We start from the raw sequence: 46,572 nt of genomic DNA on the forward strand, positions 1-46,572 counted from the left end.
CCCTTCGACGCGGGGTGTTTCGTCGCCGCAGGGGTGTTTCGGCTGCACCGAACGCGCTACGTGTCGATCCAGAGGGTCACGTTCAAATTCGCGAGCCGCCGCACGAGCCGAGCCGAGATCGTTTCAGCGCCGCGCGGAAGGGTCATGAAGATCCGGACGACGGTTCCTTCAGCGTGGAGCACTGCCTCGGGCAGAGGGTCGAGGAAGTCGAGGAGCGTGTCGAGCGCCGACTCAAGCTGGTCGATGCGGGCGTTCCAGTCGGGCTGGTCGAAGGTAATCGTGCCGAGCGAATAGCGATGCTCGGACTCGCCCGCGGCTCGTTCTGTCCCGAAGCTCGCGAGTTGATCGATGGGGTCCGCGCTGAAGACCGTCAGGCTCACGATGACCTGGCCGGCATCGACATCGGGGTCCGGCACGTCCACGCTCATCATCACGGCAGAATCCTGGCAGAACGGCCGTCGAAACACCCGTCGTGCGACGAAACACCCCTAGACGCGGGGTGTCTCGTCGAGATACGGGTGTTTCGCCGGTGATGGCGCGGCGCGGGCGGCACGCGGCGCGCCGAGCGCGCGCAAACAAGCGCGGCGCATAGCCAGCGCAAGCAGGTTTCAGCGGAAGCGGACCTTGGATGAGCCGACACCGGCCTCATCGAGGGCCTGCTTGGCCGCCGTCATGGCCATCGACCCGCCGAACCCGCGACGCGCGAGCTGGCCGTGCAGCCGACGGACGGCCGCCTCGCGATCGAGCGACCCCATCGAGCGGGCTTTCTGCCGGGCGAAATCAAGAGCACGCTCGGCCTCATCGTCGGGGAGTTCGTCGAGCGCCGCATCCACGACCTCGCGCGGGATCCCCCGACCCGAGAGCGTCTGCGAGATCGCGCGACGCCCTTGGCCCTTGCGGCTCGTGGCGGCATACACGAGCTGCTCGGCCAGTCGAGCATCGTCGAGATAGCCCCTCGCCTCGAAGTCCGCCACGACATCCTCGGCCGCCGCACTGTCGAGACCACGCTCGGCCAACATCCCCCGAGCCTCTTTCGCGGACAGCTGACGCGTGCGCAGCCGCTTCACGAGTGCCTGCGTCGCGCCGTCGACATCGACGCCGGGCTCGTCATCTTCGTCCGGAAGTTCGTCCCGCGTCGAGATCGCCACAGGCTTACGTGGAGCGGCCGTCGGTCCTGCAGTCGGAGCGGCCGTCGGGGCTTCGTCCTCGGCCCAATACTCGGGCGAGAACGTCACCTTGCGACTCGGGGGCGCGACCGCCCTGTCGGGCGCGGTCTGTCCGCGCTGGGGTTCTGCACCGGGGTCCGCACCCGGGAGGTAGGTGACGGGAGCCAGACGCTCGCCCCCGTCACCTTCATCGATAGGCATGATCACGCCGGGCGGCGCTGCGCCAGTTCGTCGTCCGCGGCGACGGGCGGCAGAGCCTTCGGCATGCCGATGCCGAGCTTCTGCTTGATCTTGTGCTCGATCTCGTCGGCGGTGTCGGGGTTCTTGAGCAAGAAGTTGCGGGCGTTCTCTTTACCTTGCCCCAGCTGCTCGCCCTCGTACGTGTACCAAGCACCCGACTTCTTCACGATCATGTGCTCGACACCGAAGTCGATCAGCGAACCTTCGCGAGAGATGCCGGTGCCGTAGAGGATGTCGAACTCGGCCTGCTTGAAGGGCGGAGCCATCTTGTTCTTGACGACCTTGACGCGCGTGCGGTTACCCACGGCATCCGATCCATCCTTCAACGTCTCGATGCGTCGGATGTCGAGGCGAACGGAGGCGTAGAACTTGAGCGCCTTGCCGCCGGCCGTGGTCTCGGGCGAGCCGAAGAACACGCCGATCTTCTCGCGCAGCTGGTTGATGAAGATCATCGTCGTGTTGGTCTGGTTCAGACCACCCGTCAGCTTGCGAAGCGCCTGGGACATCAGTCGCGCCTGGAGCCCCACGTGCGAGTCACCCATCTCGCCCTCGATCTCGGCGCGCGGCACGAGAGCCGCGACAGAGTCGATCACGATGAGGTCGATCGAGCCCGAACGGATCAGCATGTCGGCGATCTCGAGCGCCTGCTCACCCGTGTCCGGCTGCGAGACGAGCAGCTGGTCTATGTCGACGCCGAGCTTCATGGCGTACTCGGGATCGAGCGCGTGCTCCGCGTCGATGAAGGCGGCGATTCCGCCCGCACGCTGGGCATTCGCGATGGCGTGCAGCGTCAGAGTCGTCTTACCCGACGACTCGGGACCGTAGATCTCGATGATGCGACCGCGGGGCAGTCCACCCACGCCGAGTGCGACGTCGAGGGCGATGGAGCCGGTCGGAATGACCTCGACGGGAGCGCGGTCATCGCTGCCCAGGCGCATGACCGAGCCTTTTCCGAACTGGCGGTCGATCTGTGCGAGGGCCGATTCAAGGGCCTTCTCGCGGTCGGCGGGGTTGGGCATGGGATGCTCCTTCTGTCTCGCGGTCCATCGCCTGCAGTCTGTCGCGCAGCCGGATCGGCGATCCGGATACTTCGACAAGGCGTGAGCGGGGCTCGGTGTGGTTTCCACGTTAGGAAGGGCCTCCGACATCCGTCGTCTGGCGGTTCATGTCCGTGGAGAAACAGCACCTCGTCCACCTGTGCAGGAGCTTATCCAGCGACGAACATAGTTTCGACTAATGCGTGGGCGTGTCGTCGAAGACTTCCACGACAATCGCCGACTCGTTCCGCTCCACAACCGCATCTCCGACCACGGGCGCCTCCGCGGCGCGAGCGCCCGAGGCCGGGTCCACCGCCCGCGCGATTCGTGTCATGAACTCCGTGATGTAGCGAAGCTGCGTTTCGTCGTAGTCCCGTGCGATCCCACGCATGACATCCAGATGACCGCCGACATGCTGGTAGAAGGTTTTGCGCGAATGGTCCGTCAGAACCACGACGCGCGCACGGCGATCCGTGGGGTGTGGCCTGCGCTCGACGTGCCCCGCGACGACCAGCCGATCGATCATCTTCGATGTCGAAGCGGTGGAGATACGCAGGTGCCGCGCGAGTTCGTGGGGGCTCACGGCCGTTCCGCGTCGCTCCCACTCCACCATCATGCGGAGGGCGCGCAGGTCGGTGAGATTCATCGCCATGTCGTCGCCGAGCTCACCGTGCATGCGGTCGAGCGCGTCGCCGAGCGTGCGCAGCGCAAGGAGCGCCGAGCGCACCGGATCTGGTTGCTCACTCAATGCGTCGACACCCCCTCGGGCTCATGTGTATCATCGGGAGACAGCAATTAGCTAGCTAAGCTAGCGAATTAACAGGGGAGCACGTATATGCCCGACACCGACTACGTTGTCCTCCTCGATGAGGCGGGAAACGAGATCGGGACCGCCCCGAAGGCCAGCGTCCACGGTACCGATACCGCACTGCATCTCGCATTCTCGTGCCATGTCCTCGATGATGAGGGGCGCATTTTGGTCACCCGTCGCGCTCTCGACAAGCAGACCTGGCCCGGCGTCTGGACGAACTCGTTCTGCGGTCATCCCCGTCCCGCCGAGCCCGTCGTCGCGGCGGTCCGTCGTCGCGCGGAGTACGAGCTCGGCATCACCGTCTCATCCCTCGAGCTCGCGCTTCCGCTTTTCCGCTACCGCGCCGTTGATGCCAGCGGGATCGTGGAGCACGAAATCTGCCCCGTGTACACGGCGCGGACGAGCGATGAGCTCGTCTTGAACCCGCACGAGGCCGTGGACTATATGTGGGTACGCCCCGAGGACCTCGCGCGCTCGCTCGAGGCAACTCCGTGGGCGTTCAGCCCGTGGCTGGTCCTGCAGGCACAGCAGCTCGACCTGTTCGCGGCGCATCGGCCCGTGAACGATCATCGTCTCGCGTCATGAGACTCGCGTCATGAGACTCCCGACATGAGCCTGATCGCCACCGGTCTGGTCGGCTCCGTCGCGCGAGCCGAGATCGACACGCAGATCGACGGCGCCCTCGCGCGGATACAGCGTCGTGCGGAGCCCTTCGGCGGCGTGTTTGCCGAGTTGGGCTCCGCGATCCAGCGCTCGGCGCAGGGCGGCAAACGCTTTCGTCCCGCGCTCGTGGTCGCGACGTTCGAGTCGCTGGGCGGCGACGCTTCGACGAACGGCTGCGTCTATCCCGTCGCCGCGGCTTTCGAACTGCTGCACGCGGCATTCCTCATGCACGACGACATCCTCGACCACGACACGATGCGTCGCGGGGTGCCGAACGTATCCGGCCAGTTCCGGTCGTACGCGACGCGGTGGGGCGCGGATGCTTCGGGAGCCGCGCTCGTCGGTGATGCCGCCGGGCTTCTCGCCGGAGATCTGCTGCTGCACGAGTCTCAGCGTCTGATTGCCCTCTGCCCCGCTACCGAGGACGAGCGCGTGCGTCTGCTGGACCTGCTCGACGAGGCCGTACTGGTGTCTGCCGCGGGTGAGCTCGCGGATGTCGCCCATTCCGTTCTCGACAAAGAACCGGCTGCCGCCGACATCCTGGCGGTCACGCACGACAAGACGGCCGTGTACTCGTTCGCCGCGCCCCTGCGCGCGGGTGCGTTGTTGGCCGGGGCAAGCCCCGAGGTCGAGGCGATGTTGGCGCAGTTCGGCAGCCGGCTGGGCCTCGCCTACCAACTCGTCGACGACCTGATCGGCGCGTTCGGCACGGATGAGCAGGCCGGTCGCCCGGCGGGAGCCGATCTGCGCGAGGCGAAGCAGACCGCGCTGATCGCCCTCGCCCGAGCCACCGCAACGTGGTCCCAAGTGAGCGATGCACTGGCGCTCGCGCACACGGGACCGATCGCGGTGCGCCACGCGCAAGACATGCTCGACGGCAGTGGCGCACGAAACGAACTCGAGCGCCTCGTGAACAACGCCCTGTCAGAAGCACGCGAGCTCATCCTGCCTGGCTATGTGCCGCCGGCGACGGCGCGGATGCTCGGCGACCTCGTCAGCGCTGTAGAGGCGCGTATTCCGTGACCGACCGTTCAGCACCCCGCGACACCACTGGACTCGACCTGTACGACCGCACGGCACGCGCCGCGGCCGAGACGGTCATCTCTCGCTACTCGACATCGTTCGGCTATGCGTCGCGTCTGCTCGGTCCGCGGGTCCGACCGCACGTACGCAGCATCTACGCCCTCGTCCGTGTCGCGGACGAGATCGTCGACGGCCCCGCGCGCGAGGCGGGACTCACCGCCGAAGAGGAGGCGCGCGAGCTCGACGCGCTCGAGGCGCAGACGCTCGAGGCCATCCGCACGGGATTTTCCGCGAACCTCGTCGTTCACGCTTTCGCCCTCACCGCACGTGAGTGTGCGATCGACGAGGCGCTGGTCCGGCCCTTCTTCACCTCGATGCGGACGGACATCACCGTGTCCGAACACGACGCAGCATCGCACGATGCATACGTCTACGGATCGGCCGAGGTCGTCGGCCTCATGTGTCTGCAGGCCTTCGTGAACGCCGGCAGCCCGAACCCCGGACCGGCAGATCCCGAGATCGTCGCGGGCGCCCGACGGCTGGGAGCGGCGTTCCAGAACGTGAACTTCTTGCGGGATGCGGGTCACGACAGCGACGCCCTCGGGCGCGACTACCTCGGGCTGGACGGCTCGCCGACGACCCGGGCCGCCGTACTCGATGACATCGACGCCGATCTCGCCGCCGCGGCATCCGTCATTCCGCGACTGCCGCGGGACTCCCGACGCGCCGTGACGTGCGCGCACGACCTGTTCGCCGAGTTGAGCGCACGACTGCGACGAGCGGATGCCTCGGCCGGCCGGGTCCGCGTGCCGAACCCGGTCAAGGCGGCTTTGTTCGCGCGGGCTGCGGCGGGGGCAGCGCCGCGCGCGCCGCGGCCGACGCACGACAACCCAACCCAGGATCGACCGACGCGAGGAACACGCTCATGAGCTCCACCCAACGAGTCGTCGTGATCGGCGGGGGTATCGCAGGCCTCGCCACGGCCACCCTGCTCGCCGCGGACGGCCACGCCGTCACGCTCTTCGAGGCCCGGGATGCTCTCGGCGGCCGAGCGGGCTCGTGGGAGCACGATGGCTTCCGCTTTGACACGGGCCCGAGCTGGTACCTGATGCCCGAGGTGTTCGACCACTTCTTCCGCCTGCTCGGCACGAGCGCCGAGCGCGAGCTCGATCTCGTCCCCCTCGACCCCGCCTACCGCGTCTACACCGAGGGCGAGCCCGAACCCCTCGAGATCCACTCGGGCGTCGAGCCCGTCGCCGAGCTCTTCGAGGACATCGAGCCGGGCGCGGGTGCCGCGATCCGCGACTACCTCGCGTCGGCTCAGGACGCCTACGAACTCGCGGTCTCGCGATTCCTCTACGACTCGTATGCCTCCACGAAGGGCCTGCGTGACCCTGCTCTGCTGCGCCGGCTGCCGCAACTCCTCCCCCTGCTGACCCGCCCCCTCCACCGACACATCGAGAGTCGCTTCGCTGACCCGCGTCTGCGTCAGGTGCTCGGCTACCCCGCCGTGTTCCTGGGTGGTTCGCCGTTCGACGTGCCGAGCCTCTACCACCTGATGAGCCACCTCGACCTGGGCGACTCGGTGGCCTACCCGATGGGCGGCTTCACGACCGTGATCGAGGCCGTGGCGCGCCTCGCGCGCGAGCGGGGTGTGACGATCGAGACCGGCACACCGGTCGTCTCGATCGAGACCGCCGGGTCGCGCGCGGTCGGCGTGCGGGTTCAGGATGCCTCGGGAACGACGCGTTTCGTGCCCGCCGACCTCGTCGTGGGCGCGGGGGATCTCCACCACCTCGAGACCGAGCTGCTGCCCCCGGAGCGCCAGACGTATCCGGAGTCGTGGTGGAAGAAGCGCACACCCAGCCCGGGTGCCCTGCTGCTGCTGCTCGGCGTCGAGGGCGAACTGCCGCGTCTCGCGCACCACACGCTGGTGTTCACGAAGGACTGGCGCGGCAACTTCGACGCGATCTTCGGGGACGAACCGTACGTGCCCGATCCCGCGTCGCTGTACGTGTGCCGACCGAGCGCCACCGACCCTTCGGTCGCCCCGGCGGGCCACGAGAACCTGTTCGTGCTCGTTCCGATGCCGGCGGATGTGGCCCTCGGCCACGGTGGCGTGGACGGGGCGGGAGACCCCCGCATCGAAGCCGCGGCCGATGCCGTCGTCGAGCAGATCGCTGCATGGACGGGCATCCCCGACCTCGCGGACCGGATCGTCGTCCGCCGCACCATCGCCCCCGCCGACTTCGCGAGCGACCTGCACACGTGGCGCGGCAACTCGCTCGGGCTGTCCCACACCCTGCTGCAGAGCGCTGTATTCCGTCCGCGGAATGCCTCGCGCAAGGTCGACGGATTGCTATACGCGGGCGCAGACGTCCTCCCCGGTATCGGCCTGCCGATGTGCCTGATCTCGGCAGAACTCGTCCTCAAGCGGGTCCGTGGCGACGACGGGGCGGGGAGGGTACGCGAGCCAGTTCTCGATGCCGTGGCAGACTGAACGACGTGCCGGGCCTGTACCTTCTCGCGATCCTCGTATCGGCGGCCGGAATCGCGCTCCTCGACCGGCGCTTCCGACTCGCGTTCTGGGCGGCTCGCGGCAGGACCGTTGCGACAGTCGCGATCGGAGTTATCTTCTTTCTCGCGTGGGATGCCGCGGGCATCCTGACGGGCGTCTTCGTGAAGGGCGACAGCGAGCTCTACACCGGCGTCATGCTCGCTCCCGAGCTGCCGCTCGAGGAACTCTTCTTCCTCGCCTTCCTCTGCTACCTGACACTCGTGTGCTGGACCGCCGCAATCCGTGTTCTCGCCCGCCGTGGCGACACCGCGTCTGCCGCGGCGGGAACCGACGAGAGTAAGCACAGATGACCTATCCGCTCATCGTGGTCCCGTTCCTTCTCCTCGCCGCCCTCATCACGATCCTGACCGCACGGCGCGAAAGAATCGCCCGGCGGATGGCCGCGTCGGGGCTCGCGGCGCTCGTGCTCCTCACGCTGACCGCGGTCTTCGACAACGTCATGATCGCCGCGGGTCTGTTCACCTATCCGGCGGAGCACCTGAGCGGCATCCACATCGGACTCGCGCCGGTCGAGGACTTCGCCTACCCGCTCGCGGCGGCCTTCCTGATCCCTGCCGTGTGGACACTCCTGACCCCGAAAAACCCGACGTGACCGGCGCCGAACAGATCGGCCTCGGCCGAACCATCCGCACTCTTTTCGTGTCTTCACGGCCGATCAGCTGGGTCAACACGGCGTTCCCGTTCGCGGCCGCGTATCTTCTGGCGACGCGCGAGATCGACGTGGTGCTGATCGTCGGCACGATCTTCTTCCTCATCCCCTACAACCTGGCGATGTACGGGATCAACGATGTCTTCGACTACGAATCCGACATGCGCAATCCGCGCAAGGGCGGTGCACACGGGGCCGTTCTTGATCGACGTCTGCATCCGGTCACCCTGTGGGCCGCGGGGCTCGCGTGCCTGCCGTTCGTGGTGTTCCTGGTCTCGGTCGGCGGGCCCCTGTCGTGGCTCGTGCTCGCGTTCAGCCTCTTCTTCGTCGTCTTCTACTCCGCTCCCCCGCTGCGACTCAAAGAGGTGCCGTTCGCCGACTCGATGACCTCCAGCATCCATTTCTTCTCGCCCGCCGTTTACGGCCTCGTGCTCGCGGGCGTCAGCTGGACGCCCGGGCTCGTCGCGATCATCGTGGCGTTCGCACTGTGGGGCATCGCGTCGCACGCGTTCGGCGCGGTGCAGGATGTCTCGGCCGACCGAGAGGCGGGCATCTCCTCTATTGCCACCGCGCGGGGCGCTGCCTGGACCGTCCGTTTCGCGCTCGTCTGCTACGGGCTCTCGGGTCTGACGATGCTCGCGTCGGAGTGGCCGGGGCCCCTCGCCGCGCTGCTCGTCATCCCGTACCTCGCCGCCGTATGGCCGTACCGTAGCGTCAGCGACGCCGCTTCGAACGAGGCGACCCGGGGGTGGCGTGCGTTCCTGTGGATCAACCAGCTCGCGGGCTTCGGCGTGACGTTGCTGCTCGTGTGGTGGTGGCTGCTCACCGCGTAAGTCGCGCGCCGCAGACCCCGCCGCTGGGCCCCGCGCTGCAGCCCCAGCCGGGCCGCTCCCCTGGCACTAAGTGCGGTTCCACGACGCGACAGCTGACATCTGCTGCCAGGTGAGCGGGTCGTTTCGACAGACTCAACGACGAGACGGTGCCACCCCGGCAGGGGTGACACCGTCTCGTGTGCGACGTGGACTACTCGGCGGTCAGCTCGAGCAGCCGGTCGATTGCGTCCGTCAGGCGGGCGTCGGCCTCGCCGAACGCCGCCCAATCGCCGGCCTGCAGGGCCGTCTCGCGTTCGAGCATCGCCTCGCGCGCATCGTTCAGCAGGGCCTGCTCCTGAACATCGATGCTCCCGCCGCCACCATCCGACGGGTCGGTCGGTGTCGCGCTCGGGTCACCCGGCGTCGCATCCGGGTCCGGCTCGACGGTTCCGTCACCGGCATCCGCTCCCGAATCCCCGCCGAAGAGCGTGTCGAGCGCCTCGTTCAGCGTGTCCTCGAATGCGATCTGGTCGCCGAACGCAACAAGAACCTTCTGCAGCGTCGGCAGCTGAGTGCCACCGGATGACTGGACGAAGACGGGCTGCACGTACAGGAACCCGCCACCGACAGGAAGGGTCAGCAGGTTTCCGTTGAGCACCTCGGACTGGCCCTGGCGCAGCAAGTTGATCTGGCCCGAAACCACGGGGTCCGCGTCGAACGTGTTCTGCACCTGTCCGGGCCCGGGAACCGTGGTGTCCGCGCTCACGACGAGCATCCGCAGCGCACCATACCCTTCGGCCTTGACGCCGTTGTCGGATCCGGCGTTGGCATCCACCGCGAGGTAGCCCGTGAGGATGTTTCGCGAGGCCGTACCCGTTCCCGGGGGAATGAACGTCGTGAACATCGAGAAGGACGGTTCGTCCTGACCCGGCATCTGCATCGTCAGGTAGTACGGCGGCTGCAAACGCGTCGAGGTCGTGTCCTGCGGGTCCACCGGCGTGGCCCACGCGTTGTCGCGCTGGTAGAACGACTGCGCGTCATCGACATGGTACTGACCGAGCGTCGCGCGCTGCACCTTGAACAGGTCGGTCGGATACCGCACGTGGCTGATGAGTTCGGCTGACATCTCGCTGATGGGCTTGATCGTGTTCGGGTACACCTTCTGCCACGCCTGGATCAGCGGGTCTTCCGTGTCCCATGCGTACAGCGTCACACTGCCGTCGTAGGCATCGACCGTCGCCTTGACCGAGTTACGGATGTAGTTGATGTCGTCGATCGTGAACCGCGGGGTCGGGTTCGTCGTGTCGGCGATGGCATCCGAGAGACTCACGGTGCGCGAGTACGGGTAGGTCGACGCCGTCGTGTATCCGTCCACGATCCACACGATCCGACCGTCGACGACGCTCGGGTACGGGTCGTTGTCGAGGTCGAGGTACGGAGCGGCCTTCTGCACGCGCGTCTTCGGGTCACGGTCGTAGAGGATCTGCGAGTCCTCGTTGACATAGTCCGAGAGCAGGATGTCGGTGGACTGGAACTTCAGCGCGTAGATCAGCTTGTCGAACAGCGTGCCGATCTTCGGGCCACCGTCGCCCTCGAACGTGGTCTTCGTCTCGCTCTGACCGTCCTCAGATCCGCGCGGATAGTCGAGCTCGACCGGGGTCGTCCCATCGGGCGCACCGACGATCGAGTACACCGGCGACTGCTCGCCGAAGTACACGCGGGGCTGGAAGTTCTCGCTGTCGCTCAGGAATCCGGTCGCCGGGATTCCGCGTTCGAGGAAGACGGGGTTGCCGTCGCTCGTGCGCTGGTTGCCCGCGGCCACGACGAGGCCGTAGCCGTGCGTGTAGACGACGGTGCGGTTCTGCCAGGTGCCGGCGGTACCCAGCGCCTCCATGTCGAGTTCACGGACCGAGACGACGGTGTCCTGGGACTCCCCGTTGATCTCGTAGCGGTCGACGTCGAGCGGGTCGGTGAACTGGTAGTAGGCCCGGAACTGCTCGAGCTGACGGACCGTCGGGCTGATGATCGCGGGGTCCATGATGCGGATGGATGCCGTGGTCTGGGCGTCCTCGCGCAGGGCGCCGGGCTCGGCATCCGTCACGGCGGTCGTCTCGGTCTTTTCCAGACCGTCGATGCCGTAGGCGACCTTCGTCATCTCGAGGTTCCGGTCGATGTACTGCTCCTCGAGCGAGAACTCATTCGGCGCGACCTGGAAACGGTCGACGATCCAGGGATAGCCGACGCCCACCACGACCGCCGAGACGATCAGCAGTGCGGTACCGATGAGTGGGAAGCGCCAACGACCGATGATGGCCGTGACGAAGAAGAGGATGGCGACGAACGCCGCGATGCCCGCCAGGATGGCCTGGCCGGGGATGACCGCGTTGACGCCGGTGTAGCCGGGTCCCGTGATCAGGTCGCCCGTCTCGCTCAGCGTCTTGTAGCGATCGAGCCACAGGCTCGCGGCCTGGACGACGAGGTACAGGCCGGCGAGGATCGCGAGCTGGATACGCGCGGACTTCGAGATCCGCAGCTCCCAACGCCCGCCTTCACGCTGGCCGACGCGGACGGAGCCGTAGAGGTAGGACACGACGCCCGTCAGGCCCAGGCAGATCAGCAGAACGGCCGAGATGAATCCGAGCGCGGCGCTGTAGAACGGCATGGCGAACAGGTAGAACCCGGTGTCGAGGCCGAACTGCGGGTCGGTGGTTTCGGTCGTCACACCGTTCACCCAGAGCCAGACGGTCTCCCACTGGGTGGACGTCGAGAAGCCCGCGAAGAAGCCGAAGAAGACCGGGATCCCCCACATCGCCAGGCGACGGAGCGGTTCGACGACTTCTTGGTAGCGATCGAGCTGACTCGACAGTCGCGCGTATACCGGTCGGAGCCGGTAGGCGAGCTGGATCGTCAGCCAGACGGGAACGGCCATGGCGAGGAATCCGATGACGAACATCGTCGCGCGGGCGAGCCACTGCGTCACCAGGACCGAGTCGAACCCGATCTGCTGGTACCACATGAAGTCTGCGTACAGGGAAGCGAAGATGAAGAACCCGACAAGCAGTACGGCGATGATGACCAAGGAGATGGTCACAACGCGTCGTGTAGTGCGGGGGGCCGCTGGCTTCGAGGAAGTCGTGGTCACCCCACCAGTCTAGGCGCCCGGTTTTGGGCCGCGACCGCTCCGAGACCGGGAGAAGACCGGGTAAGCGGCCACGTTTTGGTTACGGCCGGCTATGGCACTCCTGCCGCAGCTCCCCCGGCGCTCCCCGGCACTCTCACGGAGACGTGCAGGCAGGGACGGCATCAAGGTCGCCACCGCCCCGTACGGCGTCGAGCGCGGTGATCGCGTCGTCCAGGTCGGCCACCGAGAAGACGCGCAGCCCCGAGGGGATGTGCCCGACCACCTCGTCGCAATTCGCCTCGGGTGCGAGGAAGTATTCCGCCCCGGCGCCCTCGGCCCCGTAGAGCTTCTGACGGATGCCGCCGATCGGCCCGACGACGCCGTCGGCGGTGATCGTGCCCGTACCCGCGACCTGCAGGCCGCCGTTCAGATCTTCCGGGGTCATGGTGTCGATGATTCCCAGCGCGAACATCAGGCCCGCGCTGGGACCTCCCACGTTGTCGAGCTGGATCGTGACCTGAACCGGGAAGTCGTAGTCGACGATCGTGGACACCCCCACCTGGTAGGTCGAGTCGTCCTCGTTGAGGACCGGGGTGACATCTACCGTCAACTCGGCACCGTCGCGTTCGATCGTGAGGGAGACCGGCGCGCCATCCGTCTCCTGGATGATGTCGCGCAGCTCCGTGACGTCGGCCACGTCCTGATCCTCCGCCGCGAGGACGATGTCATCCGGCTCGAGCACGCCCTCCGCCGGCGATCCCTCCGGAAGCGAGTGGATCCGGACGCGCGAGTCGACCTGGTAGCCCAGCTCGCGGAGCGCCGCGACCGTGGCCTCGTGCTGCGAATCGACCATCAGCTGCGCGTTCTGCTCCGAGCGCTGTTCGCTCGTCTGGCCCGCCGGAAACACGGAGTTCAGCGGAACGACCGCGCGGGAACGGTCGAACCAGGCGCCCATGAGCTCGAGCCACGTGGGCGTGCGCTCGCGGTTGCCCACCACCTGGACGGTCGTCAGGTCGAGAGCACCCGACGTCTCGAACGTCTCCGCGCCCTCGACCTCGATGAGCGGAACGGCCGCGCCATCCGCTCCCGTCGCCGTTCCCAGGGTGTTGTAGACCGGGCCCGGCTGCTGGATCACGTATCCCGTGGGCAGGAACGTCAGCGTCGCCAGACACACCAGCGCGATCGCGAGCGCGACGATGCCGATCCTCGTCGAACGCCGGAGCGGAGGTCGTTGCGCGGGCACGACCCGGAGGTCTTCGTCGAACAGCGCCACGGGGGGACCTTTCTTCGCTCCGAGATACGGAGCGGGACTTCGGGCGCCGTTCGCGAACGGCGTAAGCAATGCGAGCCCGACCCCGGCGGGGCCATAGTCGGCTGCGACTAGCGTAGAACCACCCACCCCGAACGACGCTGAGAGGCGGCTGAAGTGCCTGGCGACGAGAACCCCGAGGACGACTTCGAAGAGCTTCTGCGGCGCATGCTCGGAGGCGGCGGACAGATCGATCCGGCGCAGTTCGAGCGGCTGACCGGCATGCCGCTGGACCCCGCCATGATGGCCATGGTCCAGCAGCAGCTGCGCGGGGCGATGGCGGCCGGCGACGGCATCCCGTGGGGTGTCGCCGAGCAGCAGGCCCTCCAACTCGCTCGTACCGGCGACTTGAGCGTGACAGATGGCGACCGCGTCGACCTGGACGGTGCGCTCACCCTCGCGAATCTGTGGCTGAGCGAAGCCACCGTCATCTCCGAGCTCGCGCAGACCCCCCGCATCATCACGCGCGCCGAATGGGTGAGCGCGACCCTGCCCGTCTGGCAGGAGTTCGCCGAACCCGTGGCGACGAGCATCACGGATGCCTTGACCCGCACGCTCGCCGAGCAGGCACCGGAAGAGCTCAAGCCCCTCCTCCAGGGCGCGGGCAAGGTCATGCGCTCGCTCGGCGGGTCGCTGTTCGCGACGCAACTCGGTCAGGTCGTCGGGCAGCTTTCGACCGAGGTGATCAGCGGCGGCGACGTGGGAATCCCGGTGATGCCGGCCGGCGAGGCAGCCATTCTTCCGCAGAACTTCGCCGATTTCGGCCGTGACCTCGATATCGCGGACGATCAGCTCGCGCTCGCGGTGGCGGTGCGCGAGCTCGCGCACGCCCGTCTCTTCCGTCACGCGAAGTGGTTGCGCCTGCACGTGCTCTCGCAGGTCACCGAGTTCGCGCGCGGAATCGATGTCGACACCGATGCTCTCGAGGACCTCGCGTCCCGATTCGACCCCTCGCGCCCGGACGAGCTGCGAACGGCGCTCGAAAGCGGCGCGCTGCTGCCCGAGCACACCGAGGCTCAGCGCGCGGCTCTCGCGCGCCTCGAGAGCCTCCTCGCGACGGTTGAGGGGTGGGTCGACGTCGTCACCGAGGATGCGACCGCACGGTTGCCCAAGGCCGCGGCCATTTCCGAGACGGTCCGCCGTCGCCGAGCCGCGGGCGGGCCCGCCGAACAGGCGCTCGCGTCGCTCGTCGGGCTGGAGTTGCGGCCCCGACGTCTGCGCGAAGCCGCCGCGATGTGGCGGGCGATCACCGAGGCCGTGGGTGTCGATGCTCGCGATTCGCTGTGGGACTACGCCGACTTCATGCCGAGTTCCGAAGACATCGACGACCCGTCGCGGATCATCGACAGCCTTCGCCGTCGCGCGCTCGGCGCTGACGCGCCCGAGACAGAACTCGATGAGCTCGACGACGCGATCGCGCGGATCCTCGCCGGAGAGGAATCGTCCGACCCGCGGACGGACCTCGATGCCGATGGGGATTCCGATCGGGACCAGAACGACGACTCCGAGGCCGACGGCGGAGCGCCCGACGGGCCGGTGCGCTGACACCGCCCGTCCTCCACAGGGGCGCTTGAGCGGAGACCTTCGCCCCGGCCTGTGGAATCCCCCGTCCACGACCGGTGGGCACGCCACAATCGCGGAATGACCGTGATGCTCCGCCTGGATCAGACCCACACGCCGCTCTGGCGCGATGCGACGACGATGCAATTGGGCGAACACGCCCAGTCGCGGTTGACGGATGTCTCGCCGTGGCAAGAGCGCCTGTTGTTCGAACTCACGCGCGGGCTACCCGATTCGGGTGTGGAGGTCTGGGCAGAATTGCAGCGCGTGCATCCCCGCGAGGTCCGGGCCTTCCTCGACCGTCTGGGCACGGCACTCCTGCGGATCGACCTCGAGAGCCGGAGCGTTCCCGGCGGGATCGTGCTCGAGGCACCTCGGGGAGGTTCGGGCGACCCACTCGTCGTCGCGATGCGGATGGCGCTCGAGACGTCCTCGTACCGGGTGACAGTGATCGAGGAGGCCGATCCGGGCGAACACGATCGACGCGGGGACGAGACATCCGGTGCAGATGTCGTGGTGATGCTCGCGCGGCACGTGCTCGATCCGCGGCGCGCCGCACCGCACCTGCGCGCGGACCGCGTTCATCTGCCGGTGGTGGTCGGCGGCGCCGGCATCGTCATCGGGCCGCTGATCGTGCCGGGCGCGACGGCCTGCCTGATGTGTCTGCATCTCGCGCGTCGTGATGCCGACGAAGCCTGGCCCATGCTGGCGCTCCAACTGCTGTCGGCTGGTGCGCCCGTGCCGTCACCCGAGCTCGTCCACGAGAGCGCGGCGGCACTCGTCAGGATCCTCGCGGACCCGCGTTCCGCGGAGGGGCGCTCGGTGATGCTGAACGCGGCGGGCGGCCGGCGGCAGCAGGTGCACCGGCCGCACGATGCGTGCGGATGCCGAGCTCCTGAAGGAAACGCGAAGGCTCCCGCTCAGCTCTCCCGTTCCCGGCGGACCACGACAGCGAGACAGAACGCCGTGCCCGCGTGAGGGCGACGTAGAGCAACCTGCGTTCCTCGTCGATCTGCTCGAGTCCACGCGCGTACGAGATCGGCAACAGTCCCTCGGACAAACCGATCACATGGACGTGGTCCCATTCGAGCCCCTTGGCCGCGTGGATCGTCGCCAGGGTGACGGTGCGCAGTCCCGGATCGTGCTGATCGCGCGCACGGGCCTGGAGGTCGTCCGTGAAGGCGCGAAGCGTCGTGCCCGGCGCCGCATCCTCTGCCAGACGCAAGAGCGTCGCGCGCGCTTCCCATGCGTCACGGAGCGCCCCACCCGCCGGCGGCGGCGTCTCGGTGTACCCGCGGGAGCGCAGCAGATCGCGAACGATCGGAACGAGCTCGCCCGAACCGCCCGCGACGGACTCGCCGCGAAGCACCATGACCGCGTCACGCACCTCGGGCAGCTCGAAGAAGCGTTTGCCACCGAGGACGCTCGCGGCGATGTCCTGGGCGGCGAGCGCCCGCTGCAGCGCCGCCGACTGCGAATGAGCCCGATAGAGCACGGCGAAGCCCTCGGCCGTCTCACCCGCGTCGAGCCGTCGCTTGATGTCGCGGGCGACCGCCGCCGCCTCGGCGTCGTCGTCGGGATGCATCGCGGTCGTCGCGGGAGGCGCGGCGCGGCGGCCGGCCGCCGGCTCGTCACCCTGTGGTTCGCCCCCGCTTGCACCCGCGGCCACGAGCTCGAGGGCCCCCGGTCGGCCGCGCATCAGCGCGTTGGCCGTCGCGAGAACGGGCGGCGCCGAACGATAGTTGCGCTCGAGGCGCACCATCAGCGCCCCCGGGTGGTGCCGCTCGAAATCCAGCAGGAAGCGCGGGTCCGCGCCGGCGAAGGAATAGATCGTCTGGCTCGCGTCGCCGACCACGCACAGATCATCCCGGTCGCCGAGCCAGAGGGAGAGGAGGCGCTCCTGGAGCGGCGAGACATCCTGGTACTCGTCCACCGTGAAGTGGCGGTACTGCTCGCGAACGGCCCGCGCGACCCGCGGTTCGGACTCGATCATGCCGGCGCAGGCGAGCAGGATGTCTTCGAAGTCGAGCTGGCGCCGCTCGTCCTTGAGCTTTTCGTAGGCCTCGTGCAGACCGACCACGGCGTCGGGGCTCAGGCGCCCGAGACCCGGTCGGCCGGCACGCGCATAGTCCTCGATCGTGCGGAGGGTCACCTTCCGCCATTCGATTTCGGATGCCACGTCGCGAAGCGTCGCCCCGTCGAGTGTCAGGCGCAGGCGACTCGCCGCATCCGACAGCACGCGCACCTTGTTCGGCAGCACGGGCGGCGCCGACTCCCCGCCCGCTACCGTCGGCCAGAAGTAGTTCAGCTGCGCGAGCGCGGCCGCGTGGAAGGTACGCGCCGACACCCCCTCGATACCCAGCGACCGCAACCGCCCCCGCATCTCCCCCGCGGCGCGAGTCGTGAACGTCACGGCCATCACGCGCGGCGGCGAATACATCCCGCTGTCGACGCCGTAGGCGATGCGATGCGTGATCACGCGCGTCTTGCCGGACCCCGCTCCCGCGAGTACGCAGACGGGTCCGCGAATCGCGAGCACTGCCTCGCGTTGATGCTCGTCGAGATCGTTCAGGGCACGCTCGGCGCCCTCCGGAGCATCCGTCATCGCTCCGTGACCCGCTCGAGCCACCGCTCGATGAGTCCGCGCGAGATGGATGACGGCCCGGGCAGCGTCACGTCGCCCTCACCGGCAAGCGCCCGGGCGATCTCGTCGGGCTCGAACCAGCGCACATCCACGATTTCGGAGCCGTCGGGACGTGCGGCCTCCGCGTTCTCGGTCGAGGCAAGGTATCCGAGCATCAGAGAACGCGGGTACGGCCAGGCTTGCGAACCGACGTATTCGAGCGCCGTGATGCGCACGCCCGACTCTTCCTCGATCTCGCGTACGAGGGTTTCCTCGGCCGACTCCCCGGCTTCGACGAAACCCGCGAAGCACGAGTAGCGCCCCTCCGGCCAGGCGGCATTCGACCCGAGCAGCAGGCGTGTGCCGTCCGTGACCGCGACGATGACGGCGGGGTCGGTGCGGGGGAAGTGCTCGCGTCCGCACGAGGGACAGTGCCGCGACCATCCGACGTTTCGCAGTTCCGTCCGCGTGCCACACGCGGGGCAGAAGGCGGCGTCACGGATCCACCGAGCCAGCGACAGGGCCTCGACGAAGAAAGCGGCTTCCTCGAGACCGAGCGCGCCGCCCACCTCGCGCAGCTCCGCCCATCCGCCGGCGGGATCGATCGGGGCATCGTCATCTTCTTCGAGCAGCGCCAGCAGAACGGGGCCGCTGGCGTCGCGGCCGAGGAACGCCACGATCACCTCGGCGTCCACCACGGACTCGGGTACGAAGACGATTGCACCGGTCTCATCGAGCGGAGCGCGACCCCGCCGCAGCAGCAGGACGCGGGCGCCGGGCTCGGCCGCGAGAACCACGAGACCGTCGGAGAGATCGCGGTCGACAGCCGAGCGGTCGATCGGCGAGACCGGGGGCGTGATCACCCTGGGCAGGCCCGGGACCGTCATGGAAGACCTCTTTCGCGGGCGTGGCGCGGGTAGTGCGTACGAGGACAGACCTACCCTGGGGGCATGACTGGCTCCCCCCTCACTTTAGCCGCGTCGGTGAGCGCAGCCCTGCCCGAGGCCGCGATCGTCTCGACGGCTGCCCTCTCCACAGGCGAGGGCGGACGCTACGACAGCGCCGTCGTCGGACTGGACGATGGATCGCACGTCGTCGTGCGCGCGCCGGTGGATGCATCCGCCGCGAGCGACCTCGCCACCGAGGCGCTCGCTCTGCGCGCCCTGACCCCGGGCGCCCGAGCCCTGCTGCCCTTCGCGGTGCCCCGTCCGCTCGGCGAGGTCGCACTCGCCGAGGGGCGAGCCCTCCTCACCGACCTCGTCCCCGGCTATCGCGTCGAGGCCGGTGACCTGCCGGCGGGCCCCGGCGCCGCGACCTCGATCGGGATCGTCCTCGCGGCCCTGCACGCGCTCCCCGCATCCGTCGTCCGGGCCGAGGGATTACCCGTCAAGACCGCTGAAGAGGTGCGCGAGTCGGTCGTAGCCCTCGTCGAACGGGCCGCTTCCACACGTCGTTTGCCCGTCGCCCTCGCCACGCGCTGGCGACGCGCCGCCGAGGACGAGGCGCTGTGGCGCTTCGAACCGTGTGTTGTTCTCGGCGACGCGGTCGCATCGTCCTTCCGTTACGAAGACCGAGACGGTGTTCCGACCGTCTCGGGCGTGCTGGGCTGGAGCCGGTTCAGCGTCGGCGATCCGGCCATCGATCTGCAGTGGCTGGCCGCGGCGCCGGATGCCGCCGACGACGTGTACGCCACGTATGTGTCTGCAGCACACCGTTCGCCCGACGCCGATCTACGCACCCGTGCTCGGCTGTATGCCGAACTGGAGTTCGCGAAGTGGCTGCTGCACGGCCACGAACAGCGCCGAGACGATGTGGTCGACGACGCGGTGGCGCTGCTGGACGCGCTCGTCGACGGTCTCGGCGATAGCGCGACGCGGCTCGACCCGGTCGCGGTCGTCGGTGTGGACGACGCGATGGCGGTGCTCGCCGACACTCCCGTGACGAAGGCGAGTGCCGAGGACGACGGCAGCATCGCCATGCAGACCGATGCCTACGACCCCGAGATGGTTTCGCTGTTCGTCGCCTCGGCCCGAGAGCACGAACCGAACGATCGCGATACGTCCGCGGTGGTCGGCGAGCGCACAAAACGATCATCTTCGCCGCGCGGACCATCACCCGCCCCGGTCACCGACATGGAAACCGCACCGATCGACGTGAGCAGCTGGGGCGAACTCCGTCAGTCCGCCGGCTCGGGCGACGCGGCCGGCGCTGCCCCCGCACCGGACACGGGGTCGCGTGACTCCGCCGATCCCGTGGTTCCGGACCCCTCCGATCCAGACGAGGAGGTCGAGGCAGCACGGGCCTCGCGCGCCGCCTTCCAGCGCTGGGCGAGATCGGCCTCGGAGTAGAGTCGGTCACCCCGCAGGACGAGGTCGTCGCCCACGTAGTACAGCACGACGTCGATCTGATCCAGAGGGACGCCGCGGGCCTTGTGATAGGCCACGCGATAGAGGGCGAGCTGCAGCATCCGCTCCTCCCGCTCCGCTTCTGAGCGTGGCGGACGTCCCGTCTTCCAGTCCACGATCTCGATACGGCCCCCGCGATCGTCCCGACGATAGACGGCATCGAGCTTGCAGATGACGACGCGACCGGGGCCGTCGGGCTCGGCCAGAGCGAAGTCGATCTCGGCTTCGACCTCGAGGGGCTGCAACGGCCCCCACTCCGATCGCTCGAAGTTCGCGCGAAGTCGCTCGAGGTCGGCGGCGTCTTCGGCGGAGGCCTCGGAGTCGGTCGGATCGTCGTCGCGTTCCCACAGCGCGTCATCGGTCGAAGCCCCCGCTCCGCTCCGACCCGACCGATGCTCGACCCACGAGTGGAACAGGGTGCCGAGGCGCGTCTGCCGGTAGGGCCGCTCGGGCATGGGGCGCGCAATGGCAGCCACGGTTCCCGTGTAATCCGTCACGAAATCCTTGAAGCGGGATGCGGGGATGCGTGTCGGCGCCGCATGTCGGGGGCCCTGTGCACGCAGGTCGCGCTCGGCGAGCAGACGCGCGAGCAACTCATCCGGTTCGGGGTCGGCGCGCGTTGCCGCCATCTCGACGCTCGCCGCCGCGGCACGGACGATGGGACCCCGCGCACCCAGCGGATCGAGGGGCCACGAGAGCACCTGACCGCCGCGTTCGACATACGGGTTCTCACCCGGGTCGGCGGGCTCGATCGGCGGCATCCCGAGCGCCTCGATCATCTCGCCGAGATAGGGACTCGGGTTGCGCGGCTTGCTCTGCCCACCCCACTGCGAGCCGGTGAGCAGCAGGTCCGAGCGCGCTCGCGTGACGGCGACGTATGCGAGGCGCCGCTCCTCGGCCTTCTGGTGATCGCGCACCCCGTCGCGATAGGAGGCGATGGCCTTCCGCAGAGCGGATCGGTCGGGATCCGCGCCCGGGCGCCAGTCCAGCACGGGCAACGCATCCCGGTCGCCGCGGAACGCATAGGGCAGCACGCCGAAGCCGAGCCATCCGGCGACCGAACGCGGGGCCTTGGGCAGCTCGTCCTGCACGAGCCGGACGACGGCCACCGCGTCCCACTCCAGGCCCTTCGAGCCGTGCACGGTCAGCAGCTGCACGACTCCGGGTTGAGGAGGCTCTGGGCGGGGCATGAGCTCATCGGTCTCTTCCGCGTGATCGAGCCAGGCGAGCAGACTGCTGATCGAGCCTCGCTCATCGGCCGTGAGGAAGGCGCGCACCTCATCGAGAAAAGCACGCAGCTGCGCCGAGGCGACGCGCGCGGGTCCCCGGGTCTCGTTCGCCGCCAGCTCGATGTCGAGGCGCAGCTCGAGCTCGATCGTGCGGATCAGATCGGGGATCGGCTGGGCGACTGCCCGCCGCAGACGCCCGAGCATCTCCCCCGCCTCGCGCAGGCGAGCACGCCCGGCGGGCGTGATGTCGGCGAGGAGGCGGTAGTCGTCACGTACGGTGCGGACGAACTCGAGCGCATCCACGAGCGATGGCTGTTCGTCGGCGCCGGCCGAACCCCGCACGCGTGCCGCCAGCTCGGCAGGGAGCGGCACGAGCGAACCGTCGCGCTTCGCGAGCGCATCCGCCAGGGCATGCAGGGCAGCGAGGTCGGCCACACCGATCGCGAAGCGGGGGCCCGACAGCAACCGGATCAGCGACGACCCCTGCGCGGGATCATGGACGACCCGGAGCGCTGCGACGACATCGACCACTTCAGGGGTCGTCAACAGCCCACCGAGTCCGAGGATGCGGTGCGGAACGTCATGCCGCGCCAACGCCTCGGCGAACGCATTCATGTGTCGCTTGGTCCGGAACAGCACGGCACCGGAGTGAGCGCGGGGACTGGCCGATTCCGTCTGCGCCGCCTCATGCCTGGCGCGCACCTCGACGAACCAGCGCGCGACCGCATCCGCTTCGTCGTCGATCGTCTTCTCGAATCGACACTCGACCCGCCCCTCTGCGGCACCGGGCCGTGCCCCCAGGGCGCCGACCGGCACCCCGCGATGCTCCGCTCCCACCACGAGCCGGTTCGCAGCGGTCAGGATGTTGAGGTCGTTCCGCCAACTGACCATCAGGCTGAACCGACCGCAGGCGGTTTCCTTCGCGAAAGCGACCGGGAAGGCCCCGAGGTTGTCCGCGGATGCGCCGCGCCAACCGTAGATCGACTGATTGGGGTCGCCGACGGCCATGACGGCGGAGTCACGGAAGACCTCGGCGAGCAGGCGCGTCTGGATGACCGAGGTGTCCTGATACTCGTCGAGCAGCACAACGCGGTACTGCTCGCGAAGCTGGTCGGCGACCTCGGGCGCGCGCTCGATGATCTCGAGCGCGCCGGCGACCTGATCGGCGAAGTCGAGGGTGTCCTCCGCGCGCTTGCGGGTGGCGTAGTCGTTCACGAGGCCCGCGAGAACGGGCAGTCCGCTCATCGCGGCATGGAACTTCTCGATGTCTCCGGGATTGGCGAGCGCCGGGTTCGTCAGCGGTTCGAGCGCCGCGGCCCATTCTTCGCCGAAGCGGGCCACGCTCTCCGCATCGACACGGTTGTCGAGCAGCTCGCCGGCGAGGCGGTGCACGGCATCGACGACACTCGCGAAAGCCTCACCGCGCTCGGAGAGTCGTTCGTCCTGGGATGCCACCACCACCCGCCGTGCGAGCAGCCACGAGCCGGACTGACTCATGAGCGCGGCGTCCGGGTCGCGCCCGATCCGAGGCCCGTGCTCGCGCACGATCGCGTCGGCGAAAGCGTTGTAGGTCGATACGCGGGGCCGCGACAGCAGGGCCTCGCCCGCCGCATCCTGCTCCGGAGGCACGGCGCCGAGTGCCTCGGCGAGCGCGTCGACGAAGGCGACCAGCTCGGCGTGCCGCGCGCGCGCCGTCAGCCCGCCTGCTGTGGCCCAGAACGCCGCCAGCGTTCCATCCGCGGCGAGCGCCTCGAGGTGGGGTAGCAGCCCCCGCCGACCGAACTCGTCGATGCCCGCCAGCCGCTGCTCGATCCGCTCGGCCAACTCGCCCGCGGCCTTGCGGGTGAAGGTCAGCCCGAGCACCTCGTCGCGTCGCACATGCCCGTTGGCGACGAGCCAGACGACCCGCCCCGACATCGTCTCGGTCTTGCCGCTGCCCGCCCCGGCCACGACGAGCGCGGGGCTGGGTGGCGCCTCGATCACGGCGCGCTGATCGGGCGTCGGGTCGGGCAGACCCAGAGCCGCCGACAGGACCGGGGCCGACAGGCCCAGTCGACCCGGCCACTCGGCGCTTCGCACGGAAGAGGACGCGGTGTCGGCCGACACGATCGCGCTCACGAGGCCGACACCGCCTTGATCGTGTGGATGCGGCACACGGCGAAGCGGTCCGTCGTGCAATGCGTGTCGAGGTTCGCATCGAACCGGTCGGACGACATCCCCTCGGCCACGTCGATGATGGTGCGAAGGAACGACGTCCGACGCGCGGCATCCATGGGGGCTTGACGCGCGAGACGGTAGTGCGTGTTCTTCAGGGTCTTCGACAGGACGAGGAGGCGGGCGCCCGCGTTCGCCGTCGGATCGGCGCCGGGGAGCAACCCCTCGAGAAGCGCGAGTTGATACGCCGCGAGTTGGGCGTCTTCCGCGACCTTCTCGTCGGTGACCTTGTCTTCCGAACGCCCCGTCTTGAGATCGACGACGACGACCCGCTCCGCACCGCCCCCGTGCCCGGTATCCAAGGATTCCCCACGGCCGGGGGGATAGACCTCGATGCGGTCGACCGATCCGCTGAGCAGCGCCAGCCGGCGACCCTCCGGGATGTTCGATCCCGTGTCCGCGCGGGGTTCCCCATCCTCGTTCCGTTCGCCATCACGGAGGGCCCAGACATCCGGCGCCGCCTCCCCGCCCCCTTCGGCGCTCGCCACGGAATCCATGTCGATCGCGAGGCGGAAGCGCGCCTCGGCGCCGACGGCACGACCCTCTTCGCGATGGAAGCGCTCGAGGTATGCGTGCAGTCGGTCCACGAGCAGCCCCGCCCAGGCGTGCTCCTTGCGGGACATCCACGGCGCCTCGAAATCGAGCTCGCCCCAACGCCCGTCGACGACGGCCTGCAGGGCATCGCGGTCGCCGCTCGGCACCTCTTCCATGGCCGCGTGCAGGATCGTTCCGACCCCCGCCGACCACGAACGTGTGTCCCCGCCGAGGGCGCGGATCGCCCAGTCAAGGCCGCACGCATCGAACGCGTCGAGCTTCGATGGCGAGACGTGCACCGGCGCGCGGGTGGGGTCACGCAACGGACCGTTCGAGGATGCCTCGGCCAGGCCGTACCACTGATGCGGGGCCGCTCCGGGCACTCCCGCGCGAGCGAGCACGACGAGTTGACCGGCCGCGTGCGCGCGCACCGGAGCGGGTGCGACGGGCGTCGTGAGCGCACGCCGATGCTGGGCCACGAGTCCGCGAAGAGTCAGCGGATGATCCACCGCACCGGACGCATCGTCCGCGTCGTCGGGTTCGGGGAAGAAGCTCAACAACGGGCTCGGCCCGCGATCGTCGTCGTCGACGGCCGTCACCGCGAGGCGGGTGCGCGCTCGGGATACGGCGCGGACGAGCAGCCGCAGTTCGTCATGGAGCGCGGCACGGCGCCGGTCGAGCGTGTCCGTCGTCCCGGAACCCGGAGAGCCGTCCGCAGCATCCGCTCGCCCGAAATCCGCCGCTGCCGCCACATCGCCGAGCCGCCAGGTGTCGAGCAGGCCGCCGCGCAGTCGCACGTTCGGCCACACACCGTCCTGCACGCCCGCGATGACGATCCCCTCGAACTGCGTGCCGAGTGCCGCCGCGGGTGTGAGCAAGGACACCGTCTCGGCCACATCCGGCGACGTCAGCATGTCTTCGGGCACCTCGCTGTCGACCATGCGGCGGAGGAACGCCTCGGGCGTCTCGTTGGGGGATGTCTCGACGAAACGCTTCGCGGCATCGAACAGCGCCACGAGCGCGTCGAGCGCGTGACCGCTCTCCGCCGACAGCGTGCCGGGGGTCGTGGCGAGCTCGTGCCATACGCGAGCGAGCGGTCGACCCCCGCCATCCCGCGCACGATCCCACGCGACCCACAGCAGATCGTGCACGGTGGCACCCCGCTGGGCGTCATCGTGCAGCACGCGCAGAGTCGTGGCCAGACGCTCGGCCGCTCGGGCCTCGGGCGTGTCGAGCAGAGCGAGTTCGAGAGGGTTTGCCATGGCCTCGTGCAGCAGCTCGCGGGCCGGGCGGGTACGGCCATCGGCGAGTTCGGCATGCCGCAGACGAGCACGAAGACGCCGGAGTCCGACCGCGTCCAATCCGCCGAAGGGTGAGAGCAACGCCGCCGCCAGCGCGTCGGAATCTCGCGTGTCGGGGGCACTCATGCCGAGCCGCACGAGCTGAACGAGGTCGCGTACGACGCCCTCGCTCCCGAGCGGCCGCGGCAGGCTGGACGAACGCGTTGGCACCTCGCGCGCGGCCAGTTCGGCCTCGAGCTCACCGACCTGGCGGGTGTCATGGGCCACGACGGCGAGCGCCGACCAGGGGATCTCGTCGACGATGTGCCACTCGCGCAGCACCCGCGCGATGCGATCGATCTCTTCGTGTGGCGAGGGTGCGATGATCGTCCGCACGCGGGCATCCGGCGGGAGTTCGGGCCCGGGCGCCCGACGATGTTCGACACGTCCGGACGCCCCGATCGCGGACGTCACCTCGCGCGTTATCCGTGTCAGCGCCGCGGTCGACCGGTGCTGATCGTCGAGGACGTGCAGCGTGCCGAGCGCGTCGCAGAGGCGGGCGAAAAGCTCGGGCGACGCCCCACGGAACGAGCCGGACCCGATGTCGGGATCACCGAAGGCCAGCACCGCGACGCCCCGCGCCCGCAGGCCCCGAAGCATAGCCATCCCCCCGCGCGTGAGCTCTTGAGCGTCGTCGACGAGCACGGCACGCAGCCGAGCCGGGGGGCCGAGCAGCGCCTCGCCCGCCGCGCCCGAGGGCGCCGTCGCGAGGATCGCCGCTGCCTCACGCAACAGTTCGGCCGGATCACGGTGATCGGAGCGCATCGCGTCCACCGTGAACCGATAGTCGGTCAAGAACTCCGCCGAGCTCACCCACGCCTCGCGCCCCAGGCGTCGTCCCGCGGCCGCCAGCTCGGCGGGGCCGATGCCCCGCTCGGTGCACTCCGCGAGCAGCGCCCGCAGCTCGGCACGGAATGTGCGCGATCCCCGCACCGCGGGACCGAGCGATGCGGGCCATCGCGGGACGCCGCGCTCGGCGTCCCGCTCATCCCCCGCGAGCAGCTCGGCGATGATGCGGTCCTGATCCGGCGCCGTGAGCAGACGCGGGGGCTCACCACCACGCTGCACGGCGACGGCACGCACGAGCTGGAACGCGAAGGAGGCCATCGAACGGGCCAGGGGCCCCGGGGTCGCCACCCCGCCCACGAGCGCGAGCCGGTCGCGCAGCGCCGTCGCCGTCTGGCGGGTGGGTGTGAGCACGAGCACCTCGTCCACGCCCACGCTCGCGGAGGTGAGCAGACGCGCCACGCGCGCGATCAGGGCCTCGGTCTTGCCGGTGCCGGGCGCGCCGATGACGACGCCCGAGGCATCCGGCGGCAACATCGCGACGGCTGCCTGTGCCGCGTCGAGGTCGCCCACCCCGCCGCCATCCATGCTCATCCCCCCACGCTAACGCGCCCTCCCGACACCGCTCTCCGCCCCGCGAGTTGTGTCCTCCGGTCGTTATGCGCTCCGAATTCCGGCCACATGGCACAACTCGCAGCATCCCGCGCACCGGGGCGTTCGCCCTCAGCGTGACCCAGCCGGGCGGCCCTCTCCCACCCGTGTCGTAGAGTTTCAGAGCAGTCGGGCGTCGCGCCCGAAGAGCAGAGAGGCAGTCACCCGTGGAGATTCGCATCGGCATCGCCAACACCGGCCGTGAGCTGAACTTCGAGACGTCCGAATCCGCCGAGACCGTCCGCGCATCCGTCGCGAAGGCACTCGACGCATCCGCTTCGCACGTCTCCTTCGCCGATTCCAAGGGCAATTCCTACATCGTCCCCACGGCGGCCCTCGCGTACGTCGAGCTCGGCACCGAAGAGGCACGCCGCATCGGTTTCGTCGGCTGACATGCTGATCGTCCTCGCGCTCGTCGCGGCCGTCGCGATCGGGTTGGCACTGCACTTCGCCCTGCCACTGCGCCCGACACGCGGGGTCGCGCTCGCTCCGTTGCTGGAGACGGCGATCGCGGCCGTGATCTACACGAGCCTGACGTGGCTCGGACTCGCCGAGAGCAACCCGTGGTTGTGGGTCGGGTCGATCCTGATTCCCGCCGCCGTGACCGGCGCGGTAATCCTCGTCGTGTCTCGTGCGCGCGCCGCGCACGATGAGCGCGAGCGAGTCCGCCTGAAGCTCGTCTGAGGACCTCGCGGTCGCGGATCAGGCGTTCAGGCCGACCGCATCCATCCGTCGCGAGTGCGCGGCCATGAGCTCGGTGAACACCGGCTCGACCTTCTCTTCGGCGGCACGGTCGAGACCGACGGATGTCGTCAGCGCCGCCCGCGCGACGAGCAGAGTGTCGCCGACCAGACGCCGCCCCCACATCGACAACAGCGAACGCCATTCCTCGTCACTCACGATCGTCGCCCCGATGATCTCCACGATCGCCCCACGGTCATCGTCGGCCTCGAGGATGACGGATACTCGTCGCCCGGTATCCCCATAGGTCGAGGCGAGCGCGTGGTAGAAGTCGTCGAGCAGCCCCGCGGTCAAGTGCACGCTCAGCAGCGTCTCCATCGGCCGCTCGCCGCTCGTGACACGACGGAACGCATCGAGCTGCTCGCGGAAGGGCAGCATCACCGTCGTGGGGTCCTCGTTGCGTTCGCGGATGAGCGAGACGATCTCCTGATGCTTGGTCAGCGCCGCACCCGCCGCGCGCGACAGCGCCTCTTTCTGCGCCAACTCCGGTGTCGAGGTGATCAGTTGCGTAAGTGTCTCGAAATATCCGAGTTGCAGGTAGGCGGCCTGACCCAGGAAGGTCTGCACATCAGGTGCGAGTTCGGAGAAGTCGACGCGGGTCGCGCCGGAGGACTCACCCCGGGACCGGAGGGTAAGCACGCGACGCGGCGTGCGCCGACGGCGCAACCAATTGAACACGGGATCAGCCTAGCCGCGGGGGCGCGCGACCGCCGGGGCAAGCGCGGGGAGTGGCGGAAGAGGCGCGCCGCGGAGCCTCGGGTAGGCTGGGGCTCGTCCCGGCGTCGGATCGGGACCCCGCGCCTGTGGCTGAGTGAAGGGCGTGGATAACCCTTTCTGCCCTACGGGGCAAGCACCCAGGCAGCATCTCACTGCCGGACAGGCTCATATCGTGACGACCTTCGCCGAACTCGGTGTCGATCAAGACATCGTCGACGCTCTGGCAGTGAAGGGCATCGTGGATGCCTTCCCGATCCAGGAGCAGACGATCCCCCTCGGGCTCCCTGGACAGGACATCATCGGCCAGGCCAAGACGGGCACCGGAAAGACGTTCGGCTTCGGCATCCCCGTCGTCCAGCGTCTCGGGCTCGACCCCTCCCCCGGCGTCAAGGCGCTCATCGTCGTCCCGACGCGCGAGCTGGCCGTCCAGGTCTATGAGGACATGGACATGCTGACCTCGAACCGTTCGACGAGTGTCGTCGCGATCTACGGCGGCAAGGCGTACGAGGGTCAGATCGACCAGCTGAAGGCCGGCGCGCAGATCGTCGTCGGCACCCCGGGGCGTCTCATCGACCTCAACAATCAGCGCCTTCTCGACCTCTCGAATGCGACCGAGGTCGTGCTGGACGAGGCCGACAAGATGCTCGACCTCGGGTTCCTGCCCGACATCGAGAAGATCATCACCAAGGTCTCGCAGATCCGCCACACGCAGCTGTTCTCGGCCACGATGCCCGGCCCGATCGTCGCGCTGGCTCGTCGTTTCATGACCAACCCCATCCACATCCGTGCGACCGACCCCGACGAGGGTCTGACGCAGGCGAACATCAAGCACCTCGTCTACCGCGCGCATTCGCTCGACAAGGACGAGGTCATCGCCCGCATCCTGCAGTCCGAGGGTCGCGGCAAGACCGTGATCTTCACGCGCACGAAGCGGGCCGCTCAGCGCCTGTCGGACGAGCTCGGCGATCGCGGCTTCAACACCGCCTCGGTGCACGGTGACATGAGCCAGGAGGCGCGCGAGCGTTCGATGGCGGCGTTCAAGGCGGGCAAGAAGGATGTCCTGATCGCCACCGACGTCGCCGCACGCGGCATCGACGTCGACGACGTCACGCACGTGATCAACCACACGATCCCGGATGACGAGAAGACCTACCTACACCGCGCCGGCCGCACGGGGCGCGCCGGAAAGACGGGGATCGCGGTGACGTTCGTCGACTGGGACGACCTGCACAAGTGGGCGCTCATCAACCGGGCGCTGGAGTTCGGTCAGCCCGAGCCGACCGAGACGTACTCCTCCAGCCCGCACCTCTTCACCGACCTGGACATCCCGGCGGGCACCAAGGGACGACTCACGACGGCACCGCGCACGGCGGCCGTCAAGACCCAGGAGCCGCGGGAGCGTTCCGCCCCGCCCGCAGGCGACCGCCCGCGTCGTTCGCGCTCACGTTCGCGTTCGGGTGACGGCAGCGAAGGCGCGACTGCGGCCTCCGCGTCATCGAGCACCACGACATCGAGCGCCGGCGCTGACGCACCCCGCGCCGAGGGCGGCGGGACGCACGATGGTGGCGGCAGCGAGCACCACGATGGCCGACCCGCTCCGTCGCGTCGCCGTCGTCGCCGCCGTTCGGGTGGCTCGTCCGGCGCGCCCAGCGCGCCCACCGCGTAAGCCTTCACGCCGGCCGCTCTCTCGGCGGTCGGCGTACGGGTTCAGCCCCACGGAGCAGATCTACTCCCGCGAAATGGCGCCAACCGCTATCTTGAGCGGTTGCGCCCGCAGGCGCCGATCATCCGATTGAAAGGCACACCCGTGCGCATCTTCACCGAGGCCGTCACCACGACCGGCTACCAGTACCAGGGCTTCTGGGGTTCCTTCTGGGACCTCATCTGGTGGTTCCTGGCCATCTTCATCTTCTTCGCCTACCTGATGGTCCTGTTCTCCATCATCACCGACCTGTTCCGCGACCACAAGCTGAGCGGCTGGTGGAAGGCCGTCTGGATCGTCGTTCTCCTCCTCACCAACTGGCTCGGCGCGCTGATCTACCTGATCGCCCGAGGCAGGGGCATGGGCGAGCGGAGCGCCGCCCAGGCGCAGGCCTACCAGCGCGCGCAGGAGGACTACATCAAGCAGGCGGCCGGCACGAGCCCCGCTGACGAGATCGCCAAGGCGAAGGCCCTCCTCGACGCCGGCACGATCACGCAGGCCGAGTACGACCAGATCAAGACCAAGGCGCTCTCCTGATCGCCTGACCTGATCACAACGAGCGGCCCCCATCCTCTTCCGGACGGGGGCCGCTTCGTCGTTCCCGGGGGCTCCCGACACCACGTCGGCGCCAGTTCTCGACATCCGCTACGTCGATCGGAGGCGCGGATGCCGCGAACAGGCGCGCCGTGTTGCGGGTCACTTTCGCGGCACCGCTGGGGGCGCTCAGGGGTAGACGGGCTCCACTCCGGTGGCGCGATCGACGATCCGTTCGACCATCTCGTCCGAGGTCGTGTTCTCGCCCGGCAGATTCGGCTTGCCGAGGCCGTGGTAATCGCTCGAACCCGTGACGATCAGATCCCGCCGTCCGACGATCCCGCGCAGCACGGCGACACCCTCGGGGGTGTTCTCGCGATGATCGAGTTCGAACCCGGCCAAACCCGCGTCGACCAGCTCCTCCAGATACGGAACCGGCATCATCCGTCCCCGCCCGGCGGGGGTCGGATGCGCGACGATCGGCACACCTCCGGCCGCAATGACCAGACGAACGGCGCTGAGCGGGTCGGGGGCGTAGTGCCCCTCGTAATACCCCTCGCGCGGATGCAGGATGCCCTCGAAGGCCGCGGACCGATCGATGGCGAGGCCGCGCGCGACCAGCGCATCGGCGATGTGCGGTCGACCCACGGTCGCGCCGTCGGATGTCTGGGCGACGACGTCCGCCCACGACAGGTCGTAATCGCGCGAGATGTTGCGGACGATCCGCTCGGCCCGACCCATCCGGTCCGTACGAACGCGTTCCATCTCGGCCCGGAGGGCCGCGTTGTCGGGGTCGAAGAGGTACGCCAGCAGATGGACGCTTCGCCAGCCGTGCTTGGCGCTCAACTCCATGCCCGGCAGGAGCGTCATGCCGAGCGACGTGGTCGCCTCTGCGGCCTCCGCCCAGCCCGCGGTCGTGTCGTGGTCGGTCAGCGCGATCGTGCGGAGTCCGTACCGATGGGCCGCCCGGACGACGGTCTCGGGCGGTTCGGTCCCATCGGATCGCAGCGAGTGCAGGTGCAGGTCGCTCGGCCCCTCGAATCGCCGCTCGAATCGCCGCTGCCCGCTCACCCCATGAGCGTACCCCCGCCCGTTGATGTGGATCGGAGCGGGAGCCGCCGGGGGCGCCGGCGTGCGTCGTTCTCCCAGCCTCGGCTTCTAGAGTCAGAGCGTGCTGCGTGTGCTCGGGATCCTCATCGCCGTGCTGTTCGCGATCGCGACAGCGGTGCTGACCTGGCCCTCGTTCTTCCGGGTCGAGCAGACGTTCCCGATCGTTCAGATCGTGGCCTTCCGATCACTCGTCGCCGTCGCTTTCGCGATCGCCGCGATCCTGATGCTGCTCCTCGCGATCGCCCGCCCCCTCCGTGGCTTCGCTCTCTCGATGGCCCTGGTCGCGATCGTCGGGACGCTCGGCAACGGCGCGATCGTCATGACGCGGGGCCTCGGCACAACCGAGCTTCCGGCCGAGACGGAGACGAGCGTCCGTGTCATGACCTGGAACACGGCCGGCGAGGCGACGGATCCCGTTTCCGTGGCGCAGACCGCCGTCGCGATGCAGGCGGACATCGTCTCCCTCCCCGAGACGACGATCGAGACCGGTGAACAGATCGCGGTCGCCATGCGCGAACTCGGTCGACCGATGTGGGCGCACCACGTCGAGTTCAGCGTCGGCGTCGACACCTGGGATGCCCGGTCCACGACACTTCTGATCTCTCCCGATCTCGGGGACTACTCGGTCATCGAGTCGTCGCAGGACGGCTCCAGCAACACCGCGGTGCTCCCGAGCGCCGTCGCCATGCCGGTCGACGGCGAGGGACCGATCGTCGTCGCCGTCCACGCCGTGGCCCCGAGAGAAGACGACATGGAGCACTGGCGCGAGGACCTGCGCTGGCTGGCCGACCAGTGCGCCACCGGCAACGTGATCATGGCTGGCGACTTCAACGCGACGATCGACCACATGGCACGCCTCGGTGTGGACGGCGGAACGCTCGGTTACTGCCACGACGCGGCATCCGAATCCGGAAACGGCGGCGTGGGCACCTGGACGACCGACCTTCCCGCGCTCGCCGGAGCACCGATCGATCACGTTTTCTCGACACCCAACTGGAAGGCGACCGGATCGATCGTGCTGCGCTCGCTCGACGGGTCGGGCAGCGACCACCGGCCGCTCGTCGTCCAGCTCGAGCCCGCCGGCTGAGCGAGCCGCTCCCCGGGCGCCACCGCGGCACGCGTGCGAGACTGGAACGATGAGCACGACAGGTGAAACCAACACGGTGTCCGAGGGCACGGCCGACCAGGCCGAGGCCGCACGCGACGAGCGCGAGGCGCAGGCTACTGCGAACCGCCGCCAGCGATTCGGCCAGGGCTTTCTCGACACGATCTCGACCGGATGGGCCGAGCGCCCCGAGCCGTCTCCCACAGCCCGCCCGCAGGCCGCCTTCGCCGCGGCCCGTCGCGCCGTGCTCTCGGCGGCGTTCCCGGGCAAGCGTCTCGTGGTTCCGGCGGGTGGTGTCGCCGTCCGCAGCAACGACACCGACTACCCCTTCCGCGCTCACTCGGCCTTCGCGCACCTGACCGGGTGGGAGCGGGATGCCGAGCCCGACGCCGTTCTCGTGTTCGACCCGACGGAGGACGGACACTCCGAGACCCTGTACTTCCGCGAGCGCGCCGACCGCAATACGGCCGAGTTCTACGCCGACGCCTCGATCGGCGAGTTCTGGATCGGTCCGCGCCCCGCCCTCGCGGGTGTCGCTGCCGACCTGGCGCTCGAGACGGCGCACATCGATGCGTTCGACGCATCCGATGACGATCTCGTGGTCGGTGAGGACGAGCACCTGACACGCTTCGTGTCGGAGCTGCGACTCGTCAAGGACGCCTTCGAGATCGAGCAGATGCGCCTCGCGGTGCAGGTCACCGCGGACGGATTCGACGACATCATCCGCTCGCTCCCCCGCATCGTCGCGCATCCTCGCGGCGAGCGCGTCGTGGAGGGCGTCTTCCACCTCCGCGCGCGCACGGACGGGAACTGGGAGGGCTACGACACGATCGCGGCATCCGGTCCCCACGCCTGCTACCTGCACTGGACACGCAACGACGGGCCGGTCATCCCCGGCGATCTCATGCTGATCGATGCCGGTGTCGAGGTCGACAGCCTCTACACCGCCGACATCACGCGCACCCTGCCCGTCTCCGGCCGCTTCACCGATGTGCAGCGTCGTGTCTACGAGGCAGTGCGCGAGGCGGCGGATGCGGGGCTGCGCGCGGCCCGCCCCGGAGCCCGCTTCCGGGATGTGCACGAAGCCGCGATGTCCGTGATCGCGGCGCGCGTGGCCGAGTGGGGCCTGCTGCCGGTCACGGCCGATGAGGCCCTCGCACCCGAGACGGGCGGGCAACACCGCCGCTACATGGTGCACGGCACGAGCCACCACCTCGGTATCGATGTGCACGACTGCGCGCAGGCCCGTCGCGAGATGTATTACGACGGCGTCCTCGAGGCCGGCATGGTGTTCACCATCGAGCCGGGCCTGTACTTCCAGATCGACGATGTGACGGTTCCCGAGGAGTACCGGGGCATCGGTGTGCGCATCGAGGACGACATCCTGATGACCACGATGGGTCCCGTCAACCTCTCGGCCGACATCCCGCGGTCTGCGGACGATGTCGAAGCCTGGATGGCTCGGCTCGCGCCGCAGGTCTGAGTCGCTTCGACATGCTCAGCGACCGACTACCACGACGCTCCCTGAGCCTGTCGAAGGGAGCGTGCAGACCTCAGAGCAGTCGGGCGCGGAGGAAGTCCGCGACGAGGGGTGCCAGAGCGGCACCGACGTCTTCTGCGGGGCGTTTCCGACCCTTCACCTCGAACGAGTGCCCACCGCCCTCGATCCAGGTGAGCTGGGCGTCCTGACACGCGAAGACGGCGCGCTCCAGCCCCTCGTGGGGCACGACGAAGGGGTCGTTGGTGCCCTCGACGAACAGCTGCGGCACGGCGATCCGCGGCAGGTGCTCCGCGCGCTCCTTGGCCGGGTCGCCGGGCGGATGCAGCGGATAGCCGAGGTACACGAGGCCCGTGATGCCGAGCGGCCGCTCGGCCTCTGCCATCGAGGCCATGCGACCTCCGTAGGACTTGCCGGCCGCCCACAGCGGCTCGCCCGCGGGTGCTTCCCCCCGCGCACGGTCGATAACCGCGCGCCAGGTGGCGATCGCGTGCGCCGCGGGCCCCGGCATCCGTCGTCCCGCTTCGCGATAGGGGAGGTTGAAGCGCACCGTCGCGATACCCGCGTGCGCCAGCGCGTCCGCGAAGCCCACGAGGAACGGGTGGTCGAACCCCGCACCGGCACCGTGCGCGAGGACGAGGGTAGCCCAGGCCGCGGTCGGCCGCTGCGAAGCGACGCTGACCTTGACCTCGCCCGTCGGGAGCGCCACGGGCCACCGCTCCACGCCCGCCGTTGCGGAGGAGATCTCGCCTTCGGAGGATGCAGGCACCGACATCCGTCCTCCGAAACGGAGATCTCCTCCGTTCACGAGCCGCTGCGGCCGTCGGCGTCTGAGTGGGTGGCCGTGTGCTGGTCGTCCGTCGAGCCCTCGGGGGCACGGTCGGATGCGTCCGAATTCGCGTCATCGGGCTCAACAGGCGCAGCAGCCACGGCGGACTCGATGCGCTGGCCGTAGCGCGCGGGTGCCTCGCGGGGCGCCTCGGGCGCCGCCTGGTCGATGCGCTCGCCGTAGCGCGGCGGCGCGGCGTCCGGTGGCAGCGGAGGCCGCTCGCCGGGTCCAGCCGAACCACCGGGCGCGGGAGGTACCGGCGGCGGCACGTCGGAACCGGGAGCGGGGAAAGCAGAGGGAGCAGGAGCGGATGCCGAAGCCCCGCCGCCGATACCCAGCACCTGCCGCGCCTTCGCGAGGTTGTCGCCCCCGACCGTGACCTCGTAGTGGTCCGCGAGCACCTGCATGACCGAAGCGAAATCTCGGCGCCGACGAATGAACGAGTACGTGATGATGCTGAGGAGCATCCCGACGGCGACACCGACGAAGAGCACACCGACGAAGGCCTGGATCGGAACGGAGGGGCTGCCGAGCACGAGGATCGCCGAGAAGAACAGGCCGATCAGCAGGCCGTTGACGGCACCCGAACGTGCGGCGGTGGCGTACCCCAGGCGTCCGGTCACTCGTTCGATCGAACGAAGCCCCTGCCCGACGATCGCGATGTCGCGCGCGGGGACCTCACCCGCGATCAGCGCCGAGACGGCCTTTTGCGCGCCCTCGTAGGTCGGAAAGCTCGCGATGGTCTCGCCGACGGCTTCGGCGCGCTTGCCCGTAGGGGCGGGTCCCAACATACTCATCCGCCCATTGTCCCACGCCCTCCCTAGGCAGCATCTGTGTCGGGGCTACGCTGGAGCAGTGAGCACGCAAAGGGTCTTTGTCGCGCGCCTGGCCGGGTGCGCCGTCTTCGACCCCGCGGGCGACCGCCTGGGACGCGTCCGGGACGTCGTCGTCGTGTACCGGGCAAGCGACCCGCCGCGGGTGGTCGGGCTGGTCGTCGAGATCCCCGGTCGCCGACACGTTTTCGTGTCGATCGGACGCGTGACGTCGATCGCGACCGGCCAGGTCATCACGACGGGCCTGATCAACGTGCGCCGTTTCCAGCCGCGCGGCGGTGAGGTGCGTGTCCTGGCCGAGCTGCTCGGACGGCGCGTTCACCTGATCGACGGCTCGGGCGAAGCCGTGATCGAGGATGCGGCCATCGAACGCAACCGGCTGGGTGAGTGGGCCATCGGCCAACTGTTCCTGCGCCGCCCGAAGACGAGCGCCAGTCCCTTCGCCAAGGGACCGACGACGTTCGCGAACTGGAGCGACGTGCGCGAGCGCATGGCGCCCGGCGAGTCGCAGTCGGTCGAGCAGCTGGTGGCCTCGTACTCCGAGCTGCTGCCCGCCGACCTCGCCAACACCCTGCTCGACCTGCCCGACGCGCGGATGATGGAGGTCGCGGGCGAGCTGCCCGACGACCGTCTCGCCGACGCGCTGGAAGAGATGCCCGAAGACGACCAGGCGCACATCCTCGAACAGCTCGGCGACGAGCGGGCCGCCGACATCCTGGACGCGATGGAGCCCGACGACGCCGCCGACCTGCTCGCCCAGCTTCCCGAGGGCCGCTCCGAGCAGCTGCTCGATCTGATGGAGCCCGACGAGGCCGACGACGTGCGCGCGCTGCTTGCCTACGGCCCCGACACGGCGGGCGGACTCATGACGCCCGAGCCGATCGTGCTGTCCGCCGACGCGACGGTGGCCGAGGCGCTCGCGCTCATCCGCCGGCACGAACTGCACCCCGCCCTCGCCGCCGCCGTTTTCGTCACCCTCCCGCCCTACGAGACCCCGACGGGCCGCCTGCTGGGTGTGGTGCACTTCCAGCGGATGCTGCGCTATCCCCCGCACGAGCGCCTCGGCGCCATCATCGACGACTCGGTCGAGCCCGTGCACGCCACCGCCTCGGCGGCCGAGGTCGCCCGTCTGCTCGCGAGCTACAACCTCGTCTCGCTGCCCGTCGTCGACACTGCACACCGCCTCGTGGGCGCGGTGAGCGTCGACGATGTGCTCGATTACCTGCTGCCGGACGACTGGCGCTCGCAGGATGCGGATGCGTCAGCATCCGGTCCCGCGAGCCGTGCCGCCGGATCGAGGCGACGCTGATGGCGCGGACGTCGCGCCGGGTCACGCTGGACGCGCCACGTGGGCGCGCCGGCGTGCTCTCGCGCACACCGCAGCCCTCGCGCGACCGGTTCGGCCGCTTCACCGAGTGGATCGCGCGCAAGATGGGCACGCCGTGGTTCCTGCTCGGGCTGAGCCTCTTCTGCGCCCTGTGGATCGTCTGGAACACGATGTTCCCCCCGGGACTCCGGTTCGATTCGGCGGCGAACGGGTTCACAGCCCTGACTCTGGTCCTGTCCCTCCAGGCCTCGTATGCCGCTCCCCTGATCCTCCTCGCGCAGAACCGTCAGGATGACCGCGACCGCGTCCAGATCGAGCAGGACCGGCAGCGCGCAGAGCGAAATCTCGCCGACACCGAGTACCTCGCTCGAGAGATCGTCGCTCTTCGCCTCGCCCTCACGGATGTCAGCAGCGAGGTCGTCACGAAGGACGTCCTCCGCCATGAACTCCGCACCGAGTTGAAGACGCTGCTCGACGGTCTCGAGGCACGCGGCGAGACGTCCGATGCGGATACCGCGGCAACCGATGAGCGCTGACAGCGACGACCCCGGATTCGGGCTCGGAGTCGATCAGAAGCTGACCGACGCCGTGCGCGTGGCGGTGGGTGCCGTGACAGACCCCGAACTGCGACAGCCGATCGGTGACCTCGACATGCTGCGCCAGATCGCGGTCACGGACGGAATAGCGGATGTCGGGATCGCCCTGACGATCGTCGGATGCCCCGCCGCGGGGCGGATCGAATCCGACGTCCGCCGCGCCGCCGCATCCGTGCCCGGTGTCCTCGATGTGCACGTGGACGTCGGCGTCATGACCCCGGCGGAGCGCGCAGCCCTCACCGAGCGCCTGCGAGCAGGCCGCCCCCGTGGTATCCCGTTCACGGCCGAATCCCTCACCCGCGTGATCGCGGTCACCAGCGGCAAGGGTGGGGTCGGCAAGTCCACGGTCACCGCGAATCTCGCCGTGGCACTCGCCGCGCGGGGGCTCCGCGTGGGACTCATCGATGCCGATGTGCACGGCTTTTCGATCCCCGGCCTGTTGGGCCTGGTCGACGCCGAGGGCCGAACGGTCCGCCCGACCCGCATCGACGACCTGATCCTGCCGCCGGTGGCCTACGGGGTGAAGACCGTGTCGATCGGCATGTTCTTGCGCGAGGGCGACGAGGGCGCGGCCGTCGCATGGCGGGGGCCCATGCTGCACCGCACCGTGCAGCAGTTCCTGACGGACGTGCATTTCGGCGACCTCGACATCCTGCTGCTGGACATGCCACCCGGTACGGGCGATATCGCGATCTCGGTCGGCCAGCTCCTCCCCCACGCCGAGGTCGTGGTCGTGACGACACCCCAGGCCGCGGCATCCGATGTCGCGATCCGCAGCGCTCTCGTCGCGCGCCAGACGGGGCAGCGGGTCATCGGGGTCATCGAGAACATGGCCGCTTTCACGCTGCCCGACGGAACCGTGCTCGACCTGTTCGGTTCGGGCGGGGGTGCGCAGGTCGCGGCCGCGCTGTCGGCATCAGAGGGACCGGACGCATCCGGTCGCGTCCCGTTGCTCGCGTCGATTCCTCTCAGCCCGGCCCTGCGCACCGCGGGCGACGCGGGCACCCCCCTCACGGCAACGCTGAACGAGACGGGCGACGAGACGGATGCCGCAGCGGAGGATCCCGCCCGCCGTGCCCTCATCGACCTGGCCGCTCGGCTCGCGGGTGTGCCCCGCGGTCTGGCCGGGCGCCCTCTCACGGTGACGCCGCGCTGATCGCGAAGACCGCACTGATCTCGAAGGAGACCCATGGCATCCGACACGACCTTGACCGTGACCGTCAGCACGACGCATGGACCGGTGCGGGGCGACATCGACGGCGCGGTTCGCTCGTGGAAGGGCATCCGGTACGCCGCGCCACCGATCGGTCCGCTGCGCTGGCGCGCGCCGCAGCACCCGGAACCCTGGTCCGACGCGGCCGACGCCACGCGGTTCGGTCCCATCCCCGTGCAGACGGCTTCGCCCGCCATCCGACTGCCCGAGGACGCCGTGCAGAGCGAAGACTGCCTGACTCTCAACGTGTGGGCAGCCGAGAACGTCTCCGCAGCGGAGCCGCGACCGGTGATGGTGTGGGTGCACGGCGGCGCGTACATGTTCGGCGCGACGGCGCAGCCGATGTACGACGGCCGGTCGCTCGCTGCGAGTGGTGAGATCGTCCTGGTCACGGTCGGTTATCGGGTGGGCGCCCTGGGCTTCGCCGATCTCTCGCGTTTCTCGACCGAGTCCGAGACGTTCGAGACGAACCTCGCGCTGCGCGACATCCTGTTCGGCCTGGAGTGGGTGCGCGACAACATCGCGGCGTTCGGCGGCGACCCGGGGCGGGTGACGCTGTTCGGCGAATCCGCCGGCGGCGGCATCGTGACGACCCTGATGACCTCACCGGCAGCAGAGGGCCTGTTTCATCGAGCCATTGCCGAGAGCTCGCCCGCGACCTCGGTGTACGGGCAGGACCGCTCCGAGCGCATGGCGCGCGAGCTCCTTCAGACAGCGGAAGCGGATCCCTCGGATGTCTCGTCATTCCGGAACATCCCGGCCGATCGGCTCGCCGCGGCCGCGATGACCGTCTACGCGGCAACGCCCCTCGATGAACCCGGCACCCTGGCCTTCACACCCGTGGTCGACGGCGACCTGGTGCCGGAGCATCCGGTCGACGTCTTCGCGCGCGGCGGTGCCCTGCCCGTGCCGTTGCTGATCGGAACCAACCGCGACGAGACGTCGCTCTTCACGATGATGAAGTCCCCGCTCATGCCGGTCTCGCGCGAAGCGATCGAAGAGATGTCGGCCGACCTACGAGACGACCGCCCCGATCTCGACATCCCCGCCGACGCGGAGATCCTGTCGGCCTACGCGGGTCTGCGGCTGAGGAAGCAGGGCCCGGCGATCTCGCGCGATCTCGGATTCCGGATGCCGACCCTCTGGGTCGTGGAAGGCCACGCCGCGGTCGCGCCGACGTACCTGTATCGCTTCGACTGGGCGACCCCGATGCTCAGGCTGCTCGGTATCGGGGCGACCCACGCGACCGAGCTGCCGTACCTGTGGGGCAACATGCAGGGCGGCAAGAAAGACATCACGTTCCGCCTCGGAGGGATGCGAACAGGGCACCAGCTCTCACGGCGCTTCCAGCAGCGCTGGATCGGGTTCGCCGTGGATGGCTCGCCCCAGGCGGAGGGGGCCGCCGCGTGGGAGCCCTACACGGCCACCGACCGGGCCACGCTGGTGATCGACCGCGTCGACCGGATCGTGCCGGACCTCGACGGTGGCCTACGCGCGGCCTGGGGCGACGAGGTGCTCTCCTTCACCTGAGCGGAGCAAAAGGCTCAGGTGGCTTCGGAGTCGTACGGGGTCGCTGCGGATGCGGTAGCGGCGGCGTCCGTGGCCGCGGATGCCGAGGCCGCGGTGGCATCGGAGGCTCCGGCCAGCGCCGCAACACCCGCGCTGGCGCCCGCCGCCCCCGCGCCGCCGAGCGCGGCGGTGGCCGGTCGAGGTGCGCCCGGGCTGACCGGCTTGAGCGGGGGTTCGTCGAGCAGCGCCTCACGGATGATGCGCCGCGGATCGTACTGACGGGGGTCGAGTCGGCGCCAGTCGACGTCGTCGAAGTCCTCGCCCATCTCGTCGCGGACCCGCGTCTTCGCACCGCGGAGGAACTCTCGCAGGCGGCCGAGCAGCTTCGCCAGGCCCTCGGCGTACCGGGGCAGCCTCTCGGGCCCGACCAACAGGGCGGCGATGACACCGATCAGCAGAAGCTTCTCGATCGTCAGCCCGAAGAACATGAGTCCAGGTTACTCGCCGCGCCTGCGGTCAGAGTCCGCAACTGCCGCGTAATCTAGGGAAAATGGACAAGCGCGTGAGCGGACAGCAGGCCAGCTGGCGATACGCGACGGAGCAGGTCACCGAGCCCGATCCGATCGCGAAGGCTCGCGCGCACTCGCTCGAGCTGGGCATCGTCCCCATCGATCCGGCGATCGGCGCGCAGTGCGCCGTGCTCACCGCCGCCTCCGACGCCCTCAACCTGGTCGAGATCGGCACGGGCGCCGGGGTGTCTGGCATGTGGCTGCTGCGCGGCAGCGCGCGAGGCGTCCTGACGACCATCGACGCCGAGCCCGAGCATCTCGCCGCCGCGCGCAAGTCCTTCGCGGACGCGGGCATCCCGCCCGCGCGGGCGCGCTTCATCACCGGTCGTGCCGCCGACGTCCTGCCGCGCATGAACGAGTCGGCATACGACATCGTCCTGATCGACGCCGATCCCGAGCACATCCTGGAGTACGTTGCCCACGGTCTGCGTCTGGTGCGCGTCGGGGGGACGGTGCTCATCCCCCGAGCCCTGCAGAACGGGCGCGTCGCCGACCCTGTCCAGCGCGACCCGATAACAACGGCCTTTCGCTCGCTCATCCACGAGACGCAGGGGTCGCAGGCGGTCATGCCGGCCCTGTCGATCGTCGGCGACGGGCTGCTGCAACTCACCAAGATCACGGAGTAACGCCGGATGGACCGCAGAACGTACGGCATCGGCGCGAGTGCACGACTTCCGAACCGCGCGTAAGCCGTGCACTCGCGCGCAAGCCGTGCACTCGGATCATGGATGCGGGGGCGGACGCGGACGCCCGGGGACGCAGAAAGGCCGGTCCCGCGAACGGAACCGGCCTGATGACGATCTCTATGCGGAGACAACTCCAGAGAGAACATCGTGAAGCTCCTTGGCCTCGGCATCGTTGACCGAAACCACGAGACGCCCCCCACCTTCGAGCGGCACCCGCACGATAATCAGGCGCCCCTCCTTCACAGCCTCCATCGGTCCGTCGCCGGTCCTCGGCTTCATGGCTGCCATAGCGGCCCCTTTCGTCGCGAAATCTTGAGTCCAGTTTATCCTGCTCACCGACACGAATCGGCCGAGCGGTATATCAGGGCACCTGCCAGTACATGTTTGCGAGCCCGTACATGTTCCATATCCACCACCACTGCCCCACAAGGCACACTGCGAGCGCCCCGATCCGCCAGATGATCGAGCGCGGCGCAGCGACCGCACCCCAGAGCGGCGAGAGCGGGAACAGCAGCCGGAAGATGCTCGACTGGGGGAAGAACACCGCGAAGAGGTACACGAGATAGCTCGCGGCCCAGAGCCGCACCTCCACCCCGAGCCGCCGCACGTGCGGTTCGAACAACAGGAGCGCGGCAGCACCGAGCATCAGCACGACCGCCGCCGCGATCCCGACTCCCGCGGGCGCGCCCCACGACCGCAGCCAGAACTCCGCGCCCGCGAACCAGCCGTGGAACGGCACGAACACTCCCCCGTCCTCGACCCAGTTTCGCCGCCAGGCCAGCTCCGTCGCCAGGTATCCGCCGGGGTCCCCCGTCACGATCCCGACGATGAGCTGCCACGCAAAGCCGGTCGCCACCGCCAAAGCCCCGAGCGCGAGGATGTGTACGATCTCGATCCGGCGTAGCGGCTCAGCATCGCGACGGAACCACCGCCAGAGGCCGAACAATCCGAGGAACAGCGCGAATGCGAGCACCCCCGGTCGGGTGAAGGCCATGAGCGGGATCAGCAGATACAGCCAGGCATAACGTCGGCGCTGGACGCACCAGATCGACAGGAGCAGCCAGAGCACGAAAAGGGACTCGGCGTACGCGACCTGAAACAGGGCCGCGAGGGGCGCGGACGCGAACAGGGCGACCGACCATAGCGCGGCAGTGTCGCCGATACGCTCGCGCGTCATCTGGAACAACACCAGGCAGCAGCCGAAGCCCGCCGCGATTGCGACGAGTAGGCCACCCGCACCCCAGTACCCGAAGGGAGTGCCGACCACCTCCGAGAGGAAGGCGTAGATGGGCATGAAGGCCCAGGCATTCTCGGCCACGGCGCCCGTGTCGGTCAGCGGGAGCTGCGCCGGGTAGCCGCTGACCGCGATCAGCCAGTACCACTGCGCATCCCAGCCGATGATGAAGGGCCCGAGTCCCGGGTCGACCCCGAAACGTGAATCCGGGCCCGACATCGCGGAAGCGAGCAGCATCAGTCCGGTCGTCACCAGCCGCGCCGCCAGGTAGATGAGCGCGATCCCGAGAACCAGCCCCGGCCCTCGGGTGGGGCGTACCAGCAACGCGTCTTCGTCGGGGCGATCGGCCTCGGCCCCGCTCACGCCGTCAGCCACGCCCGCAAACCGCGCGCCACGGCCTCGATCTGGGCGATCGGCACCCGCTCCTCGTCGTGGTGCGCGAGGTGCGGATCGCCGGGTCCGTAGTTCACGGCAGGCACTCCGAGGGCGGAGAAGCGCGCGACATCCGTCCACCCGTACTTGGGTCGAGGTTCCGCGCCGACGGCCGCGACGAACTCCCGGGCGAGCGGGGCGTCCAGTCCCGGACGCGCACCCGGCGCGAGGTCGACGATCTCGACCTCGAAACCCTCGAATACATCGCGGACGTGCTGTTCGGCCTCGAGTTCGGAGCGGCTGGGGGCGAACCGGAAGTTGACCTCGACCTCGCAGAGATCGGGGATCACGTTGCCGGCGATCCCGCCCGAGATCGAGACGGCGTTCAGCCCCTCGCGGTAGTCGAGCCCCTCAACCGCGACGGTCTGCGCCCGGTGGCGAGCCAGGCGCTCGAGGATCGGAGCCGCCTTGTGGATCGCGTTCTCGCCGATCCAGGAGCGCGCCGAGTGCGCTCGCACGCCGTGAGTGCGGACGATCGCTCGGAGGGTGCCGTTGCATCCACCCTCGACCTCTCCGCCCGAAGGCTCCCCGAGGATCGCGAAGTCCGCGGCAAAAAGATCCGGCCGGCTTCTCGAGAGCCGATTGAGCCCATTGAGACTCGAATCCACCTCCTCGTGGTCGTACCACATCCACGTGATGTCGACCCGGGGTTCGGCCAGCTCGGAAGCGAGCACGAGTTGCACCGCAACGCCCGCCTTCATGTCGACCGTGCCGCGACCCCAGATGCACTCCTCGCCGTCCACGACCACATCGCGCGTCGGCAGATTGTCGTTGATCGGAACCGTGTCGATGTGCCCCGCGATCACGACGCGCTGTTCGCGACCGAGCGTCGTGCGGGCCACGATCGTGTCACCGTCCCGGAACACCTCGAGGTGCGGCAAAGCCGACACCGCCGCGTGAATCGCGTCCGCGAGCGGGGCCTCGCCTCCCGAGACGCTCGGGATGTCACAGAGTGCCCGGGTGAGCTCGACGGGCGACATGGTCAGGTCGAGCTGAGGCATCCCCCGAGTGTACCGGCGCCGTCGTGGCGAACCCGGGCCCGCGCGGTTCGGTAGCGTGGGAGACATGAGTATCGAGCGGTGGGTGTGGGGCGAGGGACTCGCCACGATTTCGAGCGACGGGACAGTGCTGGACACCTGGTACCCCAACCCGCAACCCGGACGCGTGCCGACCGGGCGGGATGCGGCGATTGCGGACGACAACGTCGACCGTTTGGCCGCCCACGATGACCGCCGCGCCGTCACGGTCGAGGCCGTGACGGTCGAGATCGACCTCGCCGCCGCCCCCGCCTCGACCTCTGACGCCTACCTGCGCCTGCACGTCCTGTCGCACCTGCTGGCCGCGCCGAACGAGATCAACCTCGACGGGATCTTCGGACACCTGCCCGTCGTGGCGTGGACGAACGCCGGCCCGATGCATCCGGATGATGCCACCCGCCTACGTCCCCTGCTGCTGCGCGATGGCATCCAGGTGGGCTCGCTGGATAAGTTCCCGCGCCTGACCGACTACGTCACTCCCGTCGGCGTGCGGATCGCGGATGCCTCGCGCGTGCGCCTGGGCGCGTACCTCTCTCCCGGCACGACGGTCATGCACGAGGGATTCGTCAACTTCAACGCCGGCACCCTCGGGTCCTCGATGATCGAGGGACGCGTGTCGCAGGGCGTCGTCATCGGTGACGGCAGCGACATCGGCGGCGGCGCATCCATCATGGGCACGCTGTCGGGCGGCGGGACGCATCGCATCTCGATCGGCGCGCGCACCCTGCTCGGTGCGAATGCCGGTGTCGGCATCTCGCTCGGCGACGACTGCGTGGTCGAGGCGGGACTCTACGTGACCGCCGGTACGAAGGTCGCGCTCGTCGACGCCGCGCCGACGGCCGCCGGCACCGTGCCCGTCGTCAAGGCGGCCGAGCTCTCGGGCAGCGACGGGATCCTCTTCCGGCGCAATTCTGTCTCGGGTGCCGTCGAGGCCGTCCGCCGTGCGGGCGTCGGCGTGACACTCAACGAGGCTCTCCACGCCTGACCCGGGCCACGCGTAGGGTGGCGCCATGAGCAAGCGGATGCCGAAAGCCCTGTACAAGAGCGAGCTGAAAGCGCTGCAGGCGCGCCTGGTCGACATGCAGGCGTGGGTGCAGGCTAGCGGGGCGCGCATCGTGGTCATTTTCGAGGGCCGGGATGCGGCGGGTAAAGGCTCGACGATCAAACGCGTCTCGGAGTACCTGAACCCGCGCGTCACGCGCATCGTCGCGCTGCCGACGCCGACCGAGCGTGAGAAGACGACGTGGTACTTCCAGCGCTACGTGCCACATCTGCCGGCGGCGGGCGAGATCGTTCTGATGGATCGGTCTTGGTACAACCGAGCGGGTGTCGAACACGTGATGGGGTACTGCACGAACGCCGAGTACCACCGGTTCCTGCACCAGGCACCGATCTTCGAGCGGATGCTGGTGGAGGACGGCATCATCCTGCTCAAGTACTGGTTCTCGGTCTCGGACGTCGAACAGGAACGCCGCTTCCACGACCGCGCCCGTGATCCGATGCGCCGCTGGAAGCTGAGCCCGAACGATGTCTCATCGATCACCAAGTGGGAGGACTACTCCCGGGCCAAGGACACGATGTTCGTCCACACCGACATCCCGGAGTCGCCGTGGTTCGAGGTCGACAACGAAGACAAGCGGCGCGGGCGCGTCAACATGATGGCGCACCTGCTGTCGCAGATCCCGTCCGAGCCCGTCTCGCGGGAGGACATCGTGATCCCCGAACGTCCGGCATCGGGCGGTTACGAGCGACCACCACGCGACGATGACAATGCCGTGCCCGACTACGCGGCGGAGGTCATCGCCCGCGCCACCGCCTGAGTCTCGCCCCGCGCTCCCTGAGCCTGTCGAAGGGAGCAGCCAGGCACAACACGTCACTTCGACAAGCTCAGTGACCGAACGACCTCACGCTCCCTGAGCCTGTCGAAGGGAGCAGCCCGACCCCAACGGGTGTGGAGAACTTCCGGCCGGCTCCGTCGCCAGCGCGCACACTGAGGCATGCCATTCGTCTACATCGGGACTGGGGACTGCTGCACGAATAGGTGACAGGTTGTAGTCACGCCGCCAGTGCGGCGGTCGTGTTCATGATGGTCTCGAACTCGATGGGCGTCAAACGGCCCAGGCGGAGTTGGCGCCTCCGGCGGTGGTAG

39 protein-coding genes and 1 pseudogene are annotated in these 46,572 nt (G+C 69.1%); 22 read left to right on the plus strand and 18 right to left on the minus strand.

The genetic code is table 11. From position 1 onward, the window contains the following. Nucleotides 1-56: 56 nt before the first annotated feature. The 4 genes from ACIQ0W_RS14875 to ACIQ0W_RS14890 form a co-directional block, all read right to left on the minus strand. On the minus strand, nucleotides 57-434 hold the full coding sequence (locus ACIQ0W_RS14875) for a hypothetical protein (RefSeq protein ID WP_100813754.1): 378 nt from the start codon (nucleotides 432-434) through the stop codon (nucleotides 57-59). A gap of 174 nt (nucleotides 435-608) precedes the next feature. After that, entirely contained in the window at nucleotides 609-1,367 is a 759-nt protein-coding gene (locus ACIQ0W_RS14880; protein WP_396643458.1) for a regulatory protein RecX, read from the minus strand. Nucleotides 1,368-1,369: 2 nt separating this feature from the next. Then, nucleotides 1,370-2,425, minus strand: a complete 1,056-nt coding sequence (gene recA, locus ACIQ0W_RS14885) for a recombinase RecA (protein ID WP_036294633.1) — start codon at nucleotides 2,423-2,425, stop codon at nucleotides 1,370-1,372. 214 nt (nucleotides 2,426-2,639) lie between these two features. After that, entirely contained in the window at nucleotides 2,640-3,191 is a 552-nt protein-coding gene (locus ACIQ0W_RS14890; protein WP_396643460.1) for a MarR family winged helix-turn-helix transcriptional regulator, read from the minus strand. Nucleotides 3,192-3,278: 87 nt separating this feature from the next. Between ACIQ0W_RS14890 and idi the strand changes: the two genes are divergently transcribed. The 7 genes from idi to ACIQ0W_RS14925 are packed head-to-tail and all read left to right on the plus strand — an operon-like array spanning nucleotide 3,279 to nucleotide 9,000. Continuing rightward, a complete protein-coding gene (idi, locus tag ACIQ0W_RS14895; protein ID WP_396643461.1) occupies nucleotides 3,279-3,839 on the plus strand; it encodes an isopentenyl-diphosphate Delta-isomerase in 561 nt (186 codons plus the stop codon). Nucleotides 3,840-3,863: 24 nt separating this feature from the next. After that, nucleotides 3,864-4,940 (plus strand): polyprenyl synthetase family protein, encoded by a 1,077-nt coding sequence (locus ACIQ0W_RS14900; protein ID WP_198517712.1) that lies wholly within the window; start codon nucleotides 3,864-3,866, stop codon nucleotides 4,938-4,940. After that, a complete protein-coding gene (locus tag ACIQ0W_RS14905) occupies nucleotides 4,937-5,869 on the plus strand; it encodes a squalene/phytoene synthase family protein (RefSeq protein ID WP_100813753.1) in 933 nt (310 codons plus the stop codon). The genes ACIQ0W_RS14900 and ACIQ0W_RS14905 overlap by 4 nt, the downstream gene beginning before the upstream one ends. Further along, complete coding sequence (crtI, locus tag ACIQ0W_RS14910) at nucleotides 5,866-7,440, plus strand: phytoene desaturase family protein (protein ID WP_396643462.1); 1,575 nt, start codon at nucleotides 5,866-5,868, stop codon at nucleotides 7,438-7,440. Before ACIQ0W_RS14905 ends, crtI begins: the two co-directional genes overlap by 4 nt. Before the next feature lie 5 nt (nucleotides 7,441-7,445). After that, a complete protein-coding gene (locus ACIQ0W_RS14915) occupies nucleotides 7,446-7,808 on the plus strand; it encodes a lycopene cyclase domain-containing protein (protein WP_396643463.1) in 363 nt (120 codons plus the stop codon). After that, on the plus strand, nucleotides 7,805-8,110 hold the full coding sequence (locus tag ACIQ0W_RS14920) for a lycopene cyclase domain-containing protein (protein ID WP_396643465.1): 306 nt from the start codon (nucleotides 7,805-7,807) through the stop codon (nucleotides 8,108-8,110). Before ACIQ0W_RS14915 ends, ACIQ0W_RS14920 begins: the two co-directional genes overlap by 4 nt. Further along, the gene (locus tag ACIQ0W_RS14925; protein ID WP_396643466.1) at nucleotides 8,107-9,000 is read left to right on the plus strand and encodes a prenyltransferase; all 894 of its coding nucleotides are present in this window, start codon (nucleotides 8,107-8,109) and stop codon (nucleotides 8,998-9,000) included. The genes ACIQ0W_RS14920 and ACIQ0W_RS14925 overlap by 4 nt, the downstream gene beginning before the upstream one ends. A 190-nt stretch (nucleotides 9,001-9,190) precedes the next feature. Here ACIQ0W_RS14925 and ACIQ0W_RS14930 read toward each other — a convergent pair whose 3' ends face one another. Both ACIQ0W_RS14930 and ACIQ0W_RS14935 read right to left on the minus strand, forming a co-directional pair. Then, nucleotides 9,191-12,121 (minus strand): UPF0182 family protein, encoded by a 2,931-nt coding sequence (locus tag ACIQ0W_RS14930; protein WP_396643468.1) that lies wholly within the window; start codon nucleotides 12,119-12,121, stop codon nucleotides 9,191-9,193. Nucleotides 12,122-12,254: 133 nt separating this feature from the next. Further along, nucleotides 12,255-13,373: a PDZ domain-containing protein gene (locus ACIQ0W_RS14935; RefSeq protein WP_396643469.1), complete on the minus strand. Its 1,119-nt coding sequence runs from the start codon at nucleotides 13,371-13,373 to the stop codon at nucleotides 12,255-12,257. A gap of 204 nt (nucleotides 13,374-13,577) precedes the next feature. Here ACIQ0W_RS14935 and ACIQ0W_RS14940 point away from each other — a divergent pair, with 204 nt between their 5' ends. Further along, nucleotides 13,578-14,954, plus strand: a complete 1,377-nt coding sequence (locus ACIQ0W_RS14940; RefSeq protein WP_396643494.1) for a zinc-dependent metalloprotease — start codon at nucleotides 13,578-13,580, stop codon at nucleotides 14,952-14,954. A gap of 796 nt (nucleotides 14,955-15,750) precedes the next feature. Here the strand turns inward: ACIQ0W_RS14940 and ACIQ0W_RS14945 are convergent. Together ACIQ0W_RS14945 and nudC are read right to left on the minus strand one after the other, a co-directional pair. Continuing rightward, nucleotides 15,751-17,574 (minus strand): ATP-dependent helicase, encoded by a 1,824-nt coding sequence (locus ACIQ0W_RS14945; RefSeq protein WP_396643470.1) that lies wholly within the window; start codon nucleotides 17,572-17,574, stop codon nucleotides 15,751-15,753. Beyond that, nucleotides 17,571-18,479 carry an NAD(+) diphosphatase gene (gene nudC / locus ACIQ0W_RS14950; protein WP_396643471.1) on the minus strand — a complete coding sequence of 303 codons (909 nt, stop codon included), beginning with the start codon at nucleotides 18,477-18,479 and terminating at the stop codon, nucleotides 17,571-17,573. The genes ACIQ0W_RS14945 and nudC overlap by 4 nt, the downstream gene beginning before the upstream one ends. A gap of 63 nt (nucleotides 18,480-18,542) precedes the next feature. On the opposite strand from nudC, the pseudogene ACIQ0W_RS14955 reads away from it, so the two are divergent. Next, a pseudogene (locus tag ACIQ0W_RS14955) lies at nucleotides 18,543-19,310 on the plus strand (phosphotransferase); the annotation flags it as partial. A gap of 458 nt (nucleotides 19,311-19,768) precedes the next feature. Here the strand turns inward: ACIQ0W_RS14955 and ACIQ0W_RS14960 are convergent. Continuing rightward, entirely contained in the window at nucleotides 19,769-23,305 is a 3,537-nt protein-coding gene (locus ACIQ0W_RS14960) for a UvrD-helicase domain-containing protein (protein ID WP_396643495.1), read from the minus strand. A gap of 35 nt (nucleotides 23,306-23,340) precedes the next feature. Continuing rightward, on the minus strand, nucleotides 23,341-26,694 hold the full coding sequence (locus ACIQ0W_RS14965; protein ID WP_396643472.1) for an ATP-dependent helicase: 3,354 nt from the start codon (nucleotides 26,692-26,694) through the stop codon (nucleotides 23,341-23,343). A gap of 224 nt (nucleotides 26,695-26,918) precedes the next feature. On the opposite strand from ACIQ0W_RS14965, the gene ACIQ0W_RS14970 reads away from it, so the two are divergent. Together ACIQ0W_RS14970 and ACIQ0W_RS14975 are read left to right on the plus strand one after the other, a co-directional pair. Then, nucleotides 26,919-27,143: a DUF3107 domain-containing protein gene (locus ACIQ0W_RS14970; RefSeq protein ID WP_304686843.1), complete on the plus strand. Its 225-nt coding sequence runs from the start codon at nucleotides 26,919-26,921 to the stop codon at nucleotides 27,141-27,143. A 1-nt stretch (nucleotide 27,144) separates the two neighbouring features. Further along, nucleotides 27,145-27,435, plus strand: a complete 291-nt coding sequence (locus tag ACIQ0W_RS14975) for a hypothetical protein (RefSeq protein ID WP_304686842.1) — start codon at nucleotides 27,145-27,147, stop codon at nucleotides 27,433-27,435. 18 nt (nucleotides 27,436-27,453) lie between these two features. Here the strand turns inward: ACIQ0W_RS14975 and ACIQ0W_RS14980 are convergent, their stop codons facing one another. After that, on the minus strand, nucleotides 27,454-28,170 hold the full coding sequence (locus ACIQ0W_RS14980; protein ID WP_396643473.1) for a ferritin-like fold-containing protein: 717 nt from the start codon (nucleotides 28,168-28,170) through the stop codon (nucleotides 27,454-27,456). Nucleotides 28,171-28,381: 211 nt separating this feature from the next. On the opposite strand from ACIQ0W_RS14980, the gene ACIQ0W_RS14985 reads away from it, so the two are divergent. Next, the gene (locus ACIQ0W_RS14985) at nucleotides 28,382-29,875 is read left to right on the plus strand and encodes a DEAD/DEAH box helicase (RefSeq protein ID WP_396643474.1); all 1,494 of its coding nucleotides are present in this window, start codon (nucleotides 28,382-28,384) and stop codon (nucleotides 29,873-29,875) included. Nucleotides 29,876-30,016: 141 nt separating this feature from the next. Beyond that, nucleotides 30,017-30,448, plus strand: a complete 432-nt coding sequence (locus ACIQ0W_RS14990; protein WP_396643475.1) for an SHOCT domain-containing protein — start codon at nucleotides 30,017-30,019, stop codon at nucleotides 30,446-30,448. A 186-nt stretch (nucleotides 30,449-30,634) separates the two neighbouring features. Here the strand turns inward: ACIQ0W_RS14990 and ACIQ0W_RS14995 are convergent, their stop codons facing one another. Further along, the gene (locus ACIQ0W_RS14995; RefSeq protein ID WP_396643476.1) at nucleotides 30,635-31,516 is read right to left on the minus strand and encodes a PHP domain-containing protein; all 882 of its coding nucleotides are present in this window, start codon (nucleotides 31,514-31,516) and stop codon (nucleotides 30,635-30,637) included. Between the two features lie 100 nt (nucleotides 31,517-31,616). On the opposite strand from ACIQ0W_RS14995, the gene ACIQ0W_RS15000 reads away from it, so the two are divergent. After that, on the plus strand, nucleotides 31,617-32,642 hold the full coding sequence (locus ACIQ0W_RS15000; protein ID WP_396643477.1) for an endonuclease/exonuclease/phosphatase family protein: 1,026 nt from the start codon (nucleotides 31,617-31,619) through the stop codon (nucleotides 32,640-32,642). Nucleotides 32,643-32,691: 49 nt separating this feature from the next. After that, nucleotides 32,692-34,143 carry an aminopeptidase P family protein gene (locus ACIQ0W_RS15005; RefSeq protein ID WP_396643478.1) on the plus strand — a complete coding sequence of 484 codons (1,452 nt, stop codon included), beginning with the start codon at nucleotides 32,692-32,694 and terminating at the stop codon, nucleotides 34,141-34,143. A 70-nt stretch (nucleotides 34,144-34,213) separates the two neighbouring features. Here ACIQ0W_RS15005 and ACIQ0W_RS15010 read toward each other — a convergent pair whose 3' ends face one another. Further along, on the minus strand, nucleotides 34,214-34,927 hold the full coding sequence (locus ACIQ0W_RS15010) for an alpha/beta family hydrolase (RefSeq protein WP_396643479.1): 714 nt from the start codon (nucleotides 34,925-34,927) through the stop codon (nucleotides 34,214-34,216). A 35-nt stretch (nucleotides 34,928-34,962) separates the two neighbouring features. Next, the gene (locus ACIQ0W_RS15015) at nucleotides 34,963-35,784 is read right to left on the minus strand and encodes a general stress protein (protein WP_396643480.1); all 822 of its coding nucleotides are present in this window, start codon (nucleotides 35,782-35,784) and stop codon (nucleotides 34,963-34,965) included. 58 nt (nucleotides 35,785-35,842) lie between these two features. On the opposite strand from ACIQ0W_RS15015, the gene ACIQ0W_RS15020 reads away from it, so the two are divergent. Genes ACIQ0W_RS15020 through ACIQ0W_RS15035 form a run of 4 tightly spaced genes read left to right on the plus strand, consistent with a single transcriptional unit; the run spans nucleotide 35,843 to nucleotide 40,486 of the window. Next, complete coding sequence (locus ACIQ0W_RS15020) at nucleotides 35,843-37,129, plus strand: magnesium transporter MgtE N-terminal domain-containing protein (RefSeq protein ID WP_396643481.1); 1,287 nt, start codon at nucleotides 35,843-35,845, stop codon at nucleotides 37,127-37,129. Then, a complete protein-coding gene (locus ACIQ0W_RS15025; protein WP_396643482.1) occupies nucleotides 37,129-37,683 on the plus strand; it encodes a DUF1003 domain-containing protein in 555 nt (184 codons plus the stop codon). The genes ACIQ0W_RS15020 and ACIQ0W_RS15025 overlap by 1 nt, the downstream gene beginning before the upstream one ends. Then, the gene (locus ACIQ0W_RS15030; protein WP_396643483.1) at nucleotides 37,673-38,899 is read left to right on the plus strand and encodes an Mrp/NBP35 family ATP-binding protein; all 1,227 of its coding nucleotides are present in this window, start codon (nucleotides 37,673-37,675) and stop codon (nucleotides 38,897-38,899) included. Before ACIQ0W_RS15025 ends, ACIQ0W_RS15030 begins: the two co-directional genes overlap by 11 nt. Before the next feature lie 33 nt (nucleotides 38,900-38,932). Further along, nucleotides 38,933-40,486, plus strand: a complete 1,554-nt coding sequence (locus ACIQ0W_RS15035; protein WP_396643485.1) for a carboxylesterase/lipase family protein — start codon at nucleotides 38,933-38,935, stop codon at nucleotides 40,484-40,486. A gap of 14 nt (nucleotides 40,487-40,500) precedes the next feature. Here ACIQ0W_RS15035 and ACIQ0W_RS15040 read toward each other — a convergent pair whose 3' ends face one another. After that, nucleotides 40,501-40,953 carry a Sec-independent protein translocase TatB gene (locus ACIQ0W_RS15040; protein WP_396643487.1) on the minus strand — a complete coding sequence of 151 codons (453 nt, stop codon included), beginning with the start codon at nucleotides 40,951-40,953 and terminating at the stop codon, nucleotides 40,501-40,503. A gap of 62 nt (nucleotides 40,954-41,015) precedes the next feature. Here ACIQ0W_RS15040 and ACIQ0W_RS15045 point away from each other — a divergent pair, with 62 nt between their 5' ends. Continuing rightward, entirely contained in the window at nucleotides 41,016-41,660 is a 645-nt protein-coding gene (locus ACIQ0W_RS15045) for an O-methyltransferase (protein ID WP_396643488.1), read from the plus strand. A 177-nt stretch (nucleotides 41,661-41,837) separates the two neighbouring features. Here ACIQ0W_RS15045 and ACIQ0W_RS15050 read toward each other — a convergent pair whose 3' ends face one another. The 3 genes from ACIQ0W_RS15050 to dapE form a co-directional block, all read right to left on the minus strand. Further along, nucleotides 41,838-42,008, minus strand: a complete 171-nt coding sequence (locus ACIQ0W_RS15050; RefSeq protein WP_081766366.1) for a DUF3117 domain-containing protein — start codon at nucleotides 42,006-42,008, stop codon at nucleotides 41,838-41,840. Nucleotides 42,009-42,081: 73 nt separating this feature from the next. Beyond that, nucleotides 42,082-43,329 (minus strand): hypothetical protein, encoded by a 1,248-nt coding sequence (locus ACIQ0W_RS15055; protein ID WP_396643490.1) that lies wholly within the window; start codon nucleotides 43,327-43,329, stop codon nucleotides 42,082-42,084. Then, entirely contained in the window at nucleotides 43,314-44,387 is a 1,074-nt protein-coding gene (gene dapE, locus ACIQ0W_RS15060) for a succinyl-diaminopimelate desuccinylase (protein WP_396643491.1), read from the minus strand. The genes ACIQ0W_RS15055 and dapE overlap by 16 nt, the downstream gene beginning before the upstream one ends. Nucleotides 44,388-44,451: 64 nt before the next feature. Between dapE and dapD the strand changes: the two genes are divergently transcribed. Further along, nucleotides 44,452-45,408, plus strand: coding sequence for a 2,3,4,5-tetrahydropyridine-2,6-dicarboxylate N-succinyltransferase (gene dapD / locus ACIQ0W_RS15065; RefSeq protein WP_396643492.1), 957 nt, complete (start codon nucleotides 44,452-44,454; stop codon nucleotides 45,406-45,408). 25 nt (nucleotides 45,409-45,433) lie between these two features. After that, entirely contained in the window at nucleotides 45,434-46,243 is an 810-nt protein-coding gene (gene ppk2, locus ACIQ0W_RS15070; RefSeq protein ID WP_396643493.1) for a polyphosphate kinase 2, read from the plus strand. The last annotated feature ends 329 nt before the right edge of the window (nucleotides 46,244-46,572 follow it).

The organism is Microbacterium sp. (assembly GCF_044340635.1).
GTDB lineage: Bacteria > Actinomycetota > Actinomycetes > Actinomycetales > Microbacteriaceae > Microbacterium.

What these genes read in the sequence shown, in the direction of transcription:
- ACIQ0W_RS14965 (WP_396643472.1), bottom strand. Translation starts at nt 26,694, where the DNA reads ATGAGCATGGATGGCGGCGGGGTGGGCGACCTCGACGCGGCACAGGCA.
- ACIQ0W_RS14945 (WP_396643470.1), bottom strand. Translation starts at nt 17,574, where the DNA reads ATGACGGATGCTCCGGAGGGCGCCGAGCGTGCCCTGAACGATCTCGAC.
- recA (WP_036294633.1), bottom strand. Translation starts at nt 2,425, where the DNA reads ATGCCCAACCCCGCCGACCGCGAGAAGGCCCTTGAATCGGCCCTCGCA.
- ACIQ0W_RS15050 (WP_081766366.1), bottom strand. Translation starts at nt 42,008, where the DNA reads ATGGCAGCCATGAAGCCGAGGACCGGCGACGGACCGATGGAGGCTGTG.
- ppk2 (WP_396643493.1), top strand. Translation starts at nt 45,434, where the DNA reads ATGAGCAAGCGGATGCCGAAAGCCCTGTACAAGAGCGAGCTGAAAGCG.
- crtI (WP_396643462.1), top strand. Translation starts at nt 5,866, where the DNA reads ATGAGCTCCACCCAACGAGTCGTCGTGATCGGCGGGGGTATCGCAGGC.
- ACIQ0W_RS15035 (WP_396643485.1), top strand. Translation starts at nt 38,933, where the DNA reads ATGGCATCCGACACGACCTTGACCGTGACCGTCAGCACGACGCATGGA.
- nudC (WP_396643471.1), bottom strand. Translation starts at nt 18,479, where the DNA reads ATGACGGTCCCGGGCCTGCCCAGGGTGATCACGCCCCCGGTCTCGCCG.
- dapD (WP_396643492.1), top strand. Translation starts at nt 44,452, where the DNA reads ATGAGTATCGAGCGGTGGGTGTGGGGCGAGGGACTCGCCACGATTTCG.
- dapE (WP_396643491.1), bottom strand. Translation starts at nt 44,387, where the DNA reads ATGCCTCAGCTCGACCTGACCATGTCGCCCGTCGAGCTCACCCGGGCA.
- ACIQ0W_RS14975 (WP_304686842.1), top strand. Translation starts at nt 27,145, where the DNA reads ATGCTGATCGTCCTCGCGCTCGTCGCGGCCGTCGCGATCGGGTTGGCA.
- ACIQ0W_RS14940 (WP_396643494.1), top strand. Translation starts at nt 13,578, where the DNA reads ATGCTCGGAGGCGGCGGACAGATCGATCCGGCGCAGTTCGAGCGGCTG.
- ACIQ0W_RS14920 (WP_396643465.1), top strand. Translation starts at nt 7,805, where the DNA reads ATGACCTATCCGCTCATCGTGGTCCCGTTCCTTCTCCTCGCCGCCCTC.
- idi (WP_396643461.1), top strand. Translation starts at nt 3,279, where the DNA reads ATGCCCGACACCGACTACGTTGTCCTCCTCGATGAGGCGGGAAACGAG.
- ACIQ0W_RS15045 (WP_396643488.1), top strand. Translation starts at nt 41,016, where the DNA reads ATGGACAAGCGCGTGAGCGGACAGCAGGCCAGCTGGCGATACGCGACG.
- ACIQ0W_RS15005 (WP_396643478.1), top strand. Translation starts at nt 32,692, where the DNA reads ATGAGCACGACAGGTGAAACCAACACGGTGTCCGAGGGCACGGCCGAC.
- ACIQ0W_RS14900 (WP_198517712.1), top strand. Translation starts at nt 3,864, where the DNA reads ATGAGCCTGATCGCCACCGGTCTGGTCGGCTCCGTCGCGCGAGCCGAG.
- ACIQ0W_RS15015 (WP_396643480.1), bottom strand. Translation starts at nt 35,784, where the DNA reads ATGAGTATGTTGGGACCCGCCCCTACGGGCAAGCGCGCCGAAGCCGTC.
- ACIQ0W_RS15040 (WP_396643487.1), bottom strand. Translation starts at nt 40,953, where the DNA reads ATGTTCTTCGGGCTGACGATCGAGAAGCTTCTGCTGATCGGTGTCATC.
- ACIQ0W_RS15030 (WP_396643483.1), top strand. Translation starts at nt 37,673, where the DNA reads ATGAGCGCTGACAGCGACGACCCCGGATTCGGGCTCGGAGTCGATCAG.
- ACIQ0W_RS15025 (WP_396643482.1), top strand. Translation starts at nt 37,129, where the DNA reads ATGGCGCGGACGTCGCGCCGGGTCACGCTGGACGCGCCACGTGGGCGC.
- ACIQ0W_RS14880 (WP_396643458.1), bottom strand. Translation starts at nt 1,367, where the DNA reads ATGCCTATCGATGAAGGTGACGGGGGCGAGCGTCTGGCTCCCGTCACC.